38 protein-coding genes, 9 tRNA genes, 3 rRNA genes, 2 pseudogenes and 2 riboswitches (2 of these 54 cut by a window edge) are annotated in these 57,671 nt (G+C 59.9%); of the genes and pseudogenes, 35 read left to right on the forward strand and 17 right to left on the reverse strand.

Annotated features, from left to right (window positions below):
* The 3 genes in view from xdhA to xdhC are tightly spaced (at most 3 nt apart) and all read left to right on the forward strand, a layout consistent with a single transcriptional unit that may run on beyond the window.
* A protein-coding gene (gene xdhA / locus E0E29_RS04925; protein ID WP_130848891.1) for a xanthine dehydrogenase subunit XdhA crosses the window boundary here: on the forward strand, positions 1-1,931 show its 3' portion. 391 nt of this gene lie to the left of the window's left edge; 1,931 of the gene's 2,322 nt are visible here — the last part of the coding sequence; its start codon lies off the left edge, out of view; the stop codon is at positions 1,929-1,931.
* Positions 1,932-1,934: 3 nt separating this feature from the next.
* Complete coding sequence (gene xdhB, locus E0E29_RS04930) at positions 1,935-2,816, forward strand: xanthine dehydrogenase subunit XdhB (protein ID WP_130848892.1); 882 nt, start codon at positions 1,935-1,937, stop codon at positions 2,814-2,816.
* Entirely contained in the window at positions 2,813-3,298 is a 486-nt protein-coding gene (gene xdhC, locus E0E29_RS04935) for a xanthine dehydrogenase subunit XdhC (protein WP_130848893.1), read from the forward strand. Before xdhB ends, xdhC begins: the two co-directional genes overlap by 4 nt.
* Positions 3,299-4,072: 774 nt before the next feature.
* Here the strand turns inward: xdhC and E0E29_RS04940 are convergent.
* The 10 genes and pseudogenes from E0E29_RS04940 to E0E29_RS04985 all read right to left on the reverse strand — a co-directional run bounded on the left by E0E29_RS04940 (position 4,073) and on the right by E0E29_RS04985 (position 16,707).
* Entirely contained in the window at positions 4,073-4,735 is a 663-nt protein-coding gene (locus E0E29_RS04940; RefSeq protein WP_130848894.1) for a 3-oxoacid CoA-transferase subunit B, read from the reverse strand.
* Positions 4,735-5,424 carry a CoA transferase subunit A gene (locus E0E29_RS04945; RefSeq protein ID WP_130848895.1) on the reverse strand — a complete coding sequence of 230 codons (690 nt, stop codon included), beginning with the start codon at positions 5,422-5,424 and terminating at the stop codon, positions 4,735-4,737. Before E0E29_RS04945 ends, E0E29_RS04940 begins: the two co-directional genes overlap by 1 nt.
* 270 nt (positions 5,425-5,694) lie before the next feature.
* Positions 5,695-6,472, reverse strand: a pseudogene (locus E0E29_RS04950) (acetyl-CoA hydrolase/transferase C-terminal domain-containing protein).
* Between the two features lie 32 nt (positions 6,473-6,504).
* Positions 6,505-7,764: an acetyl-CoA C-acetyltransferase gene (locus E0E29_RS04955; RefSeq protein WP_130848896.1), complete on the reverse strand. Its 1,260-nt coding sequence runs from the start codon at positions 7,762-7,764 to the stop codon at positions 6,505-6,507.
* A gap of 576 nt (positions 7,765-8,340) precedes the next feature.
* Positions 8,341-11,862 carry a transcription-repair coupling factor gene (gene mfd / locus E0E29_RS04960; protein WP_130848897.1) on the reverse strand — a complete coding sequence of 1,174 codons (3,522 nt, stop codon included), beginning with the start codon at positions 11,860-11,862 and terminating at the stop codon, positions 8,341-8,343.
* 31 nt (positions 11,863-11,893) lie between these two features.
* On the reverse strand, positions 11,894-12,943 hold the full coding sequence (locus E0E29_RS04965; RefSeq protein WP_165449794.1) for an acyltransferase family protein: 1,050 nt from the start codon (positions 12,941-12,943) through the stop codon (positions 11,894-11,896).
* Complete coding sequence (pth, locus tag E0E29_RS04970) at positions 12,940-13,533, reverse strand: aminoacyl-tRNA hydrolase (RefSeq protein ID WP_130848899.1); 594 nt, start codon at positions 13,531-13,533, stop codon at positions 12,940-12,942. Before pth ends, E0E29_RS04965 begins: the two co-directional genes overlap by 4 nt.
* Before the next feature lie 103 nt (positions 13,534-13,636).
* Positions 13,637-14,596, reverse strand: coding sequence for a ribose-phosphate pyrophosphokinase (locus E0E29_RS04975; RefSeq protein WP_130848900.1), 960 nt, complete (start codon positions 14,594-14,596; stop codon positions 13,637-13,639).
* 71 nt (positions 14,597-14,667) lie between these two features.
* Complete coding sequence (locus E0E29_RS04980; RefSeq protein WP_130848901.1) at positions 14,668-15,867, reverse strand: DapH/DapD/GlmU-related protein; 1,200 nt, start codon at positions 15,865-15,867, stop codon at positions 14,668-14,670.
* Positions 15,868-16,200: 333 nt separating this feature from the next.
* Positions 16,201-16,707, reverse strand: coding sequence for an HD domain-containing protein (locus E0E29_RS04985; protein WP_165449795.1), 507 nt, complete (start codon positions 16,705-16,707; stop codon positions 16,201-16,203).
* Between the two features lie 223 nt (positions 16,708-16,930).
* On the opposite strand from E0E29_RS04985, the gene E0E29_RS04990 reads away from it, so the two are divergent.
* The 5 genes from E0E29_RS04990 (at position 16,931) to E0E29_RS05010 (ending at position 25,068) form a co-directional block, all read left to right on the forward strand.
* Complete coding sequence (locus E0E29_RS04990) at positions 16,931-17,308, forward strand: GntR family transcriptional regulator (RefSeq protein ID WP_130848902.1); 378 nt, start codon at positions 16,931-16,933, stop codon at positions 17,306-17,308.
* Positions 17,305-18,207, forward strand: a complete 903-nt coding sequence (locus E0E29_RS04995; RefSeq protein WP_130848903.1) for an ABC transporter ATP-binding protein — start codon at positions 17,305-17,307, stop codon at positions 18,205-18,207. The genes E0E29_RS04990 and E0E29_RS04995 overlap by 4 nt, the downstream gene beginning before the upstream one ends.
* Positions 18,182-20,152, forward strand: a complete 1,971-nt coding sequence (locus tag E0E29_RS05000) for a hypothetical protein (RefSeq protein ID WP_130848904.1) — start codon at positions 18,182-18,184, stop codon at positions 20,150-20,152. Before E0E29_RS04995 ends, E0E29_RS05000 begins: the two co-directional genes overlap by 26 nt.
* A 350-nt stretch (positions 20,153-20,502) precedes the next feature.
* The gene (locus tag E0E29_RS05005; protein ID WP_130848905.1) at positions 20,503-21,801 is read left to right on the forward strand and encodes a peptidylprolyl isomerase; all 1,299 of its coding nucleotides are present in this window, start codon (positions 20,503-20,505) and stop codon (positions 21,799-21,801) included.
* A 627-nt stretch (positions 21,802-22,428) separates the two neighbouring features.
* A complete protein-coding gene (locus E0E29_RS05010) occupies positions 22,429-25,068 on the forward strand; it encodes a calcium-translocating P-type ATPase, PMCA-type (protein ID WP_130848906.1) in 2,640 nt (879 codons plus the stop codon).
* A 278-nt stretch (positions 25,069-25,346) separates the two neighbouring features.
* Here the strand turns inward: E0E29_RS05010 and E0E29_RS05020 are convergent, their stop codons facing one another.
* From E0E29_RS05020 to E0E29_RS05030, 3 genes are all read right to left on the reverse strand, one after another.
* The gene (locus E0E29_RS05020; protein ID WP_130848907.1) at positions 25,347-26,021 is read right to left on the reverse strand and encodes a hypothetical protein; all 675 of its coding nucleotides are present in this window, start codon (positions 26,019-26,021) and stop codon (positions 25,347-25,349) included.
* A gap of 180 nt (positions 26,022-26,201) precedes the next feature.
* Entirely contained in the window at positions 26,202-27,140 is a 939-nt protein-coding gene (locus tag E0E29_RS05025; RefSeq protein WP_165449796.1) for a phosphate acyltransferase, read from the reverse strand.
* Positions 27,141-27,626: 486 nt separating this feature from the next.
* The gene (locus E0E29_RS05030; protein ID WP_130848909.1) at positions 27,627-28,409 is read right to left on the reverse strand and encodes a F420-0--gamma-glutamyl ligase; all 783 of its coding nucleotides are present in this window, start codon (positions 28,407-28,409) and stop codon (positions 27,627-27,629) included.
* Between the two features lie 193 nt (positions 28,410-28,602).
* Between E0E29_RS05030 and E0E29_RS05035 the strand changes: the two genes are divergently transcribed.
* The 15 genes from E0E29_RS05035 to E0E29_RS05105 all read left to right on the forward strand — a co-directional run bounded on the left by E0E29_RS05035 (position 28,603) and on the right by E0E29_RS05105 (position 39,862).
* Complete coding sequence (locus E0E29_RS05035) at positions 28,603-30,132, forward strand: spore germination protein (RefSeq protein WP_242622372.1); 1,530 nt, start codon at positions 28,603-28,605, stop codon at positions 30,130-30,132.
* An 835-nt stretch (positions 30,133-30,967) separates the two neighbouring features.
* A complete protein-coding gene (locus E0E29_RS05040) occupies positions 30,968-32,074 on the forward strand; it encodes a Ger(x)C family spore germination protein (protein ID WP_130848910.1) in 1,107 nt (368 codons plus the stop codon).
* A 16-nt stretch (positions 32,075-32,090) separates the two neighbouring features.
* Positions 32,091-33,191: a GerAB/ArcD/ProY family transporter gene (locus E0E29_RS05045; RefSeq protein WP_165449797.1), complete on the forward strand. Its 1,101-nt coding sequence runs from the start codon at positions 32,091-32,093 to the stop codon at positions 33,189-33,191.
* Positions 33,192-33,826: 635 nt separating this feature from the next.
* A 16S ribosomal RNA gene (locus E0E29_RS05050) occupies positions 33,827-35,358 on the forward strand.
* 129 nt (positions 35,359-35,487) lie between these two features.
* Positions 35,488-35,564 (forward strand) — tRNA-Ile (locus E0E29_RS05055).
* A 13-nt stretch (positions 35,565-35,577) separates the two neighbouring features.
* A tRNA-Ala gene (locus tag E0E29_RS05060) sits at positions 35,578-35,653 on the forward strand.
* A gap of 266 nt (positions 35,654-35,919) precedes the next feature.
* A 23S ribosomal RNA gene (locus E0E29_RS05065) occupies positions 35,920-38,761 on the forward strand.
* 87 nt (positions 38,762-38,848) lie between these two features.
* Positions 38,849-38,923, forward strand: a tRNA-Glu gene (locus E0E29_RS05070).
* 10 nt (positions 38,924-38,933) lie between these two features.
* Positions 38,934-39,009: transfer RNA gene (locus E0E29_RS05075), tRNA-Lys, on the forward strand.
* A 172-nt stretch (positions 39,010-39,181) separates the two neighbouring features.
* Positions 39,182-39,297, forward strand: a 5S ribosomal RNA gene (rrf, locus tag E0E29_RS05080).
* Together the 16S, 23S and 5S rRNA genes with 9 tRNA genes alongside form the textbook arrangement of a ribosomal RNA operon.
* A gap of 43 nt (positions 39,298-39,340) precedes the next feature.
* Positions 39,341-39,416 (forward strand) — tRNA-Asn (locus E0E29_RS05085).
* A 71-nt stretch (positions 39,417-39,487) separates the two neighbouring features.
* A tRNA-Ile gene (locus E0E29_RS05090) sits at positions 39,488-39,564 on the forward strand.
* A 3-nt stretch (positions 39,565-39,567) separates the two neighbouring features.
* Positions 39,568-39,643: transfer RNA gene (locus E0E29_RS05095), tRNA-Trp, on the forward strand.
* Between the two features lie 40 nt (positions 39,644-39,683).
* Positions 39,684-39,760, forward strand: a tRNA-Asp gene (locus tag E0E29_RS05100).
* A 26-nt stretch (positions 39,761-39,786) separates the two neighbouring features.
* Positions 39,787-39,862: transfer RNA gene (locus E0E29_RS05105), tRNA-Thr, on the forward strand.
* 112 nt (positions 39,863-39,974) lie between these two features.
* Here E0E29_RS05105 and E0E29_RS05110 read toward each other — a convergent pair.
* The 4 genes from E0E29_RS05110 to E0E29_RS05125 all read right to left on the reverse strand — a co-directional run bounded on the left by E0E29_RS05110 (position 39,975) and on the right by E0E29_RS05125 (position 43,154).
* A complete protein-coding gene (locus tag E0E29_RS05110; protein WP_130848912.1) occupies positions 39,975-40,757 on the reverse strand; it encodes a site-specific integrase in 783 nt (260 codons plus the stop codon).
* 119 nt (positions 40,758-40,876) lie between these two features.
* Positions 40,877-41,242 (reverse strand): N-terminal phage integrase SAM-like domain-containing protein, encoded by a 366-nt coding sequence (locus tag E0E29_RS05115; protein WP_341273100.1) that lies wholly within the window; start codon positions 41,240-41,242, stop codon positions 40,877-40,879.
* 13 nt (positions 41,243-41,255) lie between these two features.
* Positions 41,256-42,665: a transposase gene (locus tag E0E29_RS05120; RefSeq protein WP_130848914.1), complete on the reverse strand. Its 1,410-nt coding sequence runs from the start codon at positions 42,663-42,665 to the stop codon at positions 41,256-41,258.
* 282 nt (positions 42,666-42,947) lie between these two features.
* Positions 42,948-43,154 (reverse strand): helix-turn-helix domain-containing protein, encoded by a 207-nt coding sequence (locus E0E29_RS05125; protein WP_130848915.1) that lies wholly within the window; start codon positions 43,152-43,154, stop codon positions 42,948-42,950.
* 336 nt (positions 43,155-43,490) lie between these two features.
* On the opposite strand from E0E29_RS05125, the pseudogene E0E29_RS05130 reads away from it, so the two are divergent.
* From E0E29_RS05130 to E0E29_RS05185, 12 genes and pseudogenes are all read left to right on the forward strand, one after another.
* Positions 43,491-44,256, forward strand: a pseudogene (locus tag E0E29_RS05130) (IS5 family transposase).
* Between the two features lie 153 nt (positions 44,257-44,409).
* A riboswitch (cobalamin riboswitch) is annotated at positions 44,410-44,595 on the forward strand.
* 124 nt (positions 44,596-44,719) lie between these two features.
* A complete protein-coding gene (locus E0E29_RS05135) occupies positions 44,720-46,222 on the forward strand; it encodes a nitrogenase component 1 (RefSeq protein ID WP_242622373.1) in 1,503 nt (500 codons plus the stop codon).
* Positions 46,219-47,409: a nitrogenase component 1 gene (locus E0E29_RS05140; protein ID WP_130848917.1), complete on the forward strand. Its 1,191-nt coding sequence runs from the start codon at positions 46,219-46,221 to the stop codon at positions 47,407-47,409. Before E0E29_RS05135 ends, E0E29_RS05140 begins: the two co-directional genes overlap by 4 nt.
* Positions 47,376-48,203: a nucleotide-binding protein gene (locus tag E0E29_RS05145; protein ID WP_479723846.1), complete on the forward strand. Its 828-nt coding sequence runs from the start codon at positions 47,376-47,378 to the stop codon at positions 48,201-48,203. The genes E0E29_RS05140 and E0E29_RS05145 overlap by 34 nt, the downstream gene beginning before the upstream one ends.
* On the forward strand, positions 48,203-49,006 hold the full coding sequence (locus E0E29_RS05150) for a radical SAM protein (protein ID WP_242622402.1): 804 nt from the start codon (positions 48,203-48,205) through the stop codon (positions 49,004-49,006). Before E0E29_RS05145 ends, E0E29_RS05150 begins: the two co-directional genes overlap by 1 nt.
* Positions 49,007-49,105: 99 nt before the next feature.
* Positions 49,106-49,281: riboswitch (cobalamin riboswitch) on the forward strand.
* Between the two features lie 225 nt (positions 49,282-49,506).
* The gene (locus tag E0E29_RS05155) at positions 49,507-51,186 is read left to right on the forward strand and encodes an ABC transporter substrate-binding protein (RefSeq protein ID WP_130848920.1); all 1,680 of its coding nucleotides are present in this window, start codon (positions 49,507-49,509) and stop codon (positions 51,184-51,186) included.
* Between the two features lie 29 nt (positions 51,187-51,215).
* Positions 51,216-52,877 carry an ABC transporter substrate-binding protein gene (locus tag E0E29_RS05160; RefSeq protein WP_130848921.1) on the forward strand — a complete coding sequence of 554 codons (1,662 nt, stop codon included), beginning with the start codon at positions 51,216-51,218 and terminating at the stop codon, positions 52,875-52,877.
* Positions 52,878-52,900: 23 nt separating this feature from the next.
* A complete protein-coding gene (locus E0E29_RS05165) occupies positions 52,901-54,568 on the forward strand; it encodes an ABC transporter substrate-binding protein (RefSeq protein WP_130848922.1) in 1,668 nt (555 codons plus the stop codon).
* Positions 54,569-54,637: 69 nt separating this feature from the next.
* The gene (locus E0E29_RS05170) at positions 54,638-55,630 is read left to right on the forward strand and encodes an ABC transporter permease (protein ID WP_130848923.1); all 993 of its coding nucleotides are present in this window, start codon (positions 54,638-54,640) and stop codon (positions 55,628-55,630) included.
* Positions 55,623-56,459, forward strand: a complete 837-nt coding sequence (locus tag E0E29_RS05175; protein WP_130848924.1) for an ABC transporter permease — start codon at positions 55,623-55,625, stop codon at positions 56,457-56,459. Before E0E29_RS05170 ends, E0E29_RS05175 begins: the two co-directional genes overlap by 8 nt.
* The gene (locus E0E29_RS05180) at positions 56,446-57,366 is read left to right on the forward strand and encodes an ABC transporter ATP-binding protein (RefSeq protein ID WP_130848925.1); all 921 of its coding nucleotides are present in this window, start codon (positions 56,446-56,448) and stop codon (positions 57,364-57,366) included. The genes E0E29_RS05175 and E0E29_RS05180 overlap by 14 nt, the downstream gene beginning before the upstream one ends.
* A gap of 40 nt (positions 57,367-57,406) precedes the next feature.
* On the forward strand, positions 57,407-57,671 hold the start of the coding sequence (locus tag E0E29_RS05185; RefSeq protein ID WP_242622374.1) for an ABC transporter ATP-binding protein. 380 nt of this gene lie beyond the right edge of the window; only the first 265 of its 645 coding nucleotides appear in the window; the start codon lies at positions 57,407-57,409; its stop codon lies off the right edge, out of view.

A 57,671-nucleotide genomic window follows, 5' to 3' on the forward strand; every position in this document is an offset into this window, starting at 1 on the left:
AGTACCCCGTCTACACCGACCCGGAGGCGGCCATGGCCCCGGGGGCGGTGGCCATCCACGACGAGCACCCGGACAACATCCTCCGGCACACCTGCTTTGACGTTCTGACCCCGGGCGCCGGCGGGCGGGGGGTGGACGAGGTCTTTGCCGACCCGGCCTACCGCCACTTCGAGGCCCACATCGACACCCAGGCCGTCCAGCACTGCCACATCGAGAACCCGGTGTCCTACGCCTGGATGGAGGGGGACCGGATCGTGGTGGTGTCCTCCACACAGATCCCCCACATTGTGCGCCGGGTCATCGGCCAGGCTCTGGGCATCGGCTGGGGCAAGGTGCGGGTCATCAAGCCCTACATCGGCGGCGGCTTCGGCAACAAGCAGGAGGTCCTCTACGAGCCCCTCAACGCCTGGATCACCACCCAGATCGGCGGGCGGAAGGTGAAGCTGGAGCTCACCCGGGAGGAGACCTTCCAGAACACCCGCTCCCGCCACGCCATCCACTTCGACGTGAAGGCGGCTGTGGACCCGGAGAGCATGCGCCTCATGGCCCGTACCTGCCGGGCGGTGAGCAACCAGGGCGGCTACGCCTCCCACGGCCACTCCATCGTGGCCAACGCCGTCACCGGCTTCCGCCAGACCTACCCCGACGCCTTCGCCCACCGGTCCGACGCCTACACCGTCTACACCAACCTGGGCTCCACCGGCGCCATGCGGGGCTACGGCATCCCCCAGTGCAACTTCGCCGGGGAGTGCTTCATGGACGACATTGCCCGGGAAATGGGCTGGGACCCCATCGCCTTCCGGCTCAAAAACATCATGCCCCAGGGCTACGTGGACCCCACCAACGGCATCACCTGCCATTCCACTGGTCTGGCCGAGTGCATCCGCAAGGGCGCAGAGTTCATGGACTGGGAGAAACTCCGGGCGGAGTACGCCAAGCCCCAGACGGGGCCGGTCCGCCGGGGCATCGGCATGGCGGTCTTCTCCTACAAGACCGGCGTGTGGCCCATCTCCCTGGAGACCGCCTCCGCACGGGTGATCCTCAACCAGGACGGCACCGTCCAGCTCCAGCTGGGCGCCACCGAGATCGGCCAGGGCGGTGACACCGTCTTTTCTCAGATGTGCGCCCAGGCCATCGGCATCCCCACCGAGGACGTACACATCGTCTCCTTCCAGGACACCGACACCGCCCCCTTTGACACCGGCGCCTACGCCTCCCGGCAGACCTACGTCACCGGCAAGGCCATCAAGAAGGCGGGGGAGTCCTTCCGGGCCAAGGTGCTGGACTTCGCCGCCGGGCTCACCAACCTGGACCGGGGCAACCTGGACATCCGGAGCCGGGACGTGGTGAGCACGGTCAGCGGCGAGGCGGTGCTCAGTCTGGCCGACCTGGCCATGGAGGCCTTCTACTCTCTAAAGCACTGTGAGCACATCACCGCCGAGGAGACCGTCCAGTGCAAGAACAACACCTTCGCCTTCGGCGCTTGCTTCGCCGAGGTGGAGGTGGATATCCCCGTGGGCAAGGTGAAGGTGCTGCGCATCGTCAACGTCCACGACTCGGGCAAGCTCATCAACCCCAAGCTGGCCGAGGCGCAGGTCCACGGCGGCATGAGCATGGGCCTGGGCTATGCCCTCAGCGAGGAGATGAAGTACGACGACAAGGGCCGTCTCCTCAACGGCAACCTCTTGGACTACAAGCTGCCCACCGCCATGGACCACCCGGAGCTCCACGCCCTCTTCGTGGAGACCGACGACCCCTCCGGACCCTTCGGCAACAAGGCACTGGGGGAGCCCCCCGCCATCCCGGTGGCGGGCGCCGTGCGGAACGCCGTCCTCCAGGCCACCGGCGTGGCCATCCACCGGCTGCCCATGAATCCCCAGCGCATGGTGGAGGCCTTCACCGAAGCCGGACTCATCGAAAAGGGGGAATGAGCCATGTATGACCTGACATCCATCTACCGGGCGGCGTCGGTGGCCGACGCCATCGCCGCCCTGGAAAAGGACCCCCAGGCGGTGGTCATCGCCGGAGGCTCCGACGTACTCATTAAAATCAGGGAGGGCAAGCTGGCGGGCTGCCGGCTGGTGTCCATCCACGGCCTGGACGCCGAATTGGCTGGCGTCAAGGTCCAGGAGAACGGCGACCTGGCCATCGGGCCCCTCACCACCTTCCACAACGTGACCTTTGATCCCCTCATCCGAGCCCACGTCCCCGTGCTGGGGGAGGCCGCCGATATGGCCGGCGGGCCTCAGCTCCGGGCGGTGGGTACCATCGGCGGCAACGTGTGTAACGGCGTCACCTCCGCCGACACCGCCTCCACCCTCATGGTCTTCGGCGCACAGATGCACGTCCAGGGTCCCGACGGCTGGCGGGTGGTGCCCATCGACGACTGGTACAAGGGGGTAGGCAAGGTGGACCTCCGGCCCGCCGAACTCCTGTGCCGCATCGTCATCCCCAAGGCCAACTTCGAGGGGTGGACCGGCCACTACATCAAATACGCCCAACGCAACGCCATGGACATCGCCACCCTGGGGGTGAGCTGCCTGGTGAAGCTGTCGGCGGACAGGACCGTCTGTGAGGACGTGCGCCTGGCCTTCGGCGTGGCGGCGCCCACCCCCATCCGCGCCCGCACCGCCGAGGACGGGGTCCGGGGCCTCACCGTGGCCCAGGCGGCGGAGCAGATCGGGGACCTGGCCCTTCAGGACATCAATCCCCGGACCAGCTGGCGGGCTTCACGGGAGTTCCGGGTCCAGCTGGTGAAGGAGCTCTCCGGCCGCGCCCTCCTGGAGGCGGCCCGGAAGGGAGGTGCTCAGGTATGATGGAGATTCTGCACTGCACCGTCAACGGCAAGCCGGTGGAGGTGGGCTACGACCTGCGGGAGTCCCTGCTGGACACCCTCCGGGACCGGCTGGGCCTCACCAGCGTGAAGCGGGGCTGCGAGGTGGGGGAGTGCGGCGCCTGCACCGTCCTGGTGGACGGGGTGGCCATCGACTCCTGCATTTACCTCACCGCCTGGTGCGAGGGCAAGCATATCCTTACCGTGGAGGGCCTCCAGGGTGAGAACGGCGAGCTCAATCCCATTCAGAAGGCCTTTATTGAGGAGGCCGCCGTCCAGTGCGGCTTCTGCACCCCTGGCATCATCATGTCGGCGGTGGAGATCGTGGGCTCGGGCAAGCAGTACACCCGGGAGGAGCTGCGCAAGCTCATTTCGGGGCACCTGTGCCGCTGCACCGGCTACCAGAACATCCTCAACGCCGTGGAGCGGGCCGTCAACGAGTGCCACAAGATTGTGGGTAAGTAACCTACTTTTTCTTGCCCTACTTTTTCTTGAAAGAAAAAGTAGGCAAAAAGAACTTTGGTACCGCTCCGGACGTTCAACGTATCCGGCGTCTACGCCCGGTCACGGGAAATAAGCAGTAAATAGAGCATTGAGCACCATACTAAAAAACACGGGCGCTGACGACCGGCAGCGCCCGTGTTTTTTGTAATTCCACGAGGGGAAGGTCTGCGGCGGCCAGCACAACCCTCCCGCGTCGCAGAAACGGCAATACCAGACAGCGCCACCACGCCCCGCCCCCCACCCACGCAGGCGGCGAAAAAAGTGGGGATAGAACCACCGGTTTTCCCTGTTCCACCGGCGGAGTCTCCTGTGGACGGTGCTGGTGCTCAATGGGGGCGTAAAGACGGGCCGCCGGATTCCTATTTGGAGCCACTCAACCCGCACGGGAGCCCCTTTTTCTTTGGATTCCAAAACCCATTTCTTTTTCCAGCAGGGAAAAAGAAATGGGTTTTGAGCCGTCTCTCCCGTCCTTAAACGTAGCAGAAAGAAAACAAAGCGTAAACCACGCTCAAAGTCCCCCCTCATCTGACGGCTTGCGCCGCCACCACGGGTTAAGGAAGAAGGTCATTTCTTCTGACTGTCCACCGGACAGTCAGACCCCCAGGGGAAGGCTTACGGGCGGATGATATCCGCCCCTACTCACATCACAGGGCCGATCTGCCGCCCGGAAAACAGAAAAAACCGCCCCGGACCAGCGGTCCGGGGCGGGCTTGTTCGATGATAAAGGGGCCTGAATCAGGCGGTCATGTCCTTCAGGTCCTCGGCCACGGTGAAGTCGGCCTCGGTAGCGGCCTTGACGTCGTCCACAGTGAACTCGGGGTTGATCTCGGTCATGACGAGGCCGTTCTCAGTGACCTCCATCACGCACATCTCGGTGATGATCTTGGTGATGCAGTGCACGGCGGTGTAGGGCAGGGTGCACTTCTTCAGGATCTTGGGCTTGCCCTTAGCGGTGTGCTCCATGGCCACGATGACGGTCTTGGCGCCCACCAGCAGGTCCATGGCGCCGCCCATGCCGGGCATCTTCTTGCCGGGGATGATCCAGTTGGACAGAGAGCCCTCCTGGTCCACTTCCAGGCCGCCCAGGATGGTGGCGTTGACGTGACCGCCGCGAATGAAGCCGAAGGAGGTGGCGGAGTCGATGTAGCAGCCGAACTTGGCAGCCTGAGCGGGAGCGCCGCCGGCGTCGGTCTTGTAGGAGGGCTCAGCCTCGTCGGCGGTGGGCTTGCTGCCGGTGCCGATGATGCCGTTCTCGGACTGGAGGACCACATGCACGCCCTCGGGCAGATAAGCGGGGACCATGGTGGGCAGGCCGATGCCCAGGTTCACCACGTCGCCGTCCTTGAGCTCCTTGGCCACGCGCTTGGCAATGAAGCCTTTGATCTCAGACTTTTCCATTACAGCTTCCCTCCATCCACGATGTAGTTGACGAAAGCGCCGGAGGTGACGACGTTTTCGGGGGCGATGTCACCGATCTCCACCAGGTTGTCGGCCTCGGCGATGACCAGGTCGGCGGCGGTGGCCATGACGGTGTTGAAGTTACGGGTGGTGCCCTTGTACCACATGTTGCCGAACTTGTCGATCATGTGGGCGTTGACCACGGCCACGTCGGCGTGGATGGGCTTCATAAGCAGGTAATCCTTGCCGTCGATGGTCTGCTTGCCCAGGCAGAAGGGGGAGTCCTCCACGATGGTGCCCACACCGGTGGGGGTGAGCACGCCGCCCAGACCGGCGCCGGCGGCCCGGATCATCTCAGCCAGGGAGCCCTGGGGAATGAGGTCGACGGTGAGGGTCTTGTCCACCATGCTCTGGGTGGCCACGTCGGGGGTCATACCCACGTGGGTCGCGATGACGTGCTTAACCTGATGATTGTGGACCAGCTTGGCCATGCCGTAAAATTCCTCGCCATTGGGGCCGGTCGCCATGCCGCAGTCGTTGCCGATGATGGTGAAGTCCTTCTTGCCGCTGTTGGCCAGGGCTTCGATGATGTGATGGGCGCTGCCGCAGCCCAGGAAGCCGCCAAACATGATGGTTGCCCCGTCGGGGATCATGGCTACGGCTTCCTCCACGGAAATAATTTTAGCCACTGTTCGTTCCCTCCTAATAATAATGGCAGGTAGTCCCGGCAGGGGACCCACGTTCCTGTCGGTACTATGATGCTCACTCGTATTCTAGCACTTTTTCCAGGCGGTGGCAACACCTATGCCCCCGCCAAAACTCAAAATACCGGGGTGATTTTGCAAAAAAACACCCGTAAAAAAGGGCGGGATCTTTTGGAAAGATCCCGCCCGGAATGGTGATGGGGAAATACGCGTCCTCGTCCCGTTGGGGCGGCATATAGTCCGCCGGTGACGGACTCAGACCCGATTGCTCCTGCGCCAGATGCCCATTTTCTCGGCGTCCTGGATGAGCTGCTCCCGGAAGTCCGGGTGGGCGATGGAGATGATCTTCTCCGCCCGCTCCCAGGTGGTGGTCCCCTTCAGGTTCACCATGCCGTACTCTGTGACCAGGTAGTGGATGGTGGACCGGGGATCGGTGGCGATGGTGTTGGGCATGCCGCCGATGCCCAGCTGGGCCACCGGCGGGTTGTCACCCTCCACAACCATGTCCACGTCCTTGATGTTGATCTCGCTGCCCGTGAGACCAATGCCCCAAGGCAGGTTCTTGTTGACCTCCACGATGACCACCTTGGCCTTGGCCAGCATGTCAGCGATATGGGAGGTCACCAGCCCGAAGTTGAAGTTGCCGTGGGCGTCCATGGGTGTGACCTGGAGCATGGCCACGTCCACCTGGAGGTCATCCCGGTAGAAGCGGGGCAGCTCGGAGTAGCGCATGGGGCTGAAGTAGCCCATGCCCTTGGCCACGATCTTGCGGTCGATGCCGCTCATATGCCAGGAATTCCAGACGAAGTGCTCAGCAGCATCTTCCGGCCTTTGCGATCTCCGGCATCCACATGGTGGCGCCGCCCCGGACCTTCACATCCGTAAGCTCGTCCTTGCGTTCTGCCAGGGCCTTGTCCAGAGCCACGGGATGGTTGGTACACCACCCGTAGTCCACCCAGTCCCCGGACTTGACCACCTTGACCGCCTCGGCGGCGGTGGTCAGCTTCTCTTCATACAGCTTCTGAACATCCATGGGTCACCTCTGCTCAGGTCGGCCCAGGACAATCAGCACTTCTCGAAGATGGTGGCGACACCCATGCCGCCGCCGATGCACAGGGTAGCCAGGCCCTTCTTGGCATCGGGGCGCTTCTGCATCTCGTGGAGCAGGGTGACGATGATGCGGGCGCCGGAGCAGCCGATGGGGTGGCCGATGGCGATGGCGCCGCCGTTGACGTTGAGCTTGCTCAGGTCGAAGCCCAGCTCACGGCCCACGGCCACGGACTGAGCGGCAAAGGCCTCGTTGGCCTCGATGAGGTCGATGTCGTCGATGGTCACGCCGGCCTTGGCCATGGCGTTCCGGGAGGCGGGCACGGGGCCAACGCCCATGATCTTGGGATCGACGCCGCCCTGGCCCCAGCCGATGAGCTTGGCCATGGGCTTCAGGCCGTACTTCTCCACGGCCTCGCCGGAGGCGACGATGATGGCGGCAGCGCCGTCGTTCAGGCCGGAGGCGTTGGCGGCGGTGACGCGCTGGACGTGCTTGCGGGCATCGGCCTCGTGGATCTGGGTGGGCTGGAAGGTGTGGACAACGGCGTCCTCAACGCCCTCGGGACCCACGGGGAAGGCGCCCTTCAGCTTGGAAACGGACTCGGTGGTGGTGCCGGCCTTGGGGTACTCGTCCACCTTGAACTCGACCATTTCCTTCTTCTTCTTGACCATCACGGGGACGATCTCGTCGTTGAAGCGGCCGGACTCGATGGCGGCGCAGGCCTTCTGCTGGGAGGCGGCGGCGAACTCGTCCAGCTCCTGACGGGTGATGCCCCAGATGTCGCAGATGTTCTCAGCGGTGGTGCCCATGTGATAGTTGTTGTAGGCGTCCCACAGGCCGTCCTTGATCATGGTGTCGACGACCTTCTTGTCGCCCATGCGGGCGCCCCAGCGCTCGTCGGGGAGGGCGAAGGGAGCCTGAGACATGCTCTCGGTGCCGCCGGCCACGATGACGTCGGCGTCGCCGCAGATGATGGCGCGGGCAGCCTCCATGACGCTCTTCATGCCGGAGCCGCACACCATGTTCACGGTGAAGGCGGGCACGCTGTAAGGAATGCCAGCCTTGACCATGACCTGACGGGCCACGTTCTGGCCCAGACCGGCGGTGAGCACGCCGCCGAAGATGACTTCGTCCACGTTCTCAGGGGCCACATTGGCGCGCTTGAGGGCTTCCTTGACGACAACGGCGCCCATATCCACGGCGGGGGTGTCCTTCAGGCTTCCGCCGAAAGAGCCAACAGCGGTACGGCAGCAATTAACAATGTAGACATCTCTCATGGGTATCTGACCTCCAGTTAAGTAAAATTTTTTAGAGCTTGTGCTTTCCCATCCACTTGCTTCTGGGGAGTATTATATATGATTGTTCCCAAAAAAGCAACCGCGAGGTGAGGGGAACCTCACAAATAAGTGCGCGATCGCTGTATTTTCTCCCATTTTAAAGATTTGGAGACGATTTTGTTCCGCTGTGCGGAACGAGCGTTTATTGAGGTGCGGCGATTGTCTTCTGAACAGAATGAGTGGTCCTACCAATTTAAAAAAGGACACCGGCCAGATTGGCCGGTGTCCACAACTCCTTGAAAAAGCAGAAATACTTTAGAATTTGTGCAGAAGCCTCGCAGAGTTCCGTCGTCCGCGGACGACGGAAGTAAGTCAAATCTGTTTTTTCCGGGGACATGTGCCTCGGAAAAAACACTTCTCAGCCTGCAAGCGTGCGAGCATAGCGAGTGCGACGCAGCAGGCTGTAACCTTTCGAGCACGTGCTTGCACGTGCGAGAGAGCCTGTCGACTTGATCGACAGGCTCGGACCCCGGCACATAGGCCGGGGTCCGAATGGGAATGGTATACGTCCCGTGCTCAGGGGGCGGGGGGGGCGTCGGGCGGTGGACTGGCCGGGGCGGCGTAGTCCTCCACCAGCTTGGTGGCCAGCTTCAGGGGGTCCTCCCCCTTTTTGAGCTTGAGGGCCAGGTGGGGCTTTTCCCCGGCGGAGAAGAGGAGACGGCCCCGGTAGGCCTGGCCGCCGCACAGGGCGGAGACCTTCTGGAAATCCACCTGGGAGAGGACGAAGAGGAGCCGCTCCCCCTTCTGGGCGATCTCGGAGATGCCGCAGGCCGCCGCCGCGGCGCGGAGGAGGGCCACCGAGATGAGGTTGTTGACGGTGCGGGGCGGGTCGCCGTAGCGGTCGATGAGTTCATCCACCAGGTCGTCGGCGTCGGCTTCGCTGCGGATGCGGGCGATGCGGCGGTAGAGGTCCATGCGCTGCTCGGGGGAGGGGACGTACTTGTCGGGGATGGAGGCGGCCACGGTGAGGTCGGCGGCGCACTCGGCGGGGAGCTGGGCGGTCTCGCCCTTCTCCTCCAGCACGGCCTCCTCCAGCAGCTTGAGGTACATGTCGTAGCCCACGCTCACCAGGAAGCCGGACTGCTCAGGGCCCAGCACGTTGCCGGCGCCCCGGATCTCCAGGTCCCGCATGGCGATCTTGAAGCCAGAGCCGAACTCGGCGAACTCCCGGATGGCGGCCAGGCGCTTGGTCTGGACCTCGGTGAGCACCTTGCCCTTCCGGTAGGTCATATAGGCGAAGGCACGCCGGGCCGACCGGCCCACCCGCCCACGGAGCTGGTGGAGCTGGGCCAGGCCCATCTTGTCGGCGTCCTCGATGATGAGGGTGTTGGCGTTGGGGATGTCGATGCCCGTCTCGATGATGGTGGTGCACACCAGAATGTCCACCTCGCCGTCGGTCATCTGGCTCATGACATCGTTGATGGCCTCCTGGGTCATCTTGCCGTGGGCCACCGCCACCCGGGCCTCGGGCAGCATGGCCTGGATGCGTCCGGCGGTGCGGTCGATGGTCTCCACACGGTTGTGGAGGTAGTAGACCTGGCCGCCCCGCTCCAGCTCCCGGCTCATGGCGTCCCGGAGCACCGACCAGTCGTGCTCCAGCACGTAAGTCTGCACCGGCTGCCGGTCCTGGGGGGGCTCCTCCAGGGTGGACATGTCCCGGATGCCGGAGAGGGCCATGTTGAGGGTGCGGGGGATGGGGGTGGCCGACAGGGTGAGCACGTCCACCTGCTTGGAGAGCTCCTTGAGCTTCTCCTTGTGGGCCACGCCGAAGCGCTGCTCCTCGTCCACCACCAGCAGACCCAGGTCCTTGAACTGGACGTCCTTATTAAAGAGGCGGTGGGTGCCGATGAGGAGGTCCACCTTGCCCGCCCGCAGGTCCATGAGGGTCTGGCGCATCTGGGCCGGGGTGCGGAACCGGGAGACCACGTCGATCTCCACGGGGAACTTGGCGAACCGCCGCCGGGCGGAGAGGTAGTGCTGCCGGGCCAGGACGGTGGTGGGGGCCAGGATGGCGGCCTGCTTGCCGTCCAGGACGCACTTCATGATGGCCCGGAAGGCCACCTCGGTTTTGCCGTAGCCCACGTCGCCGCAGAGGAGCCGGTCCATGGGCTTGGGCGTCTCCATGTCCCGCTTGATGTCCTGGATGCACCGGAGCTGGTCGTCGGTCTCGGTGTACTCGAACTGGTCCTCGAACTCCCGCATCCAGGGGGAGTCGGGGGCGAAAGCATAGCCGGGCAGCCGCTCCCGCTGGGCGTAGAGCTGGATGAGGCCCTTGGCCAGGTCCTGGACCGCCTTCTTGGCCCGGGTCTTGGTCTTTTCCCAGTCGCTGCCCCCCAGCTTGTTGAGCTTTTTGTGCTCGGTGTCGTCGCCGGAGCCAATATATTTGCTCACCAGGTCCAGCTGGGTGGCGGGGACGTAGAGCACGTCGGAGCCGGCGTAGGCGATTTTGACGTAGTCCTTCTGCACCCCGTCGGTGCTCATCTTTACCATGCCCACGTAGCGGCCGATGCCGTGGTGCTCGTGGACCACCAGGTCGCCGGGGGAGAGGTCGGCGTAGGAGGCCAGCTTCTGCCGGCTGGAGTCCTTTTTTGTGCGGACCTTCCGGGTGGGGACGGCCCGGCCCTCCGTGAGCACGGCGGAGGCAGCGCCGGGGTACTCGAAGCCGGCGGAGAGGCCGCCCAGACAGATGACGACCTTGCCGGGGCCGGGGAGCTCATGGAGCTGAAAGTCCACGGCGGTGCGGACCTTCTTCTCCCGGAGCATGGCCTGGAGGTCCAGGCACCGGCGCTCGGCGGAGGCCAGGACTACAGTGGCAAAGCCCGCCTTCTGGTAGTGCTCCAGGTCGGCGGCGGCGGTCTCCAGGCTGGCGCCGTAGGAGGGGAGCTGCTTGGTGAGCACGTCCAGCAGGGACTTGGGCCGCAGGGGGTAGGTGTTGGAGGTGAAGGTGTCAAGGAAGACCACGGGGTAGCCGGAGAGCCGGGCCATCAGCTCCTCAAAGGTGCGGACGAACCGGGCGATCTGCCCCGCCACCAGTCCGGATTCCAGCAGGGTCTTCACGTCCTCCTCCATGCGCCAGAGGTAGTTCCGGGCCCGCTCCGCCACCCGGGGGCTCTCGGCCAGGCAGACCACCGCGTCGGCGGGCAGGTAGTCCGCCGCCGTGGCCAGCTCGGGGTAGATGATGGCCAGATAGCGGTCCATGGCGGGGAAGGAGAGGCCCTGGGAGAGCCGCTCCCGGTCCTGAGAGAGGGTGGTGAGGAGGGAGGAATGGTCCCCCTTGGAGCCCTTTGCCTGGGAAATGAGACCGTCCATGGCCTCGGTGAGGCCCGCATAGCCGCCGGGAGCAAGCTGGGGCAGCACCTCGGCCACCGGCAGGATGTCGCAGACCTGGCGGTTTTCCACCCGGCGCTGGGTGGCGGGGTCGAAGGTGCCCATGGCGTCGATCTCGTCCCCGAAGAACTCGCAGCGGATGGGCTCGGCGCAGGCGGGGGAAAAGAGGTCCAGGATGCCGCCACGGAGGGCGAACTGGCCCACGCCCTCCACCTGGTCGCAGCGGACGTAGCCGGCGGCGGTGAGGGTCTCGGCCAGTTCATTGAGGTCGTGGACCTCTCCCACCCGCAGGGTGTGGACGGTCTGGAGCAGGAGGTGCTTGGGCAGAGTCCGCTGGAGGAGGGCCTCCGGGGTGGTGACCACCAGGGGCGGCTCGTCCTGGGCCAGGGTGCGCAGGGCGGCCAGGCGACGGTGCTCCCACTGGCGGGAGACCACGGCGGCGTCGTGGAAGGTGAACTCCCGGCTGGGCAGGGTGAGAACGGCCTCGCTGGTGAAGGCGTGCAGGTCCTCGGCCAGGCGCTGGGCCTCCCCCTCGTCGGGGCACACCACCACCACCGGCCGGCCGGCCTTGGCCCGGAGCCCGGCGGCAAAATGGGCGCGGTGGACCGCCGCCAGGCCGGACACGGCCGCCGGGCAGGCGCCGGAATCCAGGGCGGTGAGCAGGGAGCCGAATTCTGGCACCCGGTCTAGGATGTGGAGAAGCTCTTTCATGGCGGCGCTCCTTCTGGAAGATAGAGGGGGATCAGCGGACGGGGGCGGGTGTGGGGGCGCGTTTGCCCAGCAGGGCGGGGCAGCGGCGCTCCAGGAGATAGAGGAAGGGGAGCGGTACCAGCCACAGGGCCAGCAGGTGGACCAGCAGCAGGGGCATGCCGGAGACGGGGCACACCGCCCGCACGGCGTAATGGACCACGTTGGAGCCCAGCCAGCCCACGGCGTAATAGGCGGCGCTCTCCCGGCCGATGGTGAGGAGGGGACGGATGGGGGGCAGCTTCCGGCACAGCAGCAGGCAGAAGGCCAGGCCGCAGATACCGGCGCCGTAAGCGGTGAAGGGCTCGTTGAGGAGCCTCAGGTTGTAGTCGATGTGGGTGGAGCCGAACCGGGCGTTGGCGGAGGTGAGGAGGAGATTGGCGGCCAGCAGGCCAAGGGTGAGCGCCCAGTAGGGGCCGCTCCGGCGGAAGGGGCGTGCCAGTTCCTCCTGGTGCCGGCGGAAGAGCAGGCCCAGAGCCAGGTAGGGCAGAAGGAGGGCGGCGGCGTCGGCCCGCCAGGGGAGCCTGGGGCCGCCCAGACAAGCGTATATCCAGGCCACAGCGGCCAGGCCGAAGGTCACGGCCAGCAGGGGGAGGGGGCGCTCCCGGGTGAGGCGCACGGCCAGAGCAAAGACACACTCGGCCACAAAAAGGCCCATGAAAAACCAGGCGGTGCCGCTCCAGGGTGTACCCGGCCACTGAAGCGGGATGCCCAGCAGCGGCTGGAGATCCACGGCCGCGCCGGAGGAGAGGGCCCGGAGGGTGTTCCAGAGCCACATGCCCAGGCTGTAAGAGAGGTAGGGCATGAGGATGGGGAAGGCCTTGTGGCGGATGGTGTCTGCCACTCCGCCGGGACGCAGGGAGAAAAAGTAGCCGCTGAGAAAGAAAAAGAGGGGCATGTGGAAGGAGTAGATCCAGATTCCCCAGCGATCCGGGGGAATGGCGGAGTGGCCCACCGCCATCAGGAGGATGCCGATCCCCTTGGCCACATCCGCCCAGTCAAGCCGCTGGGGGACTTTGGATGCCTTCTTTTTCCGGCGGCTCATCCGTTGTACCGGTTCATGGCCTTGTCCACACCCTCGCGGATGAGACATTCGGCGGCGTCGGCGGCACGCTTGACCGCCTCCTCCACCGCCTTTTTGTCCTCGCCCTGGAACTTGCCCAGGACCCAGTCGGCCATGTCGTAGTCGGGGTGGGGCTTCTGGCCCACGCCCAGCCGGATGCGGGGGAACTGGTCGGTGCCCAGGTGGGCGATGATGTTTTTAAGGCCATTGTGGCCGCCGGCGGAGCCGGACCGGCGCACCCGGATCTTGCCCGGGGCCAGGGACACCTCATCGGAGATCACCAGGACGTGCTCCGGCGGGATCTTGTAGAAGGCGGCGGCCTCGTGGACGGCCTCGCCGGACAGGTTCATATAGGTCACCGGCTTCATGAGGAGGACCTTCTCGTCCCCCACGGTGATGGTGTTGGTGAGGGCCCGGAACTTCAGACGCTGGATGGGGATGTTGTGGCGCTCGCCCAGCTCATCGGCCACCATAAAGCCTACGTTGTGGCGGGTGTTTTCATACTGGTCGCCGGGGTTGCCCAGGCACACCAGCAGCCAGTCCACGCCGCCGCTCTTTTTGTTGAAAAGCATAGTACACCTCGCAGGGCCGCCGGCCGGAAAAAGACGGCAAACGGCCAAAGGGGGCAGAGCCTTGGCTCTGCCCCTTTTTATGGTCTTAGATTGGAGTGATGCGTCAGTTGAAGAGCTTGGAGACGGAGATCTCCTCGTAGATGCGCTCGATGGCCTCGGCGAACATCTCAGCCACAGAGAGATACTTAATCTTAGCACAATTCACTTCCGGACGGGCGGGAATGGTGTCGAGGAAGATGACCTCGTCCAGCACGCTGTCCTGGATGCGCTGGATGGCGGGGCCGGAGAGGACGCCGTGGGAGGCGCAGGCGGTGACGGACTTGGCGCCGCCGATCTCCACCAGGGCCTTGGCCGCGCCGCAGAGGGACCCGCCGGTGTCCACCATGTCGTCCAGGAGGATGACGCGCTTGTCGCGGACGTCGCCGATGATGTTCATGACCTCGGAGGAGTTGGCCTTCTGGCGGCGCTTATCCACGATGGCCAGAGGCATATCCAGCTTCTGTGCAAAGGCGCGGGCGCGGGCCACGGAGCCCACGTCGGGGGAGACCACCATGACCTCCTCGTGGCAGTCCTTGTACTTCTCCATGAAGTGGTGGACGAAGATGGGGGAGCCCAGCAGATTGTCCACGGGGATATCAAAGAAGCCCTGGATCTGGTTGGCGTGGAGATCCATGGTCAGCACCCGGTCAGCACCGGCGCGGGTGATGAGGTTGGCCACCAGCTTGGCGGAGATGGGGTCGCGGGGCTTGGTCTTGCGGTCCTGACGGGCGTAGCCGAAGTAGGGGACCACGGCGGTGATCCGGCCGGCGGAGGCCCGCTTCATGGCGTCGATCATGATGAGGAGCTCCATCAGATTGTCGTTGACAGGGGAGCAGGTGGACTGGACCACGAAGACGTCGGAGCCGCGGACGGTCTCGTAGATGGACACGGACTTCTCACCGTCGGAGAAGGTGCCCACCTCGGCGTTGCCCAGCTGGGTACCCAGCTTCTTGCAGATGTCCAGCGCCAGCTTGGGGTTGGAGTTGCCTGCGAAGATCTTGATGTCCTTGCCGTGTGCGATCATTTCAGCATCCCTCACAAAATGTTATTTTTTTCTTTCCTTTTTTATGCCACAGGCCTCTGCCTGCATGTCACTCACTTTTTGCCCTTGGCCCGGCGGCGCTTGGCCGCCCACTGGACCTTGATGGTCTGGGGAGAGCGGGCGATGCACAAACTGTCCGCCGGCACATCCTCGGTGACGGTGCTGCCCGCCGCCGTGTAGGCCCCGTCGCCGATCTTCACCGGGGCCACCAGGTTGGTGTTGCAGCCGATGAAGGCGTTGTCGCCGATGGTGGTGCGGAACTTGGCGGTGCCGTCGTAGTTCACCGTCACCGTGCCGCAGCCGAAGTTGATGTGGGCGCCGGCGTCGGTGTCCCCCACGTAGGTGAGGTGGGAGATCTTGGTGCCGTCGCCGATGGTGGAGTTCTTGAGCTCCACGAAGTCGCCCACCTTCACGTTCTTGCCCACGTGGCAGTTGGGCCGGACGTAGGCGAAGGGCCCCACGTTGGTGCCGTCGTCCACGGTGGACTCGTTGAGCTGAGAGGCGTTCACCGTCACCTCGTCGCCGATGGTGCAGTCCCGGATCATGGTGTTGGGGCCGATCTCACAGCGCCGGCCGATGACGGTATTCCCCCGCAGGATGGTGCCGGGGAGAATGACGGTGCCGCCGCCCACCTGCACCCGGGGGCCGATGTAGGCCTGCTCCTTGTCGATGAAGCGGACAGCGGCTTCGGAGAGCCGGGCCACCGAGGCGTGGCGGGCGAAGTACTGGGCGCTGTCCCAGGTGGGGGCGCAGCGGTCCAGGGGGAGCAGTCCCTCATAGGTCCCGGGGGTGACGCCGAAGACGCCTCCCTGGGTCCGGACGGCAGTGAGGAAGTCGCCGCCGGCCTCCATGGCGGAGCAGAGGGCCTGGGCGTCCACAGCGTAGACGCCGGCGTCCTCTCCACGGGGCAGACCGCCGTCAAGACGGCCCGTGAGCCGGCCGGCGCCCTGGTCGTCCAGGAAGACGGGGCGGGTAAAGACCAGCACGGAGCCCTCCAGGTCGGAGAGGAAGGCGGACAGGCGTCCGGCGGCGTCGCCGGCGCCCTCGGTGACGAATTGGGTCCCGGCGGGGAAGCACCCCTCAGCGGCGGCCTGGTCGTCGCCGTGGCAGACCACCAGGAACCGGCCCACACCGGCGCGCTCCAGCGCAGCCGACAGCCAGGTGCAGGCGGGGTCAAAGAGAATGTCTTGCAGCATGAGGGAGGGGGTGTCGTCCTCCCGGGGCAGGAACACGATGGCTCCCATAGATCCCATAAGAAAAGCCTCCAAAAAAGAGTTCGGATCAGGGCGGTCCGGCACGCCGTCCGCCCACGCGTGACCATTATATCAGATTGGTATGGGTTTTGCACTCCCAAGCGCAAATTTTTTCAAGGAAGGGCGATTGGTAGTACCAAATCAAACAGAACGGGTGGTTTTTCCGTCAATTCGCCGGAAAAACAGGGGGGAGAAGGGGGACAAGGGCCGCCCGATGGAGGCCGCGCCCACAAATCAAGGAAAGAGAGAGACGTGAAGAGTGAAGAGGCGTATCACCAGAGGCGCGAAACGGCACCTGTCCGCCTGCGGAGAGGGGACAGGTGCCGTTTGTGTTCAGGCTGCGGCCGGGGTATCCCGGACGGTCCAGGCGTGGGCGGCCACCCGGCGGGAGAACCGCCGGAGACCCACCACCTCTGCGGTGGCGCACAGCTTGTCAGCCAGGTTGACCACCAGGGCCTCCCGGTACCGGGGCATTTTCCGGGCCAGAGGCCACATGTGGGAGACGATGATGTTCTCCTCCATGGGGGTGAGACTGCCGCACAGGGCCCAGGCGTTCTTCAAGGCCACCACGGGGTGGGTGAAGCACTGGTTGCCGTAGTAGGACGGCTTCTTTCTGGAATTATAAAGGTAGAGGTCGTGGAGCAGCCCCGCCCGGGCGGCGGCGCGGTAATCCAGACCCCAACGGCGGGCCAGGCGGTAGGAGACGTAAGCCACGCACACTGAGTGCTCGTAGCAGGTGGTGCGGGGGTGGTGGGGGTACTGCCGCATGGAACGAACCTCCGGGGTGTCCAGCAGGTCCTGGACGCAGCGGAGAAAGGATTCATAGTTTGGATTGTGCATGGGAATCACCTTGCCCTCCTTTGACAACAGATGGCGGGGGACACGGCGGCGGTCCCCCATACCTATATTATAGCGCATGCGCGGCCAAAGTCCAGGTGAAGAAAGTGGCAGGAAGTCGGAAAATCGTTATAAATTTTTAAAACATCCTCCGGCGGCGGCGTGTATACTAACTGTACCAAGATAGTTCATACACTTCCCCACGGGGAGGAAAGGAGGACGGGTTGTGATCCAACTCAACTATCGGGACGCCCGGCCCATCTATTTACAGGTGAAGGACGGCCTGCGGCACCTGGTGGTCACCGGCGCCATCCGGGAGGGGGAGCAGTTCCCCTCAGTGCGGGCGCTGGCGGCCTCCCTGGCCATCAACCCCAACACCATCCAGCGGGCCTATGAGGCCCTGGAGCAGGAGGGCTACCTCCGGGCGGAGGCGGGCCGGGGCGTTTTTGCCTCCAGAGGCGCCGACCGCGCCGACGGACGGCGGGAGGCCCTGCTCAAACAGCTGGACGAGGCGGTCACCGAACTGCTGTTTCTGGGGATGACCCCCAAGGAGCTGGCCCAGCGGGTGAGCGAAGCGGGGACGAAGGGAGAGAGTGCGATATGATCGAGGCAAGGAATGTGGTCAAGGCCTTTGACGGCTTCCGGGCGCTGGACGGACTGACCATGACGGTGCCCAAGGGGTCGGTGTACGGCCTGGTGGGCCCCAACGGAGCGGGCAAATCCACCCTTCTCCGCCACGTTACCGGCATCTACCGGCAGGATTCCGGGGAGGTGCTGCTGGAGGGGGAGCCCATCTATGAGAATCCGGCAGCCAAGGCCCGGATCTCCTCCATCCCCGACGAGCTCTACTATTTCCTGTCGGCCTCCACCCGGGACATGGCCCGGTTTTTGAAGGGCTTTTATCCAAAGTTCGACCAGAACCGCTACAAGACCCTGCGGGACCTCTTTTCCCAGGTGGATGAGAAGCGGCCCATGCGCCGCCTCTCCAAGGGTATGCAGAAGCAGGCCGTCTTCTGGCTCTCCCTGTGCTGCCGGCCGGAGGTGCTGGTGCTGGACGAGCCGGTGGACGGCCTGGATCCGGTGATGCGCCGGCAGGTGTGGAGCCTCATCATGGCCGACGTGGCCCAGGAGGGCACCACCGTGCTGGTCTCCTCCCACAACCTCCGGGAGCTGGAGGACGTGTGCGACCGGGTGGGCATCCTCTCCCACGGCAAGGTCCTCATCGAGCGCAGCCTCACCGACCTCCAGGAGAACCTGGTGAAGATGCAGGTGGTCTTCCAGGAGCGGGAGCTGCCCAAGCTGCCCGAGGACCTGGAGGTCCTCCACGTCTCCCAGGTGGGACGCATCCACACCCTCATCGTCCGGGGCAACGCCACCGACGTCACCAACCGCCTGGCGGTGTACGCCCCCATCCTGATGGAGGCCCTGCCCCTCACGCTGGAGGAAATTTTCATCTATGAGCTGGGAGGTGAGGACTATGCGGTCCGCGACATCATCCTCTGAGAACAGCCGGCGGTTTTACCCCGCCCTGTGGAAGAAGAATATGGCCCGGTTCTGGCCCATCTGGGCGGTGTACGCCCTGGGCTGGCTGGTGGCTCTGCCCCTGAACCTGCTCCTCAGCGCCCAGAGCACCTCCGCCATGAACGGCATGTCCTACGCCCGGTATTTCGCCGTGGACACCGTCCGTCAGATGGCCACCTTCCCCACGGTGGCCACCACGGCGTGCTTTGCCATCCTGGCGGCCATGGCTGTCTTCTCCTACCTTTACAGCAGCCGCAGCGTGGCCTTCTTCCACGCCATGCCCCTGCGCCGGGAGGACCTCTTCCTCACCAACTACCTCTCCGGCCTCTCCTTCCTGGTGCTGCCCGCCGCCGGCGTCTTTCTCCTCACCCTCCTGGCGGAGCTGGCCCTGGGCGTGCTGGATCTGCGGGGACTGCTGGTGTGGCTGCTGGTACAGGTGCTGCTGAGCTTCTTTTTCTTCTCCTTTGCCGTGTTCTGCGCCATGTTCACCGGCCACATCCTGGCCCTGCCCGCCTTTTACGGCATCCTCAACGTCCTGGCGGTGGGCCTTCTGTACCTGGTCAACCAGGTGCTGGCCTCCTTCGTCTATGGCTATGTGGACGTGGGACGGCTCACCGAGCTGTGCGACTGGCTGAGCCCCTTCTTCCGCCTGGGCAACGCCCTGAATGTGGAGACCGTCTGGAGCGCCGAGGGGGCAGGGGCCGACCGGATCACCATGATCCAGTTCCACGGCATGGGCACCGTTTTCATCTACGCCCTGGTGGGCGTCGTCCTCACCGCCGCCGCCCTGTGGCTCTACCGCCGACGCCAGCTGGAGGGTGCGGGGGACGTGGTCACTGTGTCCTGGAGCAAGCCCATCTTCAAGTACGGCGTGGGCGTCTGCGCCGCCCTCTCCATGGGTCAGATCTTCTACCAGTTCTTCGCCTATGTCCTCCCCGAGGGGGGCTGGTACCTGCTGTGCTTCCTGCTGGTGTGGGGGGCCGTGGGCTACTTCGTGGCCGAGATGCTCCTCCAGAAGACCTTTTGGGTCTTCCGGGGCGGCTGGAAGGGCTGTGTGGCCCTGTGTCTGGTCCTCGCCGCCTTTATCGCCGTCATGGAGCTGGACCTCACCGGCTATGAGCGGCGCACGCCCAGCCCCGACCGGGTGGTGTCCGCTGCCCTCTATGCCACCAATACCGCCCCCTACGACAACGGTGACGGTACCGTTATCGTCACCGACCCGGAGCTCATCGAGGCGGTGGTGGACCTCCACCGGACGATCGTGGACGAACAGGCCATCCAGGAAAACGCCCAGATGGGCAGTGACTATCAGCGGGTGGCCGTTTCCGGCGGCCAGGCGGACATCCAGACCGCCGGCAGCAGCCTGGTGAGTATCAGCTATACCCTCATCGGCGGCGACGTGATGCAGCGGGAGTACCGCATCGCCTTTGACGCCGATACCCTGGCCGATCCCAACTCCGCCGCCGGAAAGCTGAGCGCCTTCCTCAACCGGCCCGAGGTCATCCAGGAGCAGTATTTCTCCTCCAACCGGGAGAAGGCCCTCGCCGACGGTTCCCTGCGTCTCACCGGCATTGAGCTGGAGGTGTGGAACACCGAGAAGGAGGAGTATGAGACCTATCCCGTGCCCGTGGGCTGGCGGGAGGAGGTCCTCCAGGCCCTTCAGGATGACATCGCCCACGGCGACCTGGGCCGCCGCTACCTGCTGGAGGATCTGGAGCGGCTGGAGAACTGCTACTATACCGATCTGCGGATCAACTATGAGTGGAGCGATCCGGAGATGGGGGGCACCTCCACCCGCATCACCCTCCAGACCACCTCAGTGGAGACCCTGGACACCCTGCGGGAGGCGGGCATCCTGGACGACACCCACATCCTGGAGACCCAGCTCCAGCGCAACATAGGCGACACCGCCTACTACTACGACTAAGCAAAAAGCGCCCGGGCCCGCCGCAGATGCGGCGGGCCCCTTTGCATCCGGAGAATGAAAAAACCTTCCCCCCTGAGGGGGGAAGGTGGCCCGGAGGGCCGGATGAGGGGGCGTTGGCTCGAAAAACAGCCTGTGCTGTCCACGGACGCACCCTCATCCGTCTGGCCTTCGGCCATCCACCTTCCCCCTTCCAGGGGGAAGGTTCAGCCGGCCGCCCCGTCCCCGCCATGCCGCGCCGCAGGCGAGAAATCCGAATCTCCGGCGCCGCGCGCCCCCTTTCCCATTGTTTTTTTCCGCCGGAAGTGGTATAGTTATCCCCGTCTATTCAAGACCATTAAGGAGAGAACGACATGAAATTGACCACCAGAATGTTAGGCGTGGCCCTGTCCGCCGCCGTGCTGGGCAGCGCCTTGGCCGGCTGCGGCTCCACCGCTGCCACCTTTACCGAGCTCCCCCTGCCCAGTGAGGTGCCGGAGGACATCATCATGCAGACCGCCGGTATCGCCCGGGACACCCCCCTCCTCACCGTGGACGGCGCCGAGGTGCCTGCCGAGGAGCTCCTCTACTGGCTGAGCAGCTACGCCGACCAGTACGCTGCCTGGGGCATGACCGACCTCACCATGGACATGGGAGACGGCCAGACCCTGGGGCAGTATTACCTGGACAGCGCCGTGGAGACCGCCACCCTCTACCAGCTCATGGAGAACAAGGCTGAGGAGCTGAAGATGGGCTGGACCAAGGGGAACCAGGACTCCTATGACGAGCAGCTCCAGACCATGAAGACGTCCCTGGCCCAGCAGGCCGGTCTGGACCCCGAGACCCAGAGCGACAGAGTGGACACCGAGCTGGTCCGCCTCATCTCCTACATGGGCCTCTCTCAGGAGGGCTTCTTCCACATCAACCAGGCCAGCTTCCTCTATAACAACCTGATGGAGGGTCTCTACGGCACCGAGGGCACCGACGCCCCCGACGCCGACAAGCTGAACGAGGCCGGCGTCTTCCACGCCAAGCACATCCTCATCAAGGCCGAGCCTGTCACCGACGCCGACGGCAACGTCACCGACGACGGCATGGCCGCCGCCCAGGCCCAGGCCCAGGCGATCTACGACCAGCTCCTGGCCGCCGAGGACCCCATGACCCTCTTCGACCAGCTCATGACCGAGAACACCGACGATGTGGACTCCTCCGGTAACGTCAACGGCGGCACCGAGGGCTACACCTTCGGCCCCGGTGAGATGGTGGACGAGTTCTACGAGGGCACCAAGGCTCTGGCCGAGGGCGAGATCAGCCAGCCCATCCAGAGCCAGTATGGCTACCACATCATCCTCCGCCTCTCCGCCGACAACGAGGCCGGATATGATAAGTACGCCCAGGTGAAGATGCAGGACCAGATCGACCAGTGGATGGACGAGGCTCAGGTGGAGCGCTCCGAGACCCTGGAGAGCCTGGACCTTCAGGCCTTCTATGACGGCCTCACCACCCTCCGGAGCGACATCTCCGCCGCCAGCCAGGCCGACAGCGCCCCCGCCGAGACTACCGCTCCCGAGACCACCGCCCCTGTGGAGAGCACCCCCGCCGAGAGCCAGGCCCCCGCTGAGACCACCGCTCCCACCGAGACGGCGGCCCCCAGCGAGACCCCCGCGGCGTAAACAATCCAGTAAGCCAAACGGCCCCGCCCTGTGAAAACAGGGCGGGGCCGTTTTTCATGGGGTGCGTCTGGGAAGCCGCGCCCCACAAAGAAAAGTAAGAGGGAAAAGTGAAGCGTGAAGAGGTAAAAGAGACGGAAGCCCACCCCGCAATAGAGGAAACAACAGGCAGCGGTGCCACGTCCCGACACCCACCTACGCAGGCGGCGAAAAAATGTGGGATAGGACCACAAGTTTTCCCTGTTCCACCGGCGGAGTCACCTGTGGACGGTGCCGGTCCACAACGGGGGCGTAAAGACGGGCCGCCGGATTCCTATTTGGAGCCACTCAACCCATACGGGAGCCCCTTTTTCTTTGGATTCCAAAAACCGTTCTTTTTCCAGCAAGGAAAAAGAAACGGGTTTTGAACGTTCCTTAAGGAACCACGCAGCCCACCCTCATCTGGCGGCTGCGCCGCCATCTTCCCCCTGCCAGGGGGAAGGTTTTATGAGATGACCCAGACTGCCGTCCCCGTCCTATGCGGCCAAAAAACAATATATGTCCCCAATCGTCCGCCCTTCTTCACGGGGAAAGTCGGACAGGCCGGTGGTATACTTGTCCATACAGAATCTGGAAAAGAGGGGACGCGGAATGAGAGCATGGTATGCCATGGGCACCAAAGCGGTGCTGGAGGAGCTGAAGACCAGCGGCACGAAGGGCCTTTCCGCCGGGGAGGCCCGGAAGCGGCTGGAGCGGTACGGGCGCAACGAGCTGAAGGCCAGGGAGGGTCCGGGGCTGCTGAAGCGGCTGCTGGGCCAGCTCAAGGACCCCATGGTGCTGGTGCTCTTGGGGGCGGCGGGGCTCTCATTGTGGGCCGGGGGCGGAGAGGACTGGGTGGAGGCCGTCATCATCCTGGGCATCGTCCTCTTAAACGCCGTCATCTCCATCTCCCAGGAGGACAGCGCCCAGCGGGCTCTGGAGGCCCTCCGGGACCTCTCCGCACCCATGGCAAACGCCGTCCGGGACGGACAGCCCTGCCGGGTGGAGGCCGGGCAGCTGGTGCCCGGCGACCTCATCCGCCTGGAAGCCGGGGACCTGGTCCCCGCCGACGCCCGGGTCCTCTCCGCCGCCGGACTCACCACCGATGAGTCGGCCATGACCGGGGAGTCCCTCCCCGTCACCAAGGAGGCCTGCGGCGCCCTGCCTCCCGAGACACCTCTGGGCGACCGGAGGAACATGGTCCTCTCCGGCACCGTCATCACCGCCGGCCGGGGGACCTGCGTCATTACCGCCACCGGCATGGAGACGGAGATGGGCCACATCGCCGGTCTCTTGCTGGAACAAGGTGAAGGGGAAACTCCTTTACAGAAGAAGATGGCGGAAATTTCAGGTACATTATCCTTTCTCTGCCTGTGCGTCTGCGCCGTCATGTTTGGGGTGGGCCTGCTGCGGGGAAAGGGCATTCTGGACATGTTCCTCACCGCCGTCTCATTGGCGGTGGCCGCCATCCCGGAGGGCCTGCCCGCGGTGGTCACCATTGTGCTGGCCTTGGGGGTGCAGCGGATGGCGAAGCGGGGGGCCATCGTCCGGCGTCTGCCGGCGGTGGAGACCCTGGGCTGCGCCGGGGTCATCTGTTCGGATAAGACGGGGACCCTGACCCAGAACCGGATGACGGTCCAGGAGGTGTGGACCACCGGCGGGGACCGGAACGCCGTCCTCTCCGGCGGGGCGCTGTGCTCCGACGCCGAGCTGGTGCGGGACGGCGGCGGCACAAAGGCGGTGGGGGACCCCACCGAGTGCGCCATTGTGGAGGCGGCCCGGAGCGCCGGGCTGGACAAGTCCGAGCTGGAGCAGAAATACCCCCGGAGAGGGGAGTGCCCCTTTGACTCCGACCGGAAGCGGATGAGCACCCTCCACCCCTTGGAAAGCGGCGGCTGCCGCCTGCTGGTAAAGGGGGCACCTGATGTGCTCTTTCCCTTGTGCGCCAAGGCTTTGGGGCCAAACGGGGAGATGGAGTTCACCCCCGCCCTCCAGCGCCGGGCGGCGGCGGCCAACGAGGCCATGGCCCAGCGTGCCCTCCGGGTGCTGGCGGTGGCCCGGCGGGACCTGCCCACCCTCCCGGCGGGCACCGACACCGGCAGCCTGGAGAAGGGCCTCACCCTGGTGGGGCTGGTGGGCATGATGGACCCGCCCCGGCCAGAGGTGCGGGGGGCGGTGGCGCGGTGCTTCACCGCTGGCATCCGGCCCGTCATGATCACCGGTGACCACAAGCTCACCGCCCTGGCGGTGGCCCGGGAGCTGGACCTGCTGCGGCCGGGGGATGTGGCCGTCACCGGGGAGGAGCTGGACTTCATGCCCCAGGACATGCTGGAGCGGGAGGTGGAGAAGTTCTCCGTCTACGCCCGGGTGACCCCGGAGCATAAAATGCGCATCGTCCAGGCCTGGCAGAAGCGGGGCCAGGTGGTGGCCATGACGGGGGACGGGGTCAACGATGCCCCGGCACTGAAGGCCGCCGACATCGGCTGCGCCATGGGCCGCTCCGGCACCGACGTGGCCAAGGGTGCCTCCGACATGGTGCTCACCGACGACAACTTCACCACCATCGTCCGAGCAGTGGAGGAGGGGCGGGGCATCTTTGCCAACATCCGCAAGGCCATCCACTACCTCCTCTCCTGCAACATCGGGGAGATCGCCGCCGTGGCCCTGGCCACCGCCCTGGACCTGCCCCAGACGCCCCTGACGCCGGTGCAGCTCCTGTGGCTCAACCTGGTCACCGACTCCCTCCCCGCCCTGGCCCTGGGGGTGGAGCCGGTGGAGGAGGGCGTCATGGAGGAGGGACCCAGGCCCGCCCACGCCAGCCTCTTTACAAAGGCCTTTTCCCTGCGCCTGGCCTGGCAGGGCCTGCTGGTGGGGGCGGTCACCCTGTGTGCCTGGGGCCTGGGCTGGTCCATGGCCCGCGACGGTGGCGCCCTGGCCGGCACCATGGCCTTCGCTACCCTCACCCTCTGCCAGCTCTTCCACGCCTTTGACGTGCGCAGCGACCACAAAACCGTGGTCCAGCTGGGCCTCACCTCCAACCGGGCCATGGTCAAGGCCTTCCTGGTGGGCCTTGCCCTGCTGATGGCCGCCCTGGTGTGCCCGCCCCTGCGGCTGGTGTTCGGCACCGTGGCCATGCCCCTGCGGGCCTGGGGGTGGGTGCTCCTGCTGTCCCTCGCCCCTGCGGCGGTCAGTGAGCTGGAAAAGGTCCTCCACCAGAGCGGCCGGAAGGACCGGAAGGCCGTGCGGGTGTGAGCGTGCCCGCACAACCAATGCCGCCGCTCCTCACAACACAATAAAAAAGACTCCGGGGACGNAACCGGCGACCTTTTCCGAAGCCAATGAGATGATTGACCGCTATATTTACTTCTATAACCATGAGCGCATCCAGTTAAAAACTGGAGAGGCGCCGCTGGCGCGACGCCTCTCCGCTTAAAACTTAATCTTTCCTACTAAGGGCTCTTTTTTGTACTGTCCGCACAATCTGGGGCAGTTCAATGCTGTCCCCGGAGTCTTTTTGGATCTGTGTGAGGTTAGCCGGCGTTGGTGAGACCGCTGGTAAAGACGTACTGCTGATCGATGTCCACGGTGACGGAGCCGTCGCTGCCGTAGGAGGTGGAGGGAATAGACATGTCGTCCTTGAAGCCGATGGTGAAGGAGGCCGTCTCAAACATCTCGGCCAGCTTATCGGGGATGTTGATGTAGAGGACGTAGGGCTGCTCGGTGTAGGGGTCGATCTCGAAGTTCTTGTCCCGCTCAAAGTTGAGGCGCACGTCGTAGCCGTCTACCACATACTCGTCGTTGACGGTGGCGGTGAAGCCGAAGCAGGAGTCGCTGATGACGGTGGTGCCCACGTTCTCGAAGGTGCCCTTCACCACCAGCAGCTGGTAGCCCTCCTCCACATAGAGGGAGGTGGAGGAGTACTCACTGGTGGAGTAGGAGTACTCAGGGAGCAGCTCTAGGGAGTCAAAGCTCATGACGAAGTTGTCGGTGGTGATGCTGCCGCCCACCTCCACGGGGGTGGCGCTGGGCGCGGCGGGCTCCGTCTCCTCGGGGACGGGGGTGGTGGCCACAGGAGCGGTGGTCGCGGGGGTGGTCTCCTCGCCGCTGTTGGTCTCGGCGGGGGTGCTGCCGCTGCCGCCGCAGGCGCACAGGCTCAGGCACAGCGCGGCGGACAGGACGCCGGCAGAGATGCGTTTCAGGTTCATGTTCATGTTCCTCCTTTTTTGATGGCGGGAGCCGGCGGAAGCTGGCGCCGACTCCACGCTCCTGCCCAGTTTAGCCCTCCCGGAGGGGGAAAACAATCTCCTGACTGCATAGTGTTTTCACGATAAAAAAAGACCGGAATCCAGACGGATTCCGGTCTTTCTGTGTATCGTTTTCGGCAATTAGTCCTCAGTGGCCTTGTTCTTCTTCCGCCAGGCGTCCAGCACGGCGCAGAACACCAGGGAGAGGTAGGTCTCCTCCTCGTTGGCGCTGCGGCTGGTGAGGGCGATGGGCACCTTGGCACCCACCACGGCGCCGCAGGTGACGGCGTGGGCGTGGATGAGCCAGCTCTTCACCAGGGTGTTGGCGGTGGAGAGGTCGGGGGCGATGATGCCGTCGAAGCCGCCGCCGCTCCAGGGGCAGTTGTAGTGCTTCAGGCGGGCGGCCTCCTTGCTGAGAATCAGGTCGTAGGCGATGGGGCCCCACAGCTCGCAGTCGGCAAAGGGCTTCTGCTTCTGCTCGGCCACCAGGCGCTGGGCCTCCACGGTGTCCTGCATGTGGAAGGTCACCTGCTCCACCAGGCTCAGCAGGGCCAGCTTGGGATTCTCATAGCCGAAGGCCTTCAGGGCGTCGGCGGTGTTCTTGATGATGGCCTTCTTCTGGGTCATGTTGGGCTTAATGACCACGGTCATATCGCTCAGGGCCAGCAGCTTGGGGTACTCGGGCAGGGAGGCCAGAGACACGTGGCTCATGAGCCGGTCGGTGCGCAGGCCGTTCTTGCCGTCCAGCACCGGCATCAGGAAGTCACGGGTGGGGATGTTGCCGCGCATGAGCACGTCGCCGTCGCCGGAGTTGATGATGTCGATGGCCATCTGGGTGATGTTGTGTCCGGGAGGGGTGTCCACCATGGTGTAGGGCTCCTTCTCCAGACCGAACTGCTCCAGGACCGTAATGGTCCGGGCGCGGTCGCCCACCAGCACGGGCTGTACCAGACCCTTTTCCTGAGCGGCGAAGATACCCTTGAGCATGTTCTCACCGTCGGAACCGGCCAGGATCACCCGCATGGGACGGGACATCTTGGGTACGCGCTCCAGGATCGCGTCGAAATTTTTCAGTTCCATATTGTCATCTCCGATCCACTTTACCATGTGGCTGCCGCGCAGCCGTGTCTTGTCTCAGTATAGCCTATTTCCCCGGCGATGACAAGAGAAATTGGGGAAAAAGGAAATTTTCAGGCCGCAAACGAAAGCGGGACGGGTGGGGGATGGGGGCGTGCCGGACGCGGCCCGGCGCCCATGTCCGCGGCCAGAGGACAAAAGGGCGGGCGCATCACAGATGCGCCCGCCGCTGAGCCTGTCGACTTTGTCGACAGGCTCTCTCAAAAATGCAAGCATTTTTTCGAAGGGATGCAGCCTGCTGCGTCGCACTCGCTGCGCTCGCACGCTTGCAGGCTGAAGAGAGTTTTTTCCGAGGCACATGTCCCCGGAAAAAACAGACTGAATTTCATTCCGTCGTCTGCGGACGACGGAACTCTGCGAGGCTCTTGCCAAAAATCAAGCGCATATGTGCTTTTTCGACAGCCCTCGGGTTCTGTATTGCGGGGATGCTCAGCCCTGCTGGGCGGCCTCCCGGGCGGCGATGTCGGCCTGGGCCTTGGCCTCCAGCTCGGCGGCCTCCTCCTTGGGGACCTCACGGATGAGGATGAAGGGGGTGAGCTGCCGCACCTGGCCGGCGGGGTTGTCCCCGATGAGCTTTGCCAGCTTCTCGTCGCTCCAGTCCTTCAGGGCGGAGCACTTGCCCAGAATCTCCTGGGCCAGGGCGTTGGCGTCCACGATCATGGACACCACGCCGGTGTCCTTCAGCACCTTCTCGCACACACCGTCGGGGTCGGCGGGGATGCGGATGCCCATTTCGGCGTACTCCTCGATGTCGTGGCCGAAGAAGCCGTCCAGACCGTAGACCTCGTCGCCGGCAATCTTGTAGAAGGTGCCGTGGATGCCCCGGAGCTTGTCGATGGCGGCCCGGAAGGCGGCCCACAGGATCTTGGGGGCGCCGCACTGGTTGATGGCGAACTGCATCTTGTAGGGGACGCCGGCGCCGGGGCCGGCGGCGGTCTGGGCCACGCAGCGGCACAGGATGTTGGCCAGCAGGCCGGGCTTCACGTCCGCGGCGTAGACCACCCGCTTCTGGCACAGGGCAACGATCTTCTCGCTCACCGAGATGATGTCGCCGGGCCGCCACACCGGCACCACGTACTGTCGCACCAGGGCGTCGTAGTCGTCGCCCACGTTGACGAAGGGGATCTGGATGGCGTGACGGGCGTAGGTCTTGCCGTCCACCTCGATGATGAGCTTTTTCGTTGCGTTGACGTAGAAATCTCTTGCTTCCATAGCCGCTCCTTTTCCATCTATCCTTCGGAGGCGGGACCTCCGTATTTGACTCGAAAGCCGGGCAAGCCCGGCGGCACGGTAAAAGTATAGCCGTTTCCCGGGAAAAATCAACCCTCCCGGTCCATTTTTCCCCAAAATGGGGGAATAAACGGGGAAAAGCCGGGACAGACTAGGCCAGAAAGGAGGGAGGACGGTGTTTGGACGAAAAAAGGGCGAGCGGGAGCCGGTGCCGCCCCATCCCCGACAGGAGCCCCGGATCGACGGACCCCTGACGGCGGAGAATATGGAGCGGGTCTTTACCGACTGCGTGGACTTTGCCAAACGGACGGTGGCCCTGGGGGGCGATCCGGCCAGGACGGCCACATTGTGCTATCTCTCCGGCATGGTGAAGATGGAGCGGGTCAGCGACTATATCCTGCGGCCCCTGGCCCAGGACGAGGCTCTGGCACAGTGCGACGAGGCCCAGGCGGTGGAGCGCATCCAGAAGGGAGCCCTCTACAACCTCATCCTGGAGGAGCGGACCACCGCCGACCAGGGGGTCTTCGACCTCATCAACGGGTGGTGCCTCCTCTTTTTCCCCAAAACGGGGAAGGTGCTCTCCTTCCTGGTCCAGACCGAGGAGAAGCGGTCCATCTCCCCCTCGGAGAACGAGCCGCCCTTGAAGGGACCCCGGGACGCCTTTGTGGAGTCGGTGCGCACCAACACCTCCATCCTCCGCCGCCGGGTGCGGACCCCGGCCCTGCGCATCCAGGAGCAGCTGGTGGGCCGGCAGACGGTGACCCCGGTGGACCTGGTGTGGATCGAGGGCATCGCCCACCCGGAGACGGTGGCGGCGGTGGAGGGGCGGCTGGCCGCCATGGACATCGACGGCCTCATCTCCCCGGCCAGCCTGGAGGAGTATCTGGCCGGCGACCTGCGCACCGCCTTTCCCACCATCCTCTCTACCGAGCGGCCCGACCGCTTCTCCGCCGGCATCGTGGAGGGCCGGGTGGGAGTGCTGGTGGACGGCCTGCCCATGGGCTGGCTGCTGCCCGCCGGGCTCAGCCAGTTCTTCCGCACCCCGCAGGACAAGGCCCTGAGCTGGATGGCGGCCTCGGCCCTGCTGGTGCTCCGGTACCTGTGCATGCTCACCACCCTCTTTCTCCCCGCCCTCTATATCGCCGCCGTCACCTTCCACCTGGAGCTGCTGCCCACCCGGCTGGCCCTGGCCATCGTGGCCGCCAAGCAGGACGTGCCCTTCACCACCATCTTTGAGGTGCTCATGATGCTCCTGGCCTTCGAGATCATCCAGGAGGCCGGGCTGCGGCTCCCCAGTTCCATCGGCCAGACCGTCTCCATCCTGGGCGGTCTGGTGGTGGGCTCCGCCGCCGTGGAGGCCCGCATCGTCTCCCCGGTGGTCCTCATCGTGGTGGCCGCCGCCGGCATCGCCGGGTACACCATGCCCTCCCAGGACTTCGCCGCCGCCCTGCGGCTGTGGCGCTTCGGCTTTGCCGCCCTGGCCGCCCTGGCCGGTATGTTCGGCGTGGCCATGGGGGGACTCCTCCTCATCTGCCACCTGGCCTCCCTGGAGTCCTTCGGTGTGGCCTACCTCTCGCCCTTCGTGGCCAGCGACGGGGAGCGGCACGCGGCATACGCCGTCCTCCGGCGACCTCTGCCCTTCGTCAAGCTCCGGGAGGCCGCCCTCCGCACCCGCAACCGCCGCAACCAAGGCACTTTTTCTTAGAAGAAAAAGTGCCCAAAAAGAACTTTGGGTTCGCTCTGGACGTGGGTGAGGAATCTGAAGCATGCGCCCGGTGACGGAAGGAAGAAGGACCACGCGGCAATCCCCACCCACGCAGGCGGCGAAAAAAGTGGAGATAGGACCACAGCTTACCCCTGTTCCACCGAGGTAGTCTACCGTAGACGGGGCTGGACCTCGATGGGGGCGTAAAGCCGGGCCGCCGGATTCCTATCTGGAGCCACCTAACCCGCCCGGGAGCCCCTTTTTCTTTGGATTCCAAAAACCGTTCTTTTTCCAGCAGGGAAAAAGAAACGGGTTTTGAAAGCGTCTCTTTTCTCCAAAAACGTATGTTGATTGGTATTTGCTGAAATAAACATAACCTTCCCCCTAATGGGGGGAAGGTGCCCCGCAGGGGCGGATGAGGGGGCGCTGAATAGAAGAAAAAGGGAAATCCATTTTACCAACCCACCCTCATCCGTCATTTGCTTCGCAAATGCCACCTTCCCCCTGGAAGGGGGAAGGTTGAGCCTGTCGACAAAGTCGACAGGCTCTCTCAAAAATGCAGGCATTTTTTCGAAAAGATGCAGGCCGCTGCATCGCACTCGCTTCGCTCGCACGTTTGCGGCCTGAGCAGTGTTTTTTCCGAGGCACATGTCCCCGGAAAAAACAGACTGTACTTGATTCCGTCGTCTGCGGACGACGGAACTCTGCGAGGCTCTTGCACAAAATCTGACGTATATGCCCTTTTTCGACAACCTGCACCTTCCCCCTGGAAGGGGGAAGGTTTTACAAGGCGTCCCGGGGTTGCCACACCCAACTCAACAGAAAGGAGGTCCCCATGAGACGCATCATTACCCCATTTATCATGCTCAGCCTCCTGCTCACGGGGGGCTCAGCCCTGCCCTACGCCCACCAGATCGACAAGACCGTGCTGATGGAGGTGCTGGGGGTGGACGCCGGCGTGGGGGAGACGGTGACGGTCACCGCCGCCAGCGGCGCCCGGCCCGGTGACCAGGAGCCCCTGGTGCTCTCCGCCCAGGCGGGGACCATCTCGGTGGCCTGCGCCGACATGGGCGAGCGGGGAGAGGACTTTGTCTTTTTCGGCGACGTGGAGCAGGTGCTGGTAGGGGAGGAGGAGGCCCAGCGGGGCCTGGAGTCTCTGCTGGGCCACATGGCCCATGACCCGGAGCTGCGGCTGGAGGCCGAGCTGTGGGTGGTGAGGGGGGCGGAGGCTGCCGACCTGCTGCTGGAGGCAGGGGAGGGGGAGAGTCTGCCCGACCGGCTCTCCGCCATGTCCCGAAACGCCGAGCTGCTGGGTGGACCCCGGCCCCAGATGGCCCGTGGGGCCCTCACCGACCTGCTGGAAAACGGCGCCACCCTGCTCCCCGCCCTGGAGCGCCGGGAGGCCGAGGACGGCCAGGGGGCTCAGGGAGAGTATGTGCTGGTGACGGCGGGCTATGCCGTCATCCGGGACGGAGTCCTCCAGGGCTTCACCGATGAAACCGCCGCCTTCGGGGCCGACCTGCTGCGGAGCGTGGGCAAGGGGCAGATCCTGGAGCTCTCCGGTCCCGACCGGGGCTATACCGCCTTAAAAATCACGGGGGTCAAGACCACCTTCCGCACCGTATTTGAGGGGGATACCCTCACAGGACTGCGGGTGGCCTGCGCCTTGGAGACCCAGGCGGCGGAACTCTCCGGCGCCGCCGCACGGCTGGGGGAGGAGGACCGGCTGGCTCTGGAGGGAGAGCTCTCCCGGCTGGCCGGGGAGGCCATCGAGGACGCCATGGAGCAGTTCCAGGCCTTCCGCGCCGACGCCATCCACCTGCTGGACCGGGTGGCCCTGGCCGTGCCCTGGAAGCAGGCCGTCCTGGAGGAGCAGTGGCGGGAGGTTTTCCCCAACCTCACCCTGGAGGTGAAGGTGGATGCCACTGTGGCCAGAAGCTGAGGAAAGGAGGTGCCCTATGGAGGGGGACCGGATCTCCGCCCGGCAGCTCTACGGGATGCTGTTCACCGGGCTTTTGACCCCGGCGGTGCGGGCGCTTCCCGTGCTCACCGCCGCTGTGGCCGACAAGAGCGCCTGGCTCACCGGCCTGCTGGCCTTTCCGCCCCTGCTGGGGGCGGGCTGGGCCGTCTACACCCTGTCCAGGGGACAGGATGGGCTCTCCGGCGGTTTCCGGAGGGCCTTTGGCACGGCGGCGGGCAAGGCAGTTACAATTATATATATGTTGTGGGCCATCTTCCTCCTGTGCCTGGAGGGACGGCTCTATGCTGGACGGATGGTCACCGCCGGCTACCGTGGGGCCTCTCCCGCCGTCTTTCTGCTGGTGCTGCTGGCGGTGGTGGTGTGGATGGCCCGGCGGAAGTTCTCTGCCTTCGCGCGGGCGGCCGAGATCTGCTTTCTGGTCCTGGCTCTGATCCTGGCGCTGGTGGTGGGCTTCTCCCTCCTGGACGCCCGGCCCCGCCGCGTGCTGCCTGTGTGGACCCAGGATCTCCCCGCAGCGGCGGCTGCCACCCTGGTGCCCGTGGGCGTCCTGTCCGGCGGCGTGCTGGGCGGCTTTCTGGCCGGACAGGTGGACCCCAGAGAGGGGGACGCCCGGCGTGGCCGCCGGTGGCTGCTGGGTACCTGCATCGTCATTACCCTGCTCCAGCTGGGCGCCGTAGCCCAACTTGGGGCGCAGCTATGCGCCCGGGTGGAGGTGCCCTTCTTTGAGATGGCCCGTGGCGTTGGCATGGACGGCGCCTTTCAAAGGGTGGAGTCTGTGGTTATGGCCTTCTGGATCCTGAGCGACTTTGTATGGATGGGTACCCTCCTCTTTGCCGTCAAGGCCATGGTATCTGTCCTGGCGGGCCCAAAATGGGTGAGGCGTATCCCGGTCCTTGCCGCCCTTCTTGCCTTCCTGGGTGCCCTCTTTCTCTTTCCGGACGACTTCGCCGCCCGGGATTTGGACGTCTGGCTGGTCCCAGCGGGACAGCTGGTGCTGGCCTTTGTGCTGCCTTTTTTGGCCCTGCTGTGCAGCTATATCAGAGAGAGAAAGCGGGGGAGGGCCCCGCCGGGGTCCTAAGCCCTTTGGAATGCATCCATATCTTGGGGTGTAAAGCGTGAGAAAAGGGACAGATATAGTTGTGTTTTGCCGCTGTAAAAAGAAAGGCAGGAAAAGTCAATAAATTTGAAAAAAGGTGTTGACAAAGCGGGAACGATTTGGTATATTAACTGAGCGCTTTGCGAGAGGCACAAAAACAGGACGATGACGAGAAGAAAATCTCTGAGATCTGAAAAAAGTGCTTGACAAAAGCTCTTGAGTTTGCTAAAATAAACAAGTTCGCGTCAGAGAGAACGAGTTCGAGAGTGACGAAAAGTTCGGAAAACCTCGAAAAAAGTTCTTGACAAGAACTCGATGATCTGGTAAACTAAATGAGTTCGCGTAAGACGCAAACGAGTTAAGCGCTCTGAAAACTTCGAAAGAAGCTGAAAAAAGTGCTTGACAAGCACCACGGGATGTGGTAAAATAAAGACCTGCTGTGAAAGCGGCGTGTACCTTGTAAATTAAACAACGTGAAGAACGAAACACGAAGCACCAGAAAAGGACAGATGTCCTTTCTAGTCGAGTGACTTGAAAGGCTCTTGACAAGATTTCTTTGAAGCTTATGGATAGCTTCAATAAGATGATTTGAAGAACCTCGGTTCTTTAGATACCATTTTATTGAGAGTTTGATCCTGGCTCAGGATGAACGCTGGCGGCGTGCTTAACACATGCAAGTCGAACGGAGTGCCCATGACGGAGTTTTCGGACAACTGATTGGGTTACTTAGTGGCGGACGGGTGAGTAACGCGTGAGTAACCTGCCTTGGAGTGGGGAATAACAGTCGGAAACGACTGCTAATACCGCATGATGCATTTGGGCTGCATGGCTCTGAATGCCAAAGATTTATCGCTCTGAGATGGACTCGCGTCTGATTAGCTAGTTGGTGAGGTAACGGCTCACCAAGGCGACGATCAGTAGCCGGACTGAGAGGTTGGCCGGCCACATTGGGACTGAGACACGGCCCAGACTCCTACGGGAGGCAGCAGTGGGGAATATTGGGCAATGGGCGCAAGCCTGACCCAGCAACGCCGCGTGAAGGAAGAAGGCTCTCGGGTTGTAAACTTCTTTTAAGAGGGACGAACACAATGACGGTACCTCTTGAATAAGCCACGGCTAACTACGTGCCAGCAGCCGCGGTAATACGTAGGTGGCAAGCGTTATCCGGATTTACTGGGTGTAAAGGGCGTGTAGGCGGGAAGGCAAGTCAGATGTGAAAACTATGGGCTCAACCCATAGCCTGCATTTGAAACTGTTTTTCTTGAGTGATGGAGAGGCAGGCGGAATTCCGTGTGTAGCGGTGAAATGCGTAGATATACGGAGGAACACCAGTGGCGAAGGCGGCCTGCTGGACATTAACTGACGCTGAGGCGCGAAAGCGTGGGGAGCAAACAGGATTAGATACCCTGGTAGTCCACGCCGTAAACGATGGATACTAGGTGTGGGGGGTCTGACCCCCTCCGTGCCGCAGTTAACACAATAAGTATCCCACCTGGGGAGTACGATCGCAAGGTTGAAACTCAAAGGAATTGACGGGGGCCCGCACAAGCGGTGGAGTATGTGGTTTAATTCGAAGCAACGCGAAGAACCTTACCAGGACTTGACATCCTACTAACGAAGCAGAGATGCATTAGGTGCCCTTCGGGGAAAGTAGAGACAGGTGGTGCATGGTTGTCGTCAGCTCGTGTCGTGAGATGTTGGGTTAAGTCCCGCAACGAGCGCAACCCTTATTGTTAGTTGCTACGCAAGAGCACTCTAGCGAGACTGCCGTTGACAAAACGGAGGAAGGTGGGGACGACGTCAAATCATCATGCCCCTTATGTCCTGGGCCACACACGTACTACAATGGCGGTCAACAGAGGGAAGCAATACCGCGAGGTGGAGCAAATCCCTAAAAGCCGTCCCAGTTCGGATTGCAGGCTGAAACTCGCCTGTATGAAGTCGGAATCGCTAGTAATCGCGGATCAGCATGCCGCGGTGAATACGTTCCCGGGCCTTGTACACACCGCCCGTCACACCATGAGAGTCGGGAACACCCGAAGTCCGTAGCCTAACCGCAAGGAGGGCGCGGCCGAAGGTGGGTTCGATAATTGGGGTGAAGTCGTAACAAGGTAGCCGTATCGGAAGGTGCGGCTGGATCACCTCCTTTCTAAGGAGACTTCCGGTGACCAAGAGTCGCTGGTAACGTCCTAAGGTCAGGGCTTTTCTGGAGCGTGCGAGGACTTCGCGTTGTTTAATTTAGAGGGCGCACACCGCTGAAACGGTGAGTACCTAGCGCGGGCCCATAGCTCAGCTGGCTAGAGCGCACGACTGATAATCGTGAGGTCGGTGGTTCGAGTCCACTTGGGCCCACCACTAAAACCCTTACGGGGGTATAGCTCAGTTGGTAGAGCACCTGCTTTGCAAGCAGGGGGTCACCGGTTCGAGTCCGATTACCTCCACCAACAAAATCAGATCTCAATGCTTAAACGAGTGTTGAGCATTGAGATCTGACCTTGATGGTCAGAGGTCTGCACCTTGAAAACTGAACAATGCGAAGAAAGTATTGAGAGCAAGCAACAGAGGGCAATAAGCAAATGTTGTGGAACTTTAAGATAGAATGGCGAAAGCTGTTCTAGTGAAGGGTAAAACGACAATGAAGCCAATTGAACTTCTGTGATGCCTGCATGATTCATGATCTAAAACGTGGAACCAGAAAGGTTCTGCGAAAGGTCAAGCTAGAAAGAGCGCAAGGGGAATGCCTTGGCATCAGGAGCCGACGAAGGACGTGACAAGCTGCGATAAGCTACGGGGAGCGGCACATACGCTTTGATCCGTGGATTTCCGAATGGGGCAACCCGGCAGAGCAATACTCTGTCAGCGTGCGTTGAATAAAATAGGCGTACGCGGGGAACCGCCTGAACTGAAACATCTAAGTAGGGCGAGGAAGAGAAATCAACCGAGATTCCGCAAGTAGTGGCGAGCGAACGCGGAAGAGGGCAAACCAGAGGATTTATCCTCTGGGGTTGTGGACTGACACAACGGCAGGATAGTTTAGCTGAACGGTATGGGAAGGCCGACCACAGCGGGTGATAGTCCCGTAAGCGAAAAACGATTTCTGTTAGTCAGTATCCAGAGTACCGCCGGACACGTGAAACCCGGTGGGAAGCTGGGGGGACCACCCTCCAACCCTAAATACTACCTGATGACCGATAGAGGAGCAGTACCGTGAGGGAAAGGTGAAAAGGACCCCGGGAGGGGAGTGAAATAGAACCTGAAACCTTGTGCTTACAAGCACTCAAAGCCCGTTAACGGGTGATGAGGTACCTTTTGTAGAATGGTCCGGCGAGTTATTGTAACAAGCAAGCTTAAGGTATTCAGTACCGGAGGCGAAGGGAAACCGAGGGTTAATAGCCCGCTTTAGTTTGTTGCAATAGACCCGAAACCGGGTGACCTATCCATGAGCAGGTTGAAGTGGAGGTAAAACTCCATGGAGGACCGAACGCACGTTCGTTGCAATGACCGGCGATGACTTGTGGATAGCGGTGAAATTCCAATCGAACCCGGAGATAGCTGGTTCTCCCCGAAATAGCTTTAGGGCTAGCGTTGGTTTAGATTACCGGAGGTAAAGCACTGAATGGGCTAGGGGCCGATAAGGTTACTGAACCCTATCAAACTCTGAATGCCGGATAATTGATGACCAGCAGTCAGACTACGTGAGATAAGTTTCGTGGTCAAAAGGGAAACAGCCCAGACCCACAGCTAAGGTCCCTAATGTATGCTAAGTGGAAAACGATGTGGAGTTGCGAAAACAACCAGGATGTTGGCTTAGAAGCAGCCACTCATTAAAAGAGTGCGTAATAGCTCACTGGTCGAGTGACTCTGCGCGGAAAATATAACGGGGCTAAGCATACAACCGAAGCTTGGGCTGCACAGCAATGTGCGGGGTAGGGGAGCGTCGAATACGGGGTGAAGTCGCATCGGAAGGAGCGGTGGACTGTATTCGAGTGAGAATGCCGGAATGAGTAGCGAGAATCATGTGGGAATCATGATGGCCGAAAATCTAAGGTTTCTTGGGGAAGGTTCGTCCGCCCAAGGTAAGCCGGGAGCTAAGGCGAGGCCGCAAGGCGTAGTCGATGCACATACGGTAGAAATTCCGTAGCCACCGAACTTTAAGCATGCTGACACTTTGGAATAGAGGATCCCGGGCGTTGGTTGACCCGGGCGTAAGGGACCGAAATTTAGTAGGGAAGTCTTCGATGTCCAGAGGCGAGAAAAGGCATGTGGTATACTAAGGTGCCCGTACCGCAAACCGACACAGGTAGATGAGGAGAGAATCCTAAGGCCAACGGGAGAAGGGTTGTTAAGGAACTCGGCAAAATGACCCCGTAACTTCGGGATAAGGGGAGCCTGCGCGAGCAGGCCGCAGAGAATAGGCCCAAGCGACTGTTTACCAAAAACACAGGTCTATGCTAAATCGAAAGATGACGTATATGGGCTGACGCCTGCCCGGTGCTGGAAGGTTAAGAGGAGGGCTTAGCGCAAGCGAAGGTCTGAATTGAAGCCCCAGTAAACGGCGGCCGTAACTATAACGGTCCTAAGGTAGCGAAATTCCTTGTCAGGTAAGTTCTGACCCGCACGAATGGCGTAACGATTTGGGCGCTGTCTCAACAGCCCACCCGGCGAAATTGTTGTACTGGTGAAGAAGCCAGTTACCCGCAACTAGACGGAAAGACCCCATGGAGCTTTACTGTAGCTTAATACTGGAAATCGGTAAATCATGTACAGGATAGGTGGGAGACTTGGAAGTACGGGCGTCAGCTCGTATGGAGTCGTCCTTGGGATACCACCCTTGATTTGCTGGTTTTCTAACCTGCGGCCGTGAATCCGGTCGGGGGACACTGTTAGGTGGGCAGTTTGACTGGGGCGGTCGCCTCCAAAAAGGTAACGGAGGCGCTCAAAGGTTCGTTCAGCACGGACGGAAACCGTGCATTGAGTGTAAACGCATAAACGAGCCTAACTGCGAGACTGACGGGTCGAGCAGTAACGAAAGTTGGAGTTAGTGATCCGGCGGTATGTGCGTGGAAATGCCGTCGCTCAACGGATAAAAGCTACCCTGGGGATAACAGGCTGATCTCCCCCAAGCGTCCACAGCGACGGGGAGGTTTGGCACCTCGATGTCGGCTCGTCGCATCCTGGGGCTGAATTCGGTCCCAAGGGTTTGGCTGTTCGCCAATTAAAGCGGCACGCGAGCTGGGTTCAGAACGTCGTGAGACAGTTCGGTCCCTATCTGTTGCGGGCGTAAGAGATTTGAAGGGAGCTGTCCTTAGTACGAGAGGACCGGGATGGACGAACCTCTGGTGCACCAGTTGTCCTGCCAAGGGCATAGCTGGGTAGCTACGTTCGGACGAGATAAACGCTGAAGGCATCTAAGCGTGAAACTCCCCCTAAGATTAGATCTCTCACTCTTTATGAGGTAAGGCACGTCGTAGACTATGACGTTGATAGGTCGGAGGTGGAAGCACGGTAACGTGTGCAGCTGACCGATACTAATCTGCCGAGGGCTTGACCTTAACATGATTGTGCAGGCGCTTGTCCTCTACTTTACCTCGCATTGTTCAGTTTTGAGGGTGCAGACAGATCCTCTGCGACGCATACGTGGCCCGTTGGTCAAGCGGCTAAGACGGCGGCCTCTCACGCCGCAAACGTGGGTTCGATTCCCGCACGGGTCACCATTTCTTCTATGCGCCTTTAGCTCAGTTGGTAGAGCAACTGACTCTTAATCAGTGGGTCCCCGGTTCGAATCCGTGAAGGCGCACCAAACTCCATCGGGTGCCTGCGCGCCCGGTGGAGCCCCCTGAGCAAAATCAAGCAAAAAGTGCTTGACTTCTCCTTGAAAACCTGATATAATAACTTATTGTTGAGAAAGACGGTAAGGAGAGAAAAGTTCCCTGAAGTTTTCTTTGCTTACTTTCTTTTTCAAAAGAAAGTAAGTTGGTGCTGATTGCGGTGAGGGTCCACCCGTTTCCATTCCGAACACGGCAGTTAAGCTCATCTGCGCCGAAAATACTTGTCTGGAGACGGACCGGGAAGATAGGTAGTGCCAACACAAACAGAGCGGTCTGGTCGGCCAGGCCAGGCCGCTTTCATATTCCTCAATAGCTCAGTTGGTAGAGCATGCGGCTGTTAACCGCAGGGTCGTTGGTTCGAGTCCAACTTGGGGAGCCAGAATGTAAGGTCTGCCGTCACGGTGACGTGGCGGCAAACCATTACTATAAGGAACCGAAAACCGGCGTCATGGGCCTTTAGCTCAGTTGGTTAGAGCAACCGGCTCATAACCGGTCGGTCCACGGTTCGAGCCCGTGAAGGCCCACCACATAGGGGTATAGCTCAGCTGGTAGAGCAGCGGTCTCCAAAACCGCGTGCCGAGGGTTCGATTCCTTCTGCCCCTGCCAGAATAATGACAGAGGATTCTGTTCATAATAAAGCATTGATGGCGCGGTAGTTCAGTTGGTTAGAACGCCGGCCTGTCACGCCGGAGGTCGAGGGTTCAAGTCCCTTCCGCGTCGCCATCATGGGGTGCAATCGCGCCTCATATGCTGCTGTAGCTCAGTAGGTAGAGCGCATCCTTGGTAAGGATGAGGTCTCCGGTTCAAATCCGGATAGCAGCTCCAGAAAACGCTTGAAATCTTCGGATTTCAGGCGTTTTTTGTTTTAAATTGTTGCTTGAGAAAAATGCACACTCACTATATGCTAATTTTCGAGCTAATGCAATTTCTTTTTGCCTCAAACCGCCGTTTCTGCATCACGGAGCAGTAACTGCAAGAGCTGCTGCGCAAATGCGGGATCGGACTTAACCCGGTTTAGCAAGACGGCGCTGCTGATCGAAGTTGGTGCAGCTGCGGTTGCCTGCCCTGAGTAGAGATCCGCTTCCACAAGCTGAGAAAGGTTTCTCTTTTCGGAGTCCAAGGCCTCATTGTAGTTGCTCATAAGAACTTCCGGGGACTGTCCGCTGCTCTCCGCTACCAACTGGTAGTTATTTTGGGTAATTCGTACTTTGTGCATTTGGCCTGACTTCCTGAGCCCTTGAAAATCAATTTGGTCTTCTATGTGATGGGCTGTCTGCCACTTGCGAAATGATTTGCAGAGGTTATTTGGGTCAATAGGGCGGCCATCAGGCTGGCAAATCAGCAGGCCATAGTCGTGGTAATCCCGGCCCAGCAGTTCCTTGTTTTCTTTGATCTCACGCAGGCGACAAAGCACTTCTTTCAGGAGCGGTGTGGTTAAGTATTGCTTGCGAAAACTCTCATCGGTCTTGGGCGCTTTCAAAATCATACAGGAAGATGACATGGAGGTTTGCTTCGGAAAGATTTGAATGATACGTTCCTTGGGGAGTTCCTTCAGGGACTTGTCCGAAACACGTTCGACGATCTGGGTAATCCATAAACTCTGATCATTGGGGTCAACCGAGTTGGCGTCGATGCCCACGACTTCACCAGCCCGCAGGGAGCAGACAAAACCGAGGTGGACTGCCAAATGCAGCAGGGGGTTATCGACCATCTGATCCAAAACCTCTATAATGGCAGACGCAGCCCATGACTTCCGCTTCTTGTACTTCTCGGATGGAGCAGTTGCATTTGGGATTTCGCTCACATACCCCCAACGCTTTGCCGTGGGGAAACCAACCATCAAAATATTATAGCATTTTTGATGGTTGGTGAGCTGAGGGTCGGGATTTCACCGGCCTTCTTGCCATAGCTTTTATAGCCGCTGCACGGCTTTTTCCGCAAGTGATCCAGGAAATTGTCGATGGCCTGAGCTGTGATGGTACTCATTACCCAATCGCCGAAGTACGGGAGAATATGGGCTCTCAGATTTGTTTCGTAGCTGTCATAGGTTTTGGGCGAAAAGTTTCGCTTCCTGGCGTAGGCTGGCAAAAATCGCTCCATGAATTCCCGATATGTCCGAGTCAGATTTTCCTCGGGTGCGCCTGCGATGGCAGGCTCACCATCATCTTGCCGGTCACGAGCGATCTTGATGGCTGCCTTCTCAATGGCGCGGGAGCGTTTATAGTCGGACCTGTTGACAAAGACGAAATATGGGCTGAGAAATTATATTCTCGGCCCATATTTTATCCATTAGCATTGCAGAAAAGATGGCTTTAACCATCCTTTTTAGGTTTAATGCCATGGCAGACAGGAGACATTCCTCAGTCGCTGCAAGAATGCCTCGTTTCCGAATTTTTAAAAGGTTATGCTCCCTTTTCATAGCAGCAAAGCTGCCTTCAGCCCATATTTTTCGTTTTCTCATCATGTACAGGTATTCCGGAGTATTGACCCTTAAATGCCCTCTGTAAAACGCAGGATAGCAGCTGCTGGCCAGAATTCTTCTACGCACACCGGCTGTATCAAAACAAGTCTTACGGGAAGTGCATTTCCGGCAGACATCTCCCTGTACCTGGTAACAACGAAGATATTTCCCTGTGGACTTATTGCAGTTCAGACGGTGATATACAAGAGGCTGTCCCATTGGGCAAATAAATGTATCCTGTTGCGGATCATATGAAAATCCATATTTACTTGGGTCATTGGGAAAACGGATGGCCGGAATATAACCGGTAATTCCCAGTAGTTCCAAGCCCCTGTGAACAGCACCAGTGTCATACCCTCTGTCCAAAGCAACTTTCTCCATAGACAGGCCCAACTGTTTTTGCTGCCGTTCCAAATGCCGCAAAACCAAGAGGCTTTCTTTTTCATTTGCCGGTAATACATCTACTCCTGTAATAATCCCATATTTACAATCTACGGTCGCTTCCATGAGGTATCCCACACCTCGTTTGCTCCCGTGGTGGATATAGCCACACTCAGGATCTGTTGTGCTTGTTGTAATCTTTTTGGTGACTGTATGGCTCGCTGGCTTCTTAAATCCCGGCTGTGATGCAAGCTCCTGGTCCAGATTATCAAGATAGCTCAACATGCTCTGCTCGACTTCAACTTCTATATCCATCCAGCTGTTCCTTGAAACTTCGGCTGGGATGTAGCTGCCATCGGAGGCCATCTCTTTGCCGTCTATCAATTTCTGTTCCATGCAGCATCGGACAATTTCCAGAAAGATCTGTTGGAACAAGCTGCTCTCATTCCACTTGCGGACTCTTGTTTTGCTGAAGGTAGAATGATCCGGTATCTTTTCTCCAAGCTCAAAGCCACAAAACCAACGATAAGCAATGTTTAGCTGAATTTCCTGGACAAGCCGGCGTTCTGACTTGATGCCATAAAGGTATCCCACCAGCAGCATTTTAAACATACTAACAGGGTCAACAGATGGGCAGCCATTTGCAGGGTAATATGGCGCTACAAGATCGTAGATAAAGTCAAATGAAACCATCTGATTGATTTTCCGAAGTAAGTGATCGCGTGGAATTAATTCTGCTATATCCAGAATCACCATACTCTTCTGACCGCTTTGCCGTCCCATCATGCTCCATCCCTCCCTTATTTTAATTATACCATGGGAATGGGGTGTTTGGGACTTTTGTCAACAGGTCCATAGTCCAACGCCGCCTGGCGGAGCTCGTCCGTGCGTTTCTGGGACTGCAAAAGCTCAATGTAGGCTTTACGCTGTACGGCCTCCAATTCTGTGTCGTAGGACTCCCACTGCTGCTTCGTTTGCCCGGTCGATGTCCGGTATGAATAGATTACGTTGTGGGATGCGCCTCTTACCTTGTATGTTGCCATAGTAGTGTTCCTTTCCATGATGTGCTCAGGAAGCGCCGTCTACCCCATCCAACCAATTATCAAAGGACTCCTTATGGATACGGAGACAACGCCTGCCGAGACGAATGACTTTAAATTCTTTCGTGCCTTCGCAGAGGTAATAGGCCTTGCGAATGCTCACACCAAGGATCTCAGCTACTTGCTCAACGGTGTAGGTTCGCTGTGCAGTAGCACTGCATTGATTGGAATTCATATCATGAGATTCCTCCTTGCAGCCTGGCAACCATTCAGATAGAAATGTACCTCCCTTCGTATAGATTAGCAGGTAAGTACATTATAGCCTGAATCAAATGAGTTGCCAAGCGGAGTATTGTATTTTTGCACCTGACTCTGGCTCACTTCCTGCGCTCTGCGTTCAGACCGCGTATTTTCAGGCTGCCGCTGTGCGGCACTTCCGTCGGCGGCGTGCAGAACACCACACTGTCGCCGGCTCCTGTATGACCTCCAGAACAGGCTGTGGAATTTTCAAGGTACATTAGGCCTTGTTTGAAAAATAAAAGTTACACAAGAAACCAAGTTATGCGAAGTTATGAGCATGAAACGATATGAATTAACAAAAGAACAATGGGAACGAATCAAGCCGCTGCTGCCACCGGAAGAAACGGGAAAGCGGGGTCGTCCCCGGAAGGATAACCGGATCATGCTCAACGGAATGCTCTGGATCGTCCGGAGCGGTGCGCAGTGGCGTGAGCTGCCGGCGACCTATGGTCCTTGGCAGTCTATATACGCAAGATTCGCCAAATGGCGGAATGAGGGCACTCTGGAAGCGGTATTCCACACACTGTCTGCGGACGCGGATATGGAGAACCTGAGCATGGACTCCACTTGCGTAAAGGTGCATGAAAGCGCAAATGGCGGGGAAAAAAACGGCGGATAAGGCGGTTGGCCGTACCAAAGGCGGGTGGAACACAAAGCTCCACGCTGTCGTAGACGGTCTGGGAAACCCGGTGGAGTTCCTTCTCTCCGCTGGAAATGACCACGATTCGGTTCACGCTGTTGAACTGCTGAAAAAGGTCAGAATCGGCGGGAGTGCCGTGCTGGCAGACAGGGCCTATGGTGCCCGGACGATTCGGAAATATATCTCAGCGCACGGGGCCAGCTATGTGATCCCGCCGCAAAGCAACGTTTCCGATCCCTGGCCGGTTGACTGGCATCTGTATAAAGAACGCCATCTGGTGGAGTGTTTTTTCCAGAAAATCAAGTGGTTTCGCAGAATCGCCACCAGATATGACAAGTCGGATGCTTCCTTCCTAGCCTTTGTGTATCTTGCCTCCATCGCTATTTTGTTGCTTTAGCACAATCTCCGCCTTTTTTCAAACAAGCCCTAATCACTTACGATCATTAAAACATAGCTTGGTGTAATTGTAGCACTGGTATCCAGACTCTGTAAAACCTGGACTTTTCAAAAAGACCTCTTTCTTTTCTGATTAGAATATGGTATGATATAACCACATGTACTTTCAGCAAGTGGCCAGACACTGTCTGGTAAGAGGGAATCGGGTGTAAATCCCGAGCGATCCGGTCACTGTAAGTGGGGAGTGCGCTGCAGATTGCCATTGCATAGTTCATATGTGAGAAGGCGCAGTGCGTGACGAGCCACAAGCCAGGAAACCTGCTTGCTGAATTTGTGGGGACGCTTCCGGTCAGAGCCGATCCACAGGTTTCCGGCCCTGCCGGTGCGCCTGTTTTCGGTCGGCTCTGCGTCAAAAGATGCGGTGCCGGCTGTTTTGTTTTTCCGGGTAGAGAGGATGAATGCGAATGCACCAGCCCTTTTTTGAAGATCTGATGACCGCAATGTATCCTTCCGGTCTGCTGCACACGTTTGGTGTTAATGGAAAGATTTCTGGTAGTGTGGGCGCAGTAGGAGAGATGCAGGATGTGCTCCCGATCATCCACAGCCCACGCGGCTGTGGATTCCACTACCGTTACTCTGCCCGGCGGCGGCACCAGCCTTTTTACAATGTGCTGACCTCCAATCTGGAGGAGCAGGATATTATCTGCGGCGGAGAGAACAAACTGCGCCAAGCGATCCGGGATGCCTGGCGCCGCTACCGGCCTAGTCTGATTATGGTAATCCCATCTCCAATCAGCGATATCCTCAACGAAGAGATACGTTCCGTTTGTGATGAACTGCGGCTGGAGGGAATTCCGGTGGTTGGAGTCCAGTCTGAGCTTTTCTCGCATCGGGACAAAAACTATACCCGGAATCGGATCAGAGCGCTGGCTCGCCAGACCATCACTGGTGATAATCGCTTAGAGATGGAGTTGAAGGGCTGCGGCTTCACTGAGGCGCTCTACGCATTGGTGGAACAGGTGATGGAACCATCTGCGATAATCCCCCACAGTGTCAACATAGAGACGGTGGGTTGGGGAAGCGAGGGGAAAGTGGCCCTGCGGGAAATTGAGACTCTTTTGGGCCGCTGCGGCATTCAAGTAAACACGTGGATTCCCAGCGCTGCGCTCTCTTCCTTGGTGCATGCTCCGGCTGCGGAGTTAAATCTGGTCAAGCGGATTCGCTGGGCCAGGCGCATGCAGGAGAAATTTGGAACTGGATACCTGCATCTTGGAGATGCAGGCCGTTACACCGGCTTGAATGGAATCTGCACTTTTTATCGAGATATTGGGCAGGCCCTTCACATGGAAACAGCGGTGGAACCCGTTGTTTTGGGGGCAAGAGCCCAGGCTATGGAGGAGACGGCGGAGGCCCGCCGCCGCCTGGGACAGGCCCGTACAGTTCTTGTCAGCCGCAGTATTCAGCAGGCCCCCTTTGAACTCAAATCCTATGTCCAAGACTATGGCCTTACAGTTTCTCAACTCTGTGTCATCCTCACGCCGGAAAGCCGAAAAAACTTGAATCTCACTCCCGAATTAGAGAGTAGCCTGTTGGCTCGGATCAAGGAGGCAGTTGTCCTTTATAGTCCACAGACGGAGACTATTATAAACCCGGATGAGGCGGTACTGCGGGCAATTTTTTCAGAGGCTGACGCAGTAGTAGGAACTAGTGACTTTACCCTGGAGGGAATGGGGGCACCCCTGATCCCAGCGATCAATGAGACTACTTCGCTCTCCTTTGCCTCCTACGTCCGCACAGTAAAAAGGATGTGCCGCCGTATGGAGCATGCCACGGAACGTAGCAGTTTGCTGCTGGGAAAGATGTCTTTCCAAAGCCGCTATTACCCACTATACTGTGATAACTCCAATCTGGCTGCCAAAGAGATGTGGTCTAGGATGTGGCTCAATCGAAAGGAGGCTTCTGAATGAAACCCGCCAGTGGATGCAGACTATTTGGTGCTTATCAGGCTCTTGGCGGAATTCAGGATGGCGTCGTCTTGCTTCACTCTGTAGTGGGCTGCAATTTCGGCTCCATGTCTCTCCACCTTGCCCAGGATATGCGTGACATTAGACAGACTTGTACTGTGATTAGTGACAGTGATGTGGTATTCAGCGGTGAGGCTTCTCTGGAGCGGGCCGTCCGCTCCGCATTGGAGCTCTTCAGGCCGGCTGGCCTGTTTGTGGTCAGTGGCTGTGTCAGTGAGATGATCGGAGACGATATCTCAGGTGTTCTGGCACGAATCTACGGGGATACCCCGGTGGTTCATGTAAAAGCAGCCGGATTTTGCGGAGATATAGTCAGCGGTCTAGAAGACGGATGGCTGGCGTTGCTCCCACTGATGGAATCCCAGGTGTCCCGCCAGGACACCCGACCTGCAGTCAACCTGATCGGATTTGGCATGGACGATCCCCACGCTGCGGATGATGTGGAGGCCATTCGGGCCATGATTGCCCCTCAGGCTGTGCTAGGGACTGTGTTTTCCCGCTGCACGTTGGAGGAGGTGCGTTGTGCGTCCTGTGCCGATGTGAACTTTGTGCTCCGAGGTCGCGGTCGGAAATTGGCTCAGGCCATGGAGGAACGGTTCGGCATACCGTGGGAGGAAATCGACTACCCCTATGGTGTCACTGGTGCGGACGACCTGTGGGGACGGCTTGAGCGCCGTTTTGGTCTGGATTACCGTCAGGCACGGAAGGACTTGGAACAACAGATTGTGGAGGGAGCCGGGCGGGCCTACCGGTATGTACAGGCTCTCTACGGCATGCCAACTGCACTTCTCGCCGCAGGATCGCGGGCCGATGGCATGCGGCGCTTTCTGGAGCAGGAACTGGGAATGGAGGTGGTTTGTTTTGCCCGCCGGGAAGAACTCTGCGATCAAGAGGACTTCTATCAGCAGCTCCGCAATTCCGAGGCCGCGCTTTTGTTCGGCTCATCCTTTGAGCAGGACGGCGCCGATGAGCTGGAGATTCCGCTGATCCATATAGATTATCCGGTGTTCGATGAAATTTGTCTGACCACCCGACCCCACCTTGGCGGGTCTGGAACCCTCCATCTTCTGGAGGATATCTTTCGTGGCATCATGAAATGCCGCACCCTGAAGGGGGCGCTCTATCAGTGAAACGCATCTGCGTCTATGGAAAAGGAGGCATCGGGAAGTCTACCACTGTATGTAACTTGGCCGCAGCAATGGCCCGGGCGGGAAAACGGGTGGCTGTCGTAGGCTGTGATCCCAAGGCGGACTCTACCCGGTGCCTGATGGGACGGCGGATTCCAACCGTTCTGGATCAGCTTAAGACCGGGGTTCCTGGAGAAATCGCTTTTACGGACAGTCGGGGTATCCGCTGTATTGAGGCGGGGGGGCCGGAGCCCGGCACTGGCTGCGCCGGGCGAGGTATTATTGTGGCTATGGAGGAAATTCGCACCCGTAATCTTTTAGAGGATCGGGACGTGGTTCTCTATGATGTGTTGGGCGACGTGGTCTGCGGTGGATTCAGTATGCCATTGAGAGAACAGGTCGCTGAGGAAGTATACCTTGTTACCACAAGTGATTTTATGTCGCTTTACGCCGCCAATAATATATGCCGAGGTATCCGCAAGTATGCCCAGAGCAGCGGGGTCCGACTGGCCGGAGTGATCCAAAATGGCCGTAGCATCGTAGATAATGACAATCTCCTTTGGGCGTTCGCCGCAGAGCTGGGAACCAAGGTGGTAGGGAAGATTCCTATGAGTTCATTGATTGGGCAGGCAGAGCTGGAACGCCGGACCGTCACAGAATACGCACCAGAGAGCGAACCCGCCCAAGCGTTTTTCACACTGGCTTCCATTCTGTTGGAGCACAGTGGGGGCTGTATCCCAATGCCAATGACAGATGACCAACTGGAAATACTGTGTCAGAAGGCGGTTCTGCTATGATGCTAACGGAACACCCCTGTTTCTCGGCCCATGCCCACTTCCGTTATGGCCGGATTCATCTGCCGGTAGCCCCGAAGTGTAATATCCGGTGTGGTTACTGTGACCGCCGCTTTGACTGTGCCAATGAGTCCAGGCCCGGTGTTACCTCCGCTGTTGTCTCACCCGAGGAGGCTTTGGTTCGTGTGGAGCGTGCCCTGTGCCAGGATAACCGATTGCGGGTAGTGGGCATTGCAGGGCCGGGTGAACCCTTGGCCAATTCCGCTACATGGGAAACCCTTCGCCTGGTTCACCAGCATTTCCCCAATCTTCTCCTGTGCCTGAGCACAAACGGACTGACCTTGGCCGACCATCTGCCGGAGTTGCTGGACTGCGGAATCTCTTCCCTGACAATAACGGTCAACAGTCTGTCTGTTCATTCGGCGAAGCATATATATCACGCGGTGGCTGGCAGCACAGATACCGATGCGATATCGGCTTTTCTCACTGCCCAGCAAGAGGGCGCTGCAAAAGCTGTAACAGCGGGAGTCGCGGTGAAGATCAATACAGTTGTTATTCCAGGGGTCAATACAGACGAGATTGAGGAAATTGCACGGTGGGCAGGTCGGGTGGGAGTGTCTGTTATGAATCTGATGCCTCTTATCCCCCAGGCGGCGTTTCAGGGCGTTTCCCCTCCTAACCAATCGTTGTTGTGTGACCTGAGAAGCAGAGCCGGGGTTTATGTTTCTCAGTTCACCCACTGCAGGCAATGCAGGGCGGATGCGGCAGGGGTTCCTGGTGAGCCAGAAGGAGCCTATTATCGCTGAAGCCCAGCCAATGCTTCCCTTGTCAGGCATCCAAAGACGATTATTATGGATTTGTATCTGTTGACAAGGAACTATCGCGGATGTATATTAAATTCATAATTGAATAAGACAAGATATGGTGATACGTTTGTATTGAAAAGGGAACGCAGTGCAAATCTGCGACAGCTCCCGCTGCTGTAACAGGGACGGATTGCTCAAGACCACTGGGAAACTGGGAAGGTGAGCGCAACCGGATGATCTGAAGTCAGAAGACCTGCCATATCTTTTGAATTCTATTCTTTCGGCGAGGGAGAATCGGATGCTGCCGCAGCAGGACGTGATATGCTGCGGCCATTGGATTATGACTGGGCATCGCTGTGGGTAGCGACGCCCTTTTTGCGTGCCCCGGATAAAGGCATTCCTGTTTTTCTGCCAGAGAACAGGAATGCCTTTTTACATGGGCAAAACAGGGATGTACTCTGTTTTGGATAAAGTTTAGAAAATGGAAAGAGGGAACATGTATGAAACGATGGGTATCTCTTCTGGTGGCCGGCGCACTGATGCTGACCGCAGCTGGCTGTACAGGGCAGAATCCGGAGGCAGCTCCCAGTCCTGGCGAGTCTTCGAGTTTGGCAGAGAGCAGTCAGCCTTCCGCCCCCTATGTGGAGGAACTGCGTGTTGGCACCACTGCCGCCATTGACGGCACCAATGTCATGACGGAAAACGGAATTTTTGGTAAGCTCAACTACAATGCGGTGGTTACCGCCCCATTTGTGGTCACGGATGAGAACGGCGAAGTCCAGCCTTTTTTCATGACAAGCTGGGAGTTAAGTGATGACCTCAACCAGATTACAGCCACGTTTGCCACAGATCAGGGCTTAGCTTGGCACGATGGAGAACCGGTGACCATGGATGACGTGGTTTTTACCTTCCAATACCTGATCGACCGCAAGTCAGGCTATTGCAGTGGGCTGACGGCGGTGGAGGCAATGGACGAAACTACGGCCGTCCTCACCCTGACTGACGGCAAGGCGTTCACCATGCTCAACAGCATGGCAAACTTCGTCACCCTCCGTCCGGAACATGTCTGGTCCAAAGTGGAGGGAGAGTATGCCGAGTATACCGGCGCGGACGCCGCCATCGGCTGCGGCCCCTACAAGCTCACCGGGGTGGACGAGGAGGCCCAGGTGCTCACTCTGGAGGCCGTGGGGGATACCTATCTCGGAGAGGAGCTGACCGTACGCAAGCTGACCGTAAAAACCTATGACAGCCACGATGCCCTGGTCATGGCCCTGCGCAACGGCGAAGTGGACGCGATGTATGACTACTCCAACTCTCTGAATGCCACAATGGCTGACTCCATCACCGGCGTGGACAATTTGAATCCCGGCATGAGCGACAACCCCGGCAACTATCAGCTGGTCTTCGGCTTCAATGAGCAGCCCACCGACGATCTGACCTTCCGCAAGGCCGTACGCTCCGCGCTGGACTACGAGCTTCTCCGGGTTACCATCGGCGGCGAGGACGGACAGATCCCTCATACCGGAATTGTTGCCCCCCCCAACAAAGGCTTTGACAGCTCTCTGCCCGAACTGACTCAGGACGTGGACGAGGCCAACGCACTGCTGGACGAGGGAGGTTATGCGGATGCCGACGGCGACGGCTGGCGGGATATGCCGGACGGCAGCGAGTTGAACGTACTGATCACTCCCCAGTACAACAAGACCCGGCAGGCCCTCTACCTGCGCATTGCAGAGGTGCTCAAGACCAACCTGGAGGCAGTGGGTGTGCAGACCACCCTGGACGAGGAGAGCGTGCGCAACTCCGACCACGCGACTGAGGTGCGCAAACAGGGCACCTATGAGCTCTACATCGGCTATACCTCTCCCGGCGTAGCCATGTACGACACGGCTTTCATGTACATCATCGGCGACAATGGCAACAACCCCTGGGGCACCTGCCTGATCCCTGAATTTGTGGCTGCTTATGAGGCAAAAAAGACGGCGGGCAGCTACGAGGAATATAACGCGGCGATGAAAGAGCTCCAGGCCATCGCAGACGAGCAGGTTGTCGGCCTGGCCCTGTGTTGGGACAAGGCGTACTTCCCCTACCGTACGGATCAGTATGAGGGCTGGACCAATTTCCCCGGCTGGGGCGTAATCAACTACAAGACCTGGTTCTCCACCCAGCCCGCAGTCTAATAGACGCGGTATGAAAGGAGCGGTTTTTCTTGAAAAAACGTGTTTTATCTTTGCTCTTGTCTGGCGCGCTGGCGCTGAGCCTGTTCGGATGTTCCAGCGTGCCGGGTACGGTGGGAGATGCCTCTCCTTCTCCTACGGCGCAGACCGAGGAGGAGCCAGTCACTCTCTACATCGGGACGACCAAGGCACCGGAAGTAATGAGTACTATGTACGAGCGGGACGCTTTTGGCCGGATGAACTACAACTCCTTCTGTGCCGCGCCGTTTCTCGAGCGGGATGAGAACGGTGTTGTCCAACCCAATATCATGACAGACTGGGTTTTCAGCGACGATCTGACCAGTCTGGTGGCCACCTTTGCCACGGATCAGGGGATTACCTGGCACGACGGAGAGCCCCTGACCATGGACGATATTGAGTTTACCTTTAACTATCTGATGAATGTAAAGAAGTCCAGCTATATCCACATGCTGGAGAGTGTGGAGCGTATCAGTGATACGCAGCTTAAACTCAACTTTGACGGCCCTTCCGCTTTTAATTTTATCAACTATGCCTGTATGGCGGTGTTCGTCTACCCGGAGCACATTTGGAAAGGCATAGAGGACCCCAATGAGTACCACGAGGCAGACGCTGCGGTTGGCTGCGGGCCCTACCGCTTCGTATCCTGGGATGAGGATGCCCAGACCATGTACTTCGATGCGGTCGAGGATTATTTCAAAGGGGAGTTGGCCATCCAACGTGTGGTGGTGCGCACCTATGACAGCCAGGATGCCCTGGTGATGGCCCTGCGAAACGGCGAGATCGACGCGATATACGACTACTCCAACTCCCTGAGCTCCACAATGGCTCCCTCCATTACCGGAATTGAGGACGTGGATCCTGGTATGAGCGACAACCCCGGACAATACCAGTTGGTATTTGGCTTTAATAAGCAGCCGACCGGAGACCTGGCATTCCGAAAGGCCGTGCGCGACGCGCTGGATTATGAACTGTTGGCCGCCACGATCGGCGGAGAAAATGCTGAGATCGGCGGAGTGGGGCTGATGGCCCCCCCGAACAAAGGATATGATTCCGAACTGCCGCGCCTCAGCCAGAATGTGGAGACTGCTCTGGCCACCTTGGATGAGGCCGGCTATGTGGACACGGACGGTGACGGCTGGAGAGAGATGCCCGACGGCGGCACAATGGATGTCCTCCTCACCGCGCCTTACAGCGCCACGCAGAAAGCGCTCTTCGACCGGCTTTCGGAGATTATTGCCTCCAATCTGGCGGATGTGGGGGTGAAGTGCACTATTGATGACCAGCACCAGTCTGATACGGATACCTACCGTTCCTTTATCTACAGCGGCGAGTATGAAATTACACTAGGCAGCACTTCGTCCGGTGTAGCGGCCTATGAAACCGTATTTTACTACTATGTGGACAAAGGGTACGGAAACGCCTGGGGCACCTACAGCGAACCGGAGTTTGTGCAGACCTATCTAGACATGATGAACTCGCCTGATTATGAGACCTACAACGAACGGGTGAAGGCACTGCAAGAAATGGCGGCGGAGAATGTCATTGGAATGCCGCTAGCGTGGGACAAGTGCTATTTCCCCTATCGCACCGACCGGTTTGAGGGCTGGGTTAACTATCCGGGCTGGGGCGCCATCAATAACAGCACCTGGTACACCTTGCGGCCCATTGACTGACGAAGAAAGGACGGTAGATAGTAATGAAGAAGCGGCTTTTGGCGCTGCTCTTGGCGGGCGTCATGGCTCTGAGTGCCGCCGGCTGCGGAGCCTCCACCGAAGAAAACCCGGCCTCTGAGACCACTCCCGCCCAGACCCAGGCGGCCTCCGATGTGGTGGAGGAGTTGAAAATCGGCATCTGCAAGGAGGTCACGCCCAGAAGCCTAGCGTCGGAGAGCGGTTCGTTCGGCCGGATGAACTACAATGCCTTCTGCGCCGGGACCTGGCTGACCCGGGATGAAAACAACGAGATGCAGCCAAACCTAATGACCTCCTGGGAGATCCTGGACGGCGGAAACATCATCCGCGCCACCTTTGCCACTGACCAGGGCATCACCTGGCACGACGGCGAACCGTTCACCATCGACGATGTCATCTTTTCGGTGGAGTTGATGAACGACGGGCTCAACTCGGGCTATCTCTCCAAAATTACTTCCGTGGAGAAGATCGACGAGACCACTGTGGAGTTCCATGTGGCAGACGGGGCGGCGTACTTCACCTTGGGCAATTCCGCTGTCTTCGTGCGCATGTATCCCAAACATATCTGGGAGAACATTGAAGATCCTGCCAGCTACACGGGCGAGGATACCGCCATCGGTTGCGGCCCCTACAAGCTGGTAAGAGTAGACGAGGATGCTCAGACCATGCACTATGAGGCGGTGGGAGAGACCTACATGGGCCGGGAACTCACGGTCCGCAGCGTGACAGTCCGCAGCTACGACACGCAGGATGCGCTGGTGATGGCCCTGCGCAACGGGGAAATCGACGCCATGTATGACTACTCCAATCCTATTCCACCCACCATGCTGCCGTCTATCACTGGCGTGGAGGGGGTCGATCCCGGCAAGGGAATGAACATGGGGCTCTTTCAGATCCTGTTCGGCTTCAACAAGCAGCCCACCGACGATCTGGAGTTCCGCCGGGCCGTGCGCTATGCGCTGAACTATGAGCTGCTGGCCACCACCATCGGCGGAGAGGACGGTCAGATCCCCAGCGAAGGTATCATTTCCCCGGCGGGCATTGCCTACGACGACAGCCTGCCCCAGCTGGCCCAGGATCAGGAACAGGCCAAGGCCATCCTGGAGGTCGCCGGTTATGTGGACGTAGACGGCGACGGCTGGCGGGAGATGCCGGACGGAAGCCCCATGGATGTGCTGGTTACCCCGCAGTACAATGCCACCAAGGCCGCGCTCTACCAGCGCATCGCGGAGATCATCGTGACCAACCTGGGGGAGGTGGGTGTCAAGTGTACGCTGGATGAGGAGAGTATACGAAATTCCGACCATGAGCAGCAGATCCGAAACGATGGAGCGTATGAGATCTACATCTGCTATGCTACCCAGGGCGTGTCCTTCTACAAGACACCCTTCCTGTATATGTTTGACGACGATCTAAGCATGTGGGGTACCTGCGACCTGGAGAACTTTGACACCGCCTACAACAACATGCTCAACGCCCAGGGGCCGGAGGACTACGCTGAGTATGTCAAGGAACTCCAGCACATCGCCTCGGAGGAAGTCATCGGCATTGCCCTGTGCTGGGACACCGCCTACTATCCCTACCGCACCGATAAGTACGAGGGCTGGATCAATTACCCCGGCTGGGGTGTGATCAACTGCGAGACCTGGTACAATCTCAGGCCCATTTCCTGACGGCCTTCTCAGCGCGGGGGCACCAAATGTGCCCCCGCGTGTCTATAACTGAAAAGGAGGGGCGATCCCTTGCGATTTTCTTTCCTTGGCAAACGGCTGCTGGAGGCCGTGTTCATCGTCTTTTGTATCATCACGATCAATTTTGTTCTGGTCCGCTTTATGCCGGGGGATCCGGTGGTCCATATCATCGGGGAGGACGAGTATCTGCGCCTGGAAGCCGAGGCGCCGGAGGTCATTGAGGAGGTCCGGCGGGAGTACGGGCTGGACAAGCCCATCCCGGTCCAATATGTGACCTACCTCAATAAGACTCTCCGCCTGGACTTCGGCAATTCCTACCGCACCAAACTGCCTGTGCTGGAGACCGTGGCCTTTCGGATGCGCTGGACACTGCTGCTCACGATTCCGGCCATCGTGCTCTCCGCGCTGGCGGGCGGCACGCTCGGACTGCGGGCCGGCTGGAAAAAGGGGGGGCATCTGGACACCATCATCTCTCCCATCATGCTCTTCCTCAACACGATCCCGACCAACTGTATGGCGATCCTCGTCCTTATGACCTTTGCCTTCCAACTGGGCCTTTTTCCTATCAGCGGTATCACTTCCGGCGGGCTCTCCGGACTGGCGAAGGCCATAGATATCCTGTGGCATATGACCCTGCCCCTGATGATCTTGGTGGTTCTCCGGACTTCCTCCTACTATATGCTCATGAAGAGTACGGTACAGAGCATCCGGGACGATGAATATATCACGATGGCCAGGAGCAAGGGTTTAACCCAGGGCCAGGTCCTCCGGCGGCATGTGCTGAAAAATGCCCTCTGTCCTTATCTTACCTCCGTCTGTATGCAGTTCGGCCATATCCTGGGAGGCTCTATGCTGGTAGAGGTCGTTTTCTCCTGGAAGGGTATGGGGACATTGATCTACGACTCGGTCAATACCAAGGACTTCCCTATGCTCCAGACGTGCTTCCTGTTCATCGGCGTTTGTGTTGTACTCTTCAATCTGCTGGCTGATATCCTCAATATGTGCATCGACCCCAGGATCCGGGAGGAGGGACACCATGCTTAAAAAGTGCAACGGCCGGGTGATCGCGGGAGTGGTCATCCTGGGCATGGTGCTGCTGGTGGCCATACTGGCCCCTGTTTTGGCACCCCACGACCCCTACGAGCTGGGGATCCCCTACCTTCGGCCCTCGGCAGAGCATCCCCTGGGCACCAATGATATCGGTCAGGATATTCTCAGCGAGCTTATTTACGGTACCCGCATTTCCCTGCTGATTGGTGTAGTCTCCGCTTTAGCGGTAACAATTGTGGGCACGGCCTTGGGTATCCTTTCAGGGTATCTGGGTGGATGGGTAGATCGGGTCATCATGCAAGCCACAAATGTGGCGATGGCGCTGCCCTCGCTGCCCCTGACAATTATCCTTGTGGCTTTCCTGGATGCCAGTGTATGGAACATCATTCTTGCAATCTGTATCACCGCTTGGACCTCTACGGCGCGCATTATCCGCAGCCGGGTACAGCAACTCAAGATCCTGCCTTTTATTCAGATCGAGCGCACCATGGGAGCCGGTGGGTTCTATATTATGGCGAGGCATCTTCTGCCCAATCTTGGAGAAATCGTCTTTATTCGGGCTGTTTTATCTGTGGGTAGCGCCATGCTGACAGAGGCCAGTCTCAGTTTTCTGGGCTTGGGTGTGATCGGGCAGAAGAGTTGGGGCGGCATCCTGCACTATGCCTTTTTCCGCAATGGGATTATCAACGGGGCCTACTGGTGGTACGTGCCCCCCATTCTCTGCATCTCCGTCTCCGTGCTTGGGTTTATGCTGTTAAGCTATTACGGCGAGGGTCCCGTACGTATAAGAGACAGAAAGGAGAAAGTCAATGCTGGAAATTGAGGGAGTCTCCATCCGCTTCGGCGACAACCCTGAGGCAGTGAGTGATACGACATTTACGGTATATGACGGCGATCGTCTGGCGGTGGTGGGGGAAACGGGGAGCGGAAAGAGCGTCCTGCTGCTTGCCGCACTGGGGTTGCTGCCCTCCTCAGCGCGGATCACCGGTTCTATCCGACTCAACGGTCGGGAACTGCTGGGCTGTCGGGAGCAGGAACTCAACCGAATCCGCGGGAAGGAGATCGCCTATATCCCCCAAGGCAGCGGAAATGGGCTCAACCCCCTTTTTACTGTGGGGCATCAGCTTTGCGAAACTATCCGCAAGCACCAGCGCTGTACCCGGAGGGAGGCGCTGGTTCAGGCTGCCATGTTGCTGGAATCTTTTGGACTGGAACAAAGTGAGGCCCTGTGCCGCAGCTATCCCTTCCAACTCTCTGGCGGTATGCGCCAGCGGGTGCTGATCGCCATGGGCATAGCTGCTGGGGCGGGACTTGTTTTGGCAGATGAGCCTACCAAAGGCCTGGATCGCCACCGCATCGCTCTGGTAGAGGATGCCTTTCAGAGATTGGGAGAGCGCACGCTGCTCTGTGTCACTCATGATCTCCACTTCGCACAGACTATTTCGTCCCGTGTGGTAGTCATGTATGCCTCCCAACAGATTGAGAGCGGTGACAGTACTTCTTTCTTTGGCGAACCTCTACACCCGTATTCTAGAGCTATGCTGGACGCTCTTCCAGAGAATGGTCTACAGGCAAATATGGGGTTTGCACCGCCCAGGAAGGATACCATTGCCCAGAGTGCATGCCATTTTTATGACCGTTGCGCATGGAGAACGGGGCAGTGTAGAAAGGCACCGCCGCTGATTGAAGTGGGTGAGCGGGCTGTGAGGTGTTGGAAGTATGCTCATTGAGGCGATAAAGGTATCCAAACGCTATTCCGCACGAGGGCCCATGATCGTGGAGGACATTTCTTTTACGGTTGACCGAGGAGAGACACTGGCTATTTTTGGAGACAGCGGCAGTGGAAAATCTACCATTGGTCAGATCCTGGCAGGACTCTTCCCTGTTACCACGGGAGAAGTGCGGTTGGATGGAGAAAAGCTGACCTACCCCTACCGAGGCAAACCCCGCAAAAGGATCCAAATCCTTTTTCAGCACCCGGAGGTGGCTTTTGACCCCAAGATGAAACTGGCGGACAGCATGAAGGAGCCGTACC

Source organism: Intestinimonas timonensis, assembly GCF_900626145.1.
In the GTDB taxonomy this organism is placed as follows: Bacteria; Bacillota; Clostridia; order Oscillospirales; family Oscillospiraceae; genus Intestinimonas; species Intestinimonas aquisgranensis.

What these genes read in the sequence shown, in the direction of transcription:
- xdhB (WP_130848892.1), top strand. Translation starts at nt 1,935, where the DNA reads ATGTATGACCTGACATCCATCTACCGGGCGGCGTCGGTGGCCGACGCC.
- xdhC (WP_130848893.1), top strand. Translation starts at nt 2,813, where the DNA reads ATGATGGAGATTCTGCACTGCACCGTCAACGGCAAGCCGGTGGAGGTG.
- E0E29_RS04940 (WP_130848894.1), bottom strand. Translation starts at nt 4,735, where the DNA reads ATGGAAAAGTCTGAGATCAAAGGCTTCATTGCCAAGCGCGTGGCCAAG.
- E0E29_RS04955 (WP_130848896.1), bottom strand. Translation starts at nt 7,764, where the DNA reads ATGAGAGATGTCTACATTGTTAATTGCTGCCGTACCGCTGTTGGCTCT.
- mfd (WP_130848897.1), bottom strand. Translation starts at nt 11,862, where the DNA reads ATGAAAGAGCTTCTCCACATCCTAGACCGGGTGCCAGAATTCGGCTCC.
- E0E29_RS04965 (WP_165449794.1), bottom strand. Translation starts at nt 12,943, where the DNA reads ATGAGCCGCCGGAAAAAGAAGGCATCCAAAGTCCCCCAGCGGCTTGAC.
- pth (WP_130848899.1), bottom strand. Translation starts at nt 13,533, where the DNA reads ATGCTTTTCAACAAAAAGAGCGGCGGCGTGGACTGGCTGCTGGTGTGC.
- E0E29_RS04975 (WP_130848900.1), bottom strand. Translation starts at nt 14,596, where the DNA reads ATGATCGCACACGGCAAGGACATCAAGATCTTCGCAGGCAACTCCAAC.
- E0E29_RS04980 (WP_130848901.1), bottom strand. Translation starts at nt 15,867, where the DNA reads ATGGGATCTATGGGAGCCATCGTGTTCCTGCCCCGGGAGGACGACACC.
- E0E29_RS04985 (WP_165449795.1), bottom strand. Translation starts at nt 16,707, where the DNA reads ATGCACAATCCAAACTATGAATCCTTTCTCCGCTGCGTCCAGGACCTG.
- E0E29_RS04995 (WP_130848903.1), top strand. Translation starts at nt 17,305, where the DNA reads ATGATCGAGGCAAGGAATGTGGTCAAGGCCTTTGACGGCTTCCGGGCG.
- E0E29_RS05000 (WP_130848904.1), top strand. Translation starts at nt 18,182, where the DNA reads ATGCGGTCCGCGACATCATCCTCTGAGAACAGCCGGCGGTTTTACCCC.
- E0E29_RS05005 (WP_130848905.1), top strand. Translation starts at nt 20,503, where the DNA reads ATGAAATTGACCACCAGAATGTTAGGCGTGGCCCTGTCCGCCGCCGTG.
- E0E29_RS05010 (WP_130848906.1), top strand. Translation starts at nt 22,429, where the DNA reads ATGAGAGCATGGTATGCCATGGGCACCAAAGCGGTGCTGGAGGAGCTG.
- E0E29_RS05020 (WP_130848907.1), bottom strand. Translation starts at nt 26,021, where the DNA reads ATGAACCTGAAACGCATCTCTGCCGGCGTCCTGTCCGCCGCGCTGTGC.
- E0E29_RS05025 (WP_165449796.1), bottom strand. Translation starts at nt 27,140, where the DNA reads ATGGAACTGAAAAATTTCGACGCGATCCTGGAGCGCGTACCCAAGATG.
- E0E29_RS05030 (WP_130848909.1), bottom strand. Translation starts at nt 28,409, where the DNA reads ATGGAAGCAAGAGATTTCTACGTCAACGCAACGAAAAAGCTCATCATC.
- E0E29_RS05040 (WP_130848910.1), top strand. Translation starts at nt 30,968, where the DNA reads ATGAGACGCATCATTACCCCATTTATCATGCTCAGCCTCCTGCTCACG.
- E0E29_RS05045 (WP_165449797.1), top strand. Translation starts at nt 32,091, where the DNA reads ATGGAGGGGGACCGGATCTCCGCCCGGCAGCTCTACGGGATGCTGTTC.
- E0E29_RS05120 (WP_130848914.1), bottom strand. Translation starts at nt 42,665, where the DNA reads ATGATGGGACGGCAAAGCGGTCAGAAGAGTATGGTGATTCTGGATATA.
- E0E29_RS05125 (WP_130848915.1), bottom strand. Translation starts at nt 43,154, where the DNA reads ATGAATTCCAATCAATGCAGTGCTACTGCACAGCGAACCTACACCGTT.
- E0E29_RS05135 (WP_242622373.1), top strand. Translation starts at nt 44,720, where the DNA reads ATGCACCAGCCCTTTTTTGAAGATCTGATGACCGCAATGTATCCTTCC.
- E0E29_RS05140 (WP_130848917.1), top strand. Translation starts at nt 46,219, where the DNA reads ATGAAACCCGCCAGTGGATGCAGACTATTTGGTGCTTATCAGGCTCTT.
- E0E29_RS05145 (WP_479723846.1), top strand. Translation starts at nt 47,376, where the DNA reads ATGCCGCACCCTGAAGGGGGCGCTCTATCAGTGAAACGCATCTGCGTC.
- E0E29_RS05150 (WP_242622402.1), top strand. Translation starts at nt 48,203, where the DNA reads ATGCTAACGGAACACCCCTGTTTCTCGGCCCATGCCCACTTCCGTTAT.
- E0E29_RS05155 (WP_130848920.1), top strand. Translation starts at nt 49,507, where the DNA reads ATGAAACGATGGGTATCTCTTCTGGTGGCCGGCGCACTGATGCTGACC.
- E0E29_RS05165 (WP_130848922.1), top strand. Translation starts at nt 52,901, where the DNA reads ATGAAGAAGCGGCTTTTGGCGCTGCTCTTGGCGGGCGTCATGGCTCTG.
- E0E29_RS05175 (WP_130848924.1), top strand. Translation starts at nt 55,623, where the DNA reads ATGCTTAAAAAGTGCAACGGCCGGGTGATCGCGGGAGTGGTCATCCTG.
- E0E29_RS05180 (WP_130848925.1), top strand. Translation starts at nt 56,446, where the DNA reads ATGCTGGAAATTGAGGGAGTCTCCATCCGCTTCGGCGACAACCCTGAG.